This window comes from Ruminococcus sp. (assembly GCF_017549005.1).
Taxonomy (GTDB): domain Bacteria; phylum Bacillota; class Clostridia; order Oscillospirales; family Ruminococcaceae; genus Ruminococcus.
On sequence record NZ_JAFYYT010000022.1, the window covers coordinates 1 to 57671 of the forward strand.

Here is a 57671-nt window from a genome sequence, read left to right on the forward strand (position 1 = left end):
ACTACTACTACTACAACTACAACAACTACTGCTATTACCACAACAACTACTGCCGCTAAAACCACTGCTGCAACAAATGCTGTAACCTCAGCAAGCACGACTACAGCAAAGCCCACGACTACAAGCACATCGGCTTCAACAACAAAAGCTGCAACAACAGTCACAACCACATCGACTGCTGCTCCCAAGCCGGCTTCAACAACTGCAACAGCTTCCACGACCTCAACCACACCGGCTGCTTCCTCAGTGACCTCCACAACCACTGTAACAAGCACAGCCGCCACGACAACGACTACAGCCGACCTCCGAAAGGTGGCAGGGATAAAGCTCAGCAAGACTGAGATAACCCTTAACGTAGGCGACGGCGATATCTCAATGGTGACTATGCTCCCTGCAACTGCCGCAGACAAGTCCGAGAAATGGACGAGCTCAGATTCAAGCGTTGCCGCTGTCAATTTCGAGGGCTGGATAACAGCTGTATCAGAGGGCGCCTGCACTGTTACCGTTCAGAGCGTCAGCAACCCGAACGTAAAGGCTGAAATACAGGTAACTGTCATCGACCCCACAAAGGTCCGCGGAATAAAGCTCAGCAAGACCGAAATGGTGGTCCCTGTGGGCACTACGGATATCTCAATGGTGACCATGCTCCCCGATAACGCCGCAAACAAGGGCGAGATATGGATAAGCTCCGACGAAAAGGTGGCAACAGTGACCGATGAGGGACTTGTAAGAGGAGTTTCTCCCGGAAACTGCACCGTTACCGTTATAAGCAAGTCCAATCCTGACGTAAAGGGCGAGATAAAAGTCAAAGTTACCGGCAAAAAGCAGCCTGTCAGCATTTCTCTCAGCGATTACGAGCTCGATATACTTACGGGAACATTAGGCATATCCTACGTTACCACTCTCCCGAAAACAGCCGTCCCCATAACTGAGATATGGATATCATCAGACCCCTCCGTCGCTTCCGTTGACAAATTCGGCAACGTATACGGAGTTTCCGCAGGAACCTGTACTATCACCGTTTCCAGCGCAGATGATCCCGATATCAAAGCAACAGTAAAGGTTACGGTCCACAACCGCCCTGTTATCAATTCAACAACGACCACTACGACTACCACAACAACAACAAAAACAACTACTACTACCACTACAACTACGACTACTACCACCACCACAACAACGACAACAACAACCACTTCCACCACAACAACTACAACGACTGCCACAGCAGCCACAACTTCTCAGCCTGCGGCAACAACTCACCTTATCCAGTCGCATAACGGAGCTACCTACATCGACGGAATACTCATAGTCAACAAGACCTACAGCATTGACAGGGACTACCCTGCCGACAAGCTCACAGCCAACACCGAGGAGCACTTCAGGCTCCTGCAGGAGGACGCTGCAAAGCTGGGACTTAAAATAGTATGCTCGTCAGGTTTCCGCTCATACGACTATCAGGAGGCGCTCTACAACAACTACGTTGCAACGGACGGAGTTCTCGCAGCTGATACATATTCTGCAAGGGCAGGACATTCCGAGCACCAGACAGGCCTCGCAATAGACGTTAACTCCATAAGCGACGCATTCATCGGAACTGCCGAGTGCGAATGGCTTGAAAAAAACGCCCATAAGTACGGCTTTATAATCCGCTACCCCAAGGGCAAGGAAGCTTACACAGGCTTCCGCTACGAGCCGTGGCACATACGCTTCCTCGGAGTCGAGACTGCCGCAAAGGTCTACGAAAGCGGACTCAGCCTTGAGGAATACCTGGGCATAGACTCATATTACAGATAATTTACCAAAAAAGCTGCCGAAAAACGCTTCGGCAGCTTTATCTATATCAAAGCAGCCATCAGGAGTGCGCCATATGTCGGGAAGCTATCCGAGGGAGCGCCGCTCCACCTCCTGACGGCGCCCTCGATTTTGCCGCTTACATTATATTATGCAGAAATCAAAAAAAGGTACAATGAAAATTCTTACAGCTTTCAGAGCTGTCAGAATTGTGTAACCAATCTGACATTATCCGTAAGCATTTATATCCGAACTGTATACAAACCGAAATCGCTCTGTTATTGCAAATCTTACCTGCACAGGGTATAATATAGACAGTAAGGGAAAAGAAATAAATGACAACCTTCATTGTTCCTCGTTTCTGCGTCAAAATACCTCCGACGCAGTGATCACTCCGGGGCGGTGTCGCACACCACCGTCCTCTGAACACACCTTTCAGAAAAAGAAATGACCGTCGGCGCAATAGTGTCGGCGGTCCTCTTCTGTCACCTGATAATAATACAGCCCCGAAACTTTACAGCTTCGGGGCTTGTTATATATAAATCATAATTTACGCATTAATCATGCCATGTCCAAAACAAAGGGATTCCAAAGGGTTCACAACCCTTTGGTCAGGTCAAGGGCTGACAGCCCTTGTGGGGTGTGGGGCAAAGCCCCTTATTCGGCAGGCGCTCCGCAAAGAGTGAATTGAAAAACAGTCCGGTGGACTGTTTTTCAAGAGGGAACGCCCTGCAAGTGAGGGCGTTCCCTTATCGGGCGGATAATCTCAGCCCCTGTTTTTACATAATTCCAACATGGACACATTACATGTTGCCATGTTGCCAACTTGCCAACTTCAACACATTAACTTATTAAAGTACATTGTATCAAATCAAGATGGCAACATGGCAAGATGGCAAGATGGTAACATAACATCTTCATGCTGATAAACAGAAAGGGGGCACGGTATGCGCCCCCTGAAATACAGCAACTTTCATTTCTCGCGCTGCAATCTGAACTCCACAGACTTCTTGAGATAGCCGAGGTACTCCTCATCGCGGCACATAGCCTTTCCGACGTCGTCCGAGAGCTTCGCAACGGGTCTGCCGTTTACGTACTGGAGCTTTATTACGATATTGAGAGCCTTTTCTTCCGTATCGTTGGAGCAGAACGTGCCTATGCCGAATGAAACCTTTGTCTTGTCGCAGAAATAGTCGTGGAGCTTCTGCGCCCTGTCAAAGTCAAGGCTGTCGCTGAACAGCAGGAGCTTTGTCTTAGGGTCAACTCCGTACTTCTTATAGTGAGCTATTATCTTCTCGCCCCATGCATAGGGGTCGCCGCTGTCGTGGCGGACGCCCGTATAGTTATTGACCATAGAGCGGTTGAAGTCCAGCAGGAAGAGGTCGGTAGTCACCGTATCGGTAAGGGCGGTACCGTTATCGCCGTCATACTCGTCGTACCAGTCCTTCATTGCGTAGTGATTTGTATACGCAAGCGGTATGGAGTCTATACCCTGATACATCTGCACGAACTCGTGAGCATAGGTTCCGATAGGAGTAACGTTGTACTTCATAGCCAGGTACACGTTTGAAGTTCCCACGCAGTTCTTTGTCTCGGTAACGAGGCGTTTCACGACAACGTCCTCCCACTCACGGGAAAGTCTCCTGCGGCAGCCGAACTCAGCGAACTTAAAGGTATAAGTTCCGTCGTTCATAGCCTTTATCTTGGCGTCAAGCCTTTCCTCCGCAGACTTTCTCAGCCTGTCGTAATCGAACTTCATACGGAAATAGACCTCGTTTACTATTTCGAGGAGGTATATCTCGAACTGCATAGCCGAAAACAGCGGACCGTTCACCTCTATGAAAAGCTCCCCGTTATCGTCAAGCTTTGCAGTAACGTAGTCCCTGATAGGTCTCCACAGTCTCAGGAACTCCACATAGTCGTTCTTGATGAAGCGTATGGAGCGCAGGTAGTCAAGCTCCTCCTTTTTGAATGTGAGCGAGCAGAGGTGGTCTATCTGTTCGTTTATCTCCCGGACCATTTCGGGAGTAAACACCACGTCCTTATTGCGGCATTTGAAGAAATACTGACCGCAGAGGTCTGTATGCTTATGAAAGATGACCTGGTCCATATTGAATTTGTAAAGGTCGGTATCGAGCAGGGAAACAACTATAGGTTCAAGTTTCATGGTACTTCCTCCTTGTCAGAGTATGTCTATCTGACAGCTTTTCATAGTTTCGACAGCGGCATTGTGCTTTTCGGGAGTAACACCTGCACAGCAGGCTTCGTCCACAGAGATATCCGCCTTGGGGAAATTAGCCTTCAGGAGCAGAGCGTTGCTGATAACGCAGATATCCGTGCACAGACCGATGAGCTCTATGCAGAAGTCCTCCGTACCCGCAGCCTTTTTTATGAGGTCGGGCAGCTTTACAGAGCCGAACGTGTACTTCTCAACGGGAGTGTACTTCTTCCCTTTCAGGGCAGCCGATATGTCCTTGTTGAGCTGCCAGCCCTCAGTACCCTTGATACAGTGCGGCACAGGGAGCTTCCTGCCCTCAGCCGTATCCATATAGTCGTCGAAGTGAGTATCATAGGTAGCGAATATCTCACCGTCGAACTGTGTGATCTTCTTCACAGCGGCAGGTATTATGGCAACGGCCTCCTTTGAACCAAGAGCTCCGTCCACGAAATCCTTCTGCATATCCACAACGACTAAAAACTTTTTCATAACCTCATATCCTCCTTTGGTCAATAATTATTATAATATACCAATATTATAACTCACCTGATATACTGTCGTCAAGTATTATTTCTGCGCTTGAAGAGTTTTGCAGGTCTGTGGCCCTCACCGCGGACGTATTCGTCGGTCTCCTCCACGTAGCTGCTTACCATACGCCTGAAATTCGCAGGAAGTATGGACACGTTCATAACAGTCTCCTGCACTCTCTGGAACTCCGAGAGCGTGAACTTCTCCGGCAGGAAATCGAATATAGTGTCATAGCTCTTAGCCTCATTCCTGAGAGCTGTCAGAGCCGCAGCGATTATGGCAGCATGGTCAAAAGCGAGTCCGCCGCTGTCGATTATCCTGTAATTTGTCCTGCCGAACTTTGTCTTTTCCGCTTCCAGCACAGCTTTCAGCTCTACGTCCTCATAATTGAGGGTGAGATAGTATTTCAGGTCGTCATCGCGCTCGAAGCTGACGCCGAACCACTGAGCGTCGGAAGCGTCATCGCTGCCCACCTGTTTTACCGCAGCCTCGCTTATTACGGAAACGAAAGCGTTTGAGATTATCCAGCCTCTCGGGTCGCGGTCGGGCTTGCTGAAGATACCCACAGGCATGATAGAGGCAGGAGTAACATTTGTCTCCTCCTTAGTCTCCCTGAGAGCGCATTCCTCCACGGTCTCGCCCCTCTGCAGGAAGCCGCCCGGGAGAGCCCACATATCCTTGAAAGGGTGTCCGCCTCTTTTTATCAGGAGCAAAAGCAGCTTGTTCACGGGATTGCGGCGATAGTCTGTCTTATCCTCCGAGCCCACCATAAAAGCTGCCACATCGGCTGTTACCGAAGGCCTGTCGTATTTGCTCATATCATAGTTTGCAAGAAAATCCTTTTCGCTGTCCATTAAGAGCACCTCCTCTGTTATTTCTATTATGATAATATCACAAAAATAATAAGATGTCAAGGGGTTTTCAAAAATTTTTTTGCCCTTTGATTTCCACGGGCGTCCATACAAAACAAAACGGCACGGTAAAAACCGTGCCGCCATAGTTATTCAGTCATTCTCAGCCGTTGGGGTTGAGAGAAGTTATCTTCTTGAGGAGATAGAGCTGTATCTGAAGAGCGTCGTTTGATGTGAGGCCCTTTGTGCTCGTATCAACGTCGCCGCAGTCCTGACCTTCCTTTGTGATGTGCTTTGCGTCAGTTCCGTTAACGCCGTACTTATTCGGATTTGCAAGGCTCTGCATGATGAGAACTGCGTCTGCCATGTCAACTCCGCCGTCGAGGTTAGCGTCGCCCCATAAAACACCCTCTGTTGCGTTGATGTCCTTTCCGGGCTGTGTGGTAGTTGTTGTAGTCTCCTCGTTCTTGGGAGCAGTTGTAGTTGTTGTTGTCGTTGTTGTAGTTGTCTCAGGCTTTGTGGTCGTGGTAGTTGTTGTAGTTGTAGTCGTAGTTGTTGTGGAAGTTGTAGTAGTTGTCGTAGTGCTTGTAGTGGAGGTAGTTGTTGTTGTTGTAGTTGTCGTTGTAGTTGTTGCAGGCTTTGTAGTAGTGGTCTTGTCAACTATAACAGGCTGACCGCTGCCTGACTTGCCGCCGTCGAGGTTGCTCTTAGCGCCCGATGAATAGAAGTCATTGAGCGAGATACCATTCTTTCCGAGAGCTGTCTGGTGGTCGAGACCGATGAACTTGCCGCCGTCTGTCTGCCAGAGAGTCTTCTTGAGGATACCGTAACGTGCAGAATCCCATGTCAGGAAGTCGTGGCTGAGAAGTCCGCCTGTATCGCCTGAGTTAGGATTGAGGCACCAGTAAGTGTGGTTGATGTGGTTCTTTACCATATAATCAGCAAGGAGCTCCATCCACTTCTGATTCTTTGTTCCGTCAACGAAGCCGCCCCACTCACCGATAAGGAGAGGAGCTATATCCTGGTCGTTGATGTAAGCCCATGTATCGTACCAGTAATCATCGAGGAGAGTCTGAGTGGTGAAGTTCTTGTCGAACCATGTCTGTGCATAAACTGACGGGCCGTAGTCATGAGGCGAGTAAATTATCTTTGACTGCTTCTCGGGTGAGGACATCTTTATGGGATTGTCCTTTACGCCGCGGAGGTTGCCGCCCCACCATGCGCCGTGCCACTTCTTATCGTCCTCTGACTTAGGCTCCCATACATCGGGAGTATCAAATGTATAGCCCTTTTCGGTCATAGGATACTGCTCGATTCCCTCAATGAAGATAAGAGCGTTGGGGTTTACGTCGAGGATAGCCTCTGCACACTGAGTTGCAGCGTAAGCCCAGTTGTTCTCGTCCTTGGAGTCGTCCCACTTTGCAATAGTGCTCGGGCATGAGCTTCCTGTATATCCGCGCTTTCCGTGAGGCTCGTTCTTGAGGTCGTAGCCTATGAGAGTATCGTCGTTTGCGTACTTCTTGGCGAGCCATACAAGAGTATCCTGCCAGTCCTTTGTAGTGATGCCTGCCTTGCCGTACCAGAGCTCGTAATCGTGGCCCGAGTTGTTCTCGTCAGGGCTGTGAATGTCGATAAATGCTTTAAGGCCGTACTTCTTGCACTTCTGCATGATGATATCGAATATCTCCATTGAGTTCTTTACGGTCTTGCCGTCGGACTCAACGAAATCCTTGTTGATATTTGTGTAGTAGCCTGCGGGAGTTACCTTTCCGTCCTCGCCGACCTCGTCTACAGGCGGAGTATATGAAGCCTGTACCGAGCTTACATCGTGGGGCTTGCCGTCCATCCACGACTTGAGAAGAGTTGTGGAGATAGGCAGACGGAGAACGTTGATACCGTGGTCTGCGATAGTCTGGAGCATATCGTCAACATCGGCAGCATACAGACCGTGAGCGCAGTTTTCAGAGCAGTTGAAGCCGAACCAGTTAGCGCCTGTGAGCCATACTTCATTGCCGTTCATGTCGTAGATACGGCTTCCCTTTGCATGAAGCCAGTCATCGTTACAGTCATCGGCTGCAAAAGCCTTGTTGAATGAGTCTGTATCCACAGACGGAGTGTAGGCAGTACCTGTTACGGTTATAGCTGCCGCAGCAGCAATCGCTGCCATAGAGCGTAAAAGCTTTTTCATAATAATTTCCCTCTCATTATTTTTATTTTTGCCATGCAGCACCCTGAAGCTGCACGGTCAAATACTTATTCAACGGGAAGAGTTCTGACCTTCCCAAGCAGGTAAAGCTGTATTGCCTGCGCGTCGTTGTTTGAAAGACCGTTGCTGCCCTCAACATCGGCGTTCTTCAGGCCCTCGTCGGTGATATGGTTCTTGTCAGTTCCCTTCAGGCCGTACTTGTTCGGGTTTGCAAGAGCCTGCATTATGAGAACAGCGTCTCCCATATCGATCGTGCCGTCGCAATTAGCGTCTCCGAAATTGCGTTTACTGACCGAGCTGACCGTTGTTGAGGTCAGCGTCGTAGTTGTAGCCGCAGAAGTTGTGGTAGTGGTCTTGTTTTCCTTAGTGGTCGAAGTTGTCGTAGTCTTGTCTGCGTCAACGGGCTTTCCGTCGGAGGTCTTGCCACCGTCAAGGTTGCTTCCCTCGGACTTTGCATAGGACGAATAGAACTCATTCAGCGATATGCCGTCCTTACCGAGAGCTACCTGATGGTCGAGACCGATGAACTTCTTTGAAGCCGAGGTCTTCCATATAGCCGGATAGTAGTATGTATCGTACTTTTCCTTATCCCAGTTTATGGTAGTTTTTCCCTCGCCGTTGGTCACGCCGAACTGGACGTCCTTCCAGAGTCCGCCGGTATCGCCCGAGTCGTCATTGAGGCACCAGAAGGTATGACTGATGTGATTTTTTATCATATAGTCGCGGAGAAGTCCAAGCCACTGTTCGTTCTTTCCACCGTCAAGACGTCCGCCCCACTCGCCGATGAGGAGAGGATACATATCCTTGTCCACAAGGTAAGCCCATGTATCGTACCAGTAATCGTCAAGGAGAGTCTTTTCCGTGAAGTCCTTGTTGAACCATGTCTGATCGCTTACTATGGGACCGTAATCATGAGGCGAATAAACTATCTGTGAAGTGCCCGACTTGGGCATTACGGGATACTTTGCGACGCCGCGGAGATTTCCGCCCCACCATGCGCCGTGTCCCTCGAATCCCTCAACGCCCTCGATGATGATGAGCGCATTGGGGTTCTTTGCGAGTATAGCGTCAGCGCAGTCCTGCGCTGCTTTCTTCCAGTTGTTGGGAGCGTCGGAATCGTCCCAGATCGCGTCTATGGGAGCTCCGCCGTATTTGCTGTGAGGCTCGTTCTTCAGGTCGAAGCCTATAAGGGTATCGTCCCCTTTATAGTGATCCGCGCACCACGCAAGAGTTTCTATCCACAGGTCGGTCGTAACCTCAACGTTCTTTCCGCTGTGATCCTTGAAGCTCTTTCCGTACCACAGACCATAGTTGTGACCTGCGTTGTTGGATTCGGGGCTGTGTATGTCAATAAACGCCTTTACTCCGTACTTCTTGCACTTTGCAAGGAGAACGTCGAAGAGCTCCATGCTGTTTGCCGTATGTCCGTCGGACATTATAAGGTCCATATTGAACGGATAGCTCGGATCGCTGCTCGGCTTGATACTTCCTATGGGATTGGGGTCGCCCTCCATCCAGTTGTACAGCAGCTCCGTGGAAACGGGAAGTCTGAGAACATTTACGCCGTGGTCGGCAATATCCTTTACCATATCGTCGATATCGCCGTTCCAGAGGTAGTGAGGCGAGCACTCGGTGCAGTTGAAGCCGAACCAGTTAGCTCCCGTGAGCCATACCTCGTTGCCGTTCATGTCGTAAAGACGGCTGCCCTTTGCGTGGAGCCAGTCGTCGCCGTTCGTATCGACCGCATTTACTGTCATAGTGACCTGACTGAAACAGGGTGCTGCTCCCGTTGCAGTCATTACCGCAGCGGACACCAGAGCCGCCGCAGCACGTGCGAATTTTTTCATTTTAATTTCCCCTCTCATAGTGCACAGATAAAGCGCACTTATAGTCGATTATATTGTAACATTTCAACGACGAATTGTCAAGTACTTTTGCGCGTTTTGCAGTCATTTATACATAAAAAATCATATATTTCTCTTGATCGTTAAATGTATAAATCCTGTGTATCAGCTTTCCTGAAGCTCCTTTATCTTGTCGCGCAGGTAGGCAGCGTGTTCAAATTCAAGCAGCTTCGCCGCATTCTTCATTTCCACGGTGAGCTTGTCTATCATGCGCTGCTTTTCCGAAGCAGAAAGCTTCTTCTTTCTGGTCTTTTCCTCGACCTTTGTCTTTGAGGTTATCTCCAGTACATCGCGGACGTCCTTGATGATAGTTTTCGGCACGATACCGTGCTCCTCGTTGAAAGCTATCTGCAGTGAGCGGCGGCGCTCGGTCTCGGTTATTGCGCGTTCCATTGAGCCCGTAACGCTGTCGGCGTACATTATTACCTGTCCGCCTGCGTTTCTTGCAGCTCGTCCGATAGTCTGGATAAGCGAGGTCTCGCTTCTCAGGAAGCCCTCCTTATCTGCGTCGAGTATGGCGATAAGGCTAACCTCAGGGATATCAAGTCCCTCGCGGAGAAGGTTTATTCCCACAAGAACGTCGAAGACTCCCTCGCGGAGATCCTTGATTATCTCCATACGCTCGATAGTGTCTATGTCATGGTGCAGATAGCGGACTTTCACGCCCAGCTTCTCATAGTATGAGGTCAGATCCTCAGCCATTTTCTTTGTGAGGGTCGTCACGAGCACTCTCTCATGGCGCTCCACCCTCTCATTTATCTCGGAAAGCAGGTCGTCTATCTGTCCCTGTGTGGGCTTCACGATTATCTCGGGGTCTACAAGTCCCGTAGGACGTATCACCTGCTCGACTATGATATCGGTCTTTTCGCGCTCTATCTGTCCGGGAGTAGCGCTTACGTATATCGCCTGGTGGATATGCTCGTTGAACTCGTCGAAGTTCAGCGGACGGTTGTCCATAGCGCTTGGCAGACGGAATCCGTAGTCCACAAGGGTGGTCTTTCTTGCGCGGTCGCCTGCGTACATGGCGCGTACCTGAGGCAGGGTGACATGGCTCTCGTCAACTATGAGCAAGAAGTCCTCGGGGAAATGATCCATGAGGGTCAGCGGAGTACTTCCTGCAGGACGCCCCGCAAGTATACGGGAATAGTTCTCAACGCCGCTGCAATATCCCACTTCTTTCAGCATTTCCATGTCGTAGTGCGTTCTCTGCTCGATACGCTGAGCTTCTATTAGCTTGTTGTTCTGCTGAAAGTAGTCTATGCGCTCTGCAAGCTCGCGGTCTATCTCCTTCAGGGCGGCTTCAAGCTTGTCATCGCCCACAACATAGTGAGAGGCAGGAAATATCGCCGCATGAGAGACTACAGCCTTTACCTCTCCCGTTATCACGTTTATCTCGGAGATACGGTCTATCTCATCGCCGAAATATTCAACTCTGACAGCCGTATCCGTTGACATGGCAGGGAATATCTCCACAACGTCGCCGCGCACCCTGAACCTGTTACGCTCAAAAGCTATATCGTTGCGCTCATAGCGTATCTTCACAAGCTCCGCAATGAGCTGGTCTCTCGGTTTTTCCGCGCCCTGACGTATGGAAACGCACATGGAGCGGTACTCCTCAGGGCTTCCGAGGGAGTAAATGCACGAAACGCTGGCAACTATGATAACGTCGCGGCGCTCCGCAAGAGCAGTTGTCGCAGAGTGGCGGAGCTTGTCTATCTCGTCGTTTATGGAGGAGTCCTTTTCGATGTAGCTGTCCGTACTTGGAACATAGGCTTCGGGCTGATAGTAGTCATAATAGGATACGAAGTACTCCACAGCGTTTTCGGGGAAGAACTCGCGGAACTCCGAGCAGAGCTGCGCCGCAAGTATCTTGTTGTGAGCCAGTACAAGTGTGGGCTTGTTCACACGGGCGATAACGTTCGCCATGGTGAAGGTCTTTCCCGAACCGGTAACGCCAAGGAGTATCTGCTCCTTTTTGCCCGAATTAATACCATTTACCAGCTTGTCGATAGCCTGTGGCTGATCGCCTGCGGGAGCGTAGTTTGAGCATAGCTTGAAGTGATCCATAATACCGCCTTTCTCAGTTGAGAGTTCAGAGTTGTGAGTTGAGAGTTGTGGTGTCCGCCTGAGCGGACGGATTAAATAATGTAGGGGGCGATGCCTACATCGCCCCGTTATACTGATTATTTGCAATTTTTAGTGAACGCCCTCACTTGTAGGAAGTCGCCCTTGACCTGACCAAAGGAACAAAGTCCCTTTGGAAGCCAATTCATTACGCTAACGGCTAATGACTAACGGCTGATCATATCTTGGTGATGTCCACAAGCTCCACATCATTGATAGTTCTGCCCGATTCAAGCACCTTTACCAGTGATTTCGCCGTGTCCACAGCAGTAAGGCTGCAAATGGAGCGCTCTATGGACTTTCTTCTCATCTTAACGCTGTCACGCTCGGGGAGTCTGCCCTTTGCGGAAGTAGAGATAACATAGTGTATCTTGCCGCTGTCAAGGAGAGTTTCCACGTTGGGCTCGCCGTCGGAAATCTTGCGGACAAGGTTTGCCGCTATCATGTTCCTGTGGAGAACGCTCTGTGTACCCGATGTTGCGTAGAGCTCAAAGCCCATGCGCTCGAACTTGTCCGCAATGGGAAGTATCTCCCTCTTGTCGCTGTCGCGGACAGAGATAAGAACTCCGCCCTCGCGCTTCAGGTCAAAGCCTGCGGCGATAAGTCCCTTCAGGAGCGCGTCCTCGAGGTTTCTGCCGATACCGAGGCACTCACCTGTTGACTTCATCTCAGGTCCGAGCATTGTATCAACGTCTGTGAGCTTCTCGAATGAGAATACAGGAACCTTGACAGCAACATAGTCGCCTGCAGGGTAAAGTCCGCTCTCGTAGCCCATATCCCTGAGCTTTGCGCCGAACATTATCTTTGTGGCGATATCAACCATAGGAATGCCCGTTACCTTGCTGATATACGGAACAGTTCTCGAAGAACGGGGATTTACCTCGATAACGAATACCTCATGGTTGTATACGACGTACTGTATATTCACAAGTCCGATAACGTTGAGCTCCTTTGCGAGAAGTCTTGTATACTCAACGATTATGCGCTTGATACGGTCGGAAAGGTGCTGTGCAGGGTAGATAGAGATGGAGTCTCCCGAGTGAACGCCTGCGCGCTCGATATGCTCCATGATTCCGGGGATAAGGTAGTCCTCGCCGTCGCAGATAGCGTCAACTTCTACCTCAGTACCCATCATGTACTTGTCGATAAGTACGGGGTTCTCTATATTATGGCTCATTATGATGCCCATATACTCCTTTACGTCTGCGTCGGAGTGTGCGATTATCATGTTCTGTCCGCCGAGAACGTATGACGGACGGAGAAGCACGGGATATCCAAGGTCATTGGCTGCCACAAGAGCTTCCTCGGTGTTCATTACGGTATGTCCCGCAGGACGCGGAATACCGCACTTTTCAAGGACTTCGTCGAAGCGCTCCCTGTCCTCTGCGGCGTCTATCATGTCAGCAGAAGTACCCAGTATGCGTACTCCCATGTCAGACAGGTAGCGTGTCAGCTTGATAGCAGTCTGTCCGCCGAACTGTACGACTACGCCGTAGGGCTGCTCGGTCTCGATAATGGACTGAACGTCCTCCTTTGTGAGTGGGTCGAAGTACAGACGGTCGCCTGTATCGAAGTCGGTGGAAACGGTCTCGGGGTTGTTGTTGCAGATAACAGCCTCGTAGCCAAGCTCTTTAAGCGTCCATACGCAGTGTACCGAGCAGTAGTCGAACTCGATACCCTGTCCGATACGGATAGGACCCGAACCGAATACGATGACCTTTTTCTTTCCCTTGTCAGTGCGCTCGATGAACTGCTTTGCCTCGTTCTCCTCGTCAAATGTGGAGTAGAAGTAAGGAGTCTCAGCCTTGAACTCGCCTGCACAGGTATCGACCATCTTGTATACGGCGCTCTTGTGCTTGGGGCACTTCTGTCCCGAAATGCGCTCGATAGTGCTGTCAAGGTAGCCGTACTGCTTTGCGATATCGTACTTTTCCTCCGTTAGCTCGCCCTCTCTGAGCCATTTTTCCAGCTCGACAAGGTTCAGGAGCTTATAGAGGAACCAGTTGTCTATCATGGTTATCTCGTGTATCTCCTCGGGAGTTATTCCGCGCTTGAGGGCTTCAAATACGCAGAAGGAGCGCTCGTCGTCGATAACATGGAGCTTCTCGCGTATCTCCTCAGTGGAGAGCTTTTCAAGCTTTTTGAGGTTCATGGTGTCCATGCCAAGCTCTATGGAGCGGACTGCCTTCATCATAGCCTGCTCGAAGCTTGTACCGATAGCCATTACCTCTCCCGTAGCTTTCATCTGAGTGCCGAGTGTACGCTTTGCGTATACGAACTTATCGAATGCCCATTTCGGGAACTTGATAACTACATAGTCCAGTGCAGGCTCAAAGCAGGCATAGGTCTTGCCTGTAACCTGATTGATTATCTCGTCGAGAGTATAGCCGATAGCTATTTTTGCAGCTGTCTTTGCGATAGGATAGCCCGTAGCCTTTGAAGCAAGTGCGGAAGAACGTGAAACTCTGGGGTTTACCTCGATAACTGCATACTTGAAGCTTGTTGGGTGAAGCGCGAACTGACAGTTGCAGCCGCCCTCGACCTTGAGCTCCTTGATGATGTTTATAGCCGCTGTACGGAGCATCTGATACTCCCTGTCGCTGAGAGTAACGGCAGGTGCGATAACGATACTGTCGCCTGTGTGAACGCCTACAGGGTCGAAGTTCTCCATAGAGCACACTGTGATAACATTGCCCTTTGCATCACGGATAACTTCAAATTCTATTTCCTTCCAGCCGCTTATGCACTTCTCAACAAGTATCTGTGTGATAGGTGAAAGACGAAGTCCGTTTGTAGCTATATCGCGGAGTTCCGCTTCGTTCTGAGCGATACCGCCGCCTGTTCCGCCGAGAGTGAATGCAGGGCGGACGATAACGGGATAGTGTATCACCTGTGCGAAGTCCACAGCGTCCTCGACGGTCTCTACGACCTTTGACGGGATAACAGGCTCGCCTATTTTCTCCATTGTGTCCTTGAAAGCCTGTCTGTCCTCAGCCTTGTGTATAGTCTCGGGGTCTGCACCGAGGAGCTTTACATTGTGGCTTTCCAGGAAGCCCTCCTCCGCAAGCTGCATGGACAGGGTAAGTCCTGTCTGTCCGCCGAGAGTTGACAGCAGGCTGTCAGGCTTTTCCATTTCTATTATCCTCTTGACAACGTCAAGCGTAAGGGGTTCGATATAGACCTTGTCAGCCATTGCCTTGTCGGTCATGATAGTTGCAGGGTTTGAGTTCACGAGGACTACTTCAAGTCCCTCCTGCTTTAATGCGCGGCAGGCCTGAGTGCCTGCGTAGTCAAATTCAGCTGCCTGTCCGATAACGATAGGACCTGAGCCGATTACAAGAACCTTTTTTATATCACTTCTGAGTGGCATACTATTTACCTCCAAATTAAGTTATTAGTGAGCAGTGATCAGTGATTAGTTTCGATAAATAATCATCTATACTAATTACTTCTTACTCATGGTATCAACAAAGTCGTCAAACAAGTACGCTGTATCCAGCGGTCCGCCGTGTGCTTCCGGGTGGAACTGGACCGTTCTTGCGTTGACTGAGGTATAGTGTATGCCCTCGCAGGTCTTGTCGTTTGCGTTGATATGTGAGACCTTTCCAACGGAAGGGTCAATGCTGTCTCCTACTACTGCGTAGCCGTGGTTCTGGCTGGTAACATAGGTGAGACCGCTCTCCAGGTCGATAACAGGCTGATTAGCGCCGCGGTGACCGTATTTGAGCTTTTCGGTCCTTCCGCCGTTGGCAAGCGCCATGAGCTGATGTCCGAGACATATGCCGAATATCGGTATGCCCAGCTTCTGTATCTCCCTGATATTGCCGATTATCTCAACATTTTCCGCAGGGTCTCCAGGGCCGTTGGAGAACATGATACCGTCGGGAGCAAGCTCCTTTATCTCTGCTGCGGTAGTATAGGCGGGAACTACAACGACCTCACAGCCGCGCTTCAGAAGCTCCTGTCTGATATTGCGCTTGTAGCCGAAATCGAATAATGCCACGCGGAGCTTTTTCTCCTCAGGCTCATAGGTAAGAGTTTCATTATTGGTAACAGCCTTTACAGCGTCCTTTACCGTGAATGCGCGTACCTTTTCGAGGAGCTCGTCCTTCTTTGCGTAAACGTCCTCGGTGGTGATAACGCCGTTCATAACGCCGACTTCACGGATAGTACGTGTAAGACGTCTTGTGTCGATGTTATTTATACCGACGATGTTGTGCTCCTTCAGAAAGTCATTGATATTTCCCTCGCTGCGGAAATTTGAAGGCGCGTTGCACCACTCTCTTACTATATATCCCGATACATATGACTTTGCAGACTCGTTGTCCTGAGAGTTCACACCGTAGTTTCCGATAAGGGGAAAGGTCTGTGTGACTATCTGTCCGTAGTAGCTTGGGTCTGTAAGCGTTTCCTGGTAGCCCGTAACTCCCGTGGTGAATACGACTTCACCGATGACGGTACCCTTTGCACCGAAGCTCCTGCCCTCGAACACCTGTCCGTCGGCAAGCATAAGATAGGCTTTTTCACCCATGTTGAATAATGACATTGTAAATTCCTCCTTCTATTCCTGTAGAGGTCGTGTTATTGGTGTTTTGCGCTCTGTTCCACGCCATTGTGGAGAGAGCGTGTCAATGTTTGATTATATTTTCAGCAGCGGAACGCCATGGAAGGCGTCCACTGATACTCACTACTTTCTACTTACTCTCACTTCAAATTGATATACTGGCAGATATCGTCTCTCATGCGGATAACTTCGCGGCGTGCTGCCTTTGCGAAGTCACGTTCGTCGCAGTTCTCTTTCTTGTATGCGCACATTACCGCACGTGAGGAGTTTACGATAGCTCCGAGACCGTTTTCGTCGAAGCCGCCCTTCAAACCTTCTGCTCCGCCGCCCTGTGCGCCGTAGCCGGGAACGAGGAACATAGTGTGGGGAAGTCTCTTTCTAAGCTCCGTGAGCATTTCGGGATATGTAGCTCCCACAACTGCGCCTACTGCGGAGTAGCCGTACTTTCCGCGGGTATCCTCTCCCCACTTCTCGCACATATCGCCCATGCACTCGTAAATAGTGCGGCCGTCGGCAAGCTTCATATCCTGGAGCTCTCCCGAGGAGGGATTGGAAGTCTTTACAAGGACGTATATACCCTTGTCGCGCTCCTTGCAAACCTGCATGAGAGGGGCGATACCGTCAGTTCCGAGGTATCCGTTGACTGTGAGGGCGTCTGCGCCGAAAGGCTCTATCTCGCTGTCTCCGATAGTGACTGTGCCGAGGTGAGCCTTTGTGTAGGCTTCCATAGTAGCGCCGATGTCATTGCGCTTTCCGTCGGTGATAACGAACATTCCGTTGAGCTTTGCGTAACGGATAGTCTTTTCAAGAGTTCTTATGCCATAGTGTCCGTACATTTCGTAATATGCCGCCTGCGGCTTTATTGCAGGGACAAGGTCATGTATCTCGTCTATGATAGCCTGATTGAAATCAAATATCGCCTTTGCAGCAGCCTTCAATGTCCAGCCGTCGCTGTCCAGATAGCGGCGCTGTATAAAATCGGGAACATACTCCAGCTTAGGATCGAGACCTACCACTGTAGGGTTTTTGAGTTCGATGATCTTTTCAATAAGTCTGTCAAATGACATTTCTTTTCCTCCTGTAATTATAATTCGTTATATCTTATCTCGCCCTTTGATATGGTAACGAGAGCTTTTCCTGTGAGCTCCATGCCCTTGAACACTGTATTCTTTGACTTTGAATGAAGCTTTTCGGGTTCTACCGTCCACTTCCTGCCTGTGTCAGCTATAACGAGGTCGGCTGTGCTGCCCTCTTTTATGGCAGGGATATCGAGTCCAAGTATCTTGCGCGGATTCACGCACATGAGCTCCACCACCTTGTGCAGGTCTATCTCGCCTGTGTGATAGAGAGCAGTGAGCGTCGCCGCAAGAGATGTTTCAAGCCCCACAACGCCGTTGGGAGCTTTCTCAAAGTCAGCCTTTTCCTCAGCTGCATGAGGAGCATGGTCTGTGATGATACAGTCAATAGTACCGTCCTTGATTGCTTCGATTATAGCCTTTACGTCCTCGGACGTCCTCAGGGGCGGATTCATGCGGTAGTCCGCGTCGCGCTTCTCCAGAAGCTTATCCGTCAGCATGAAGTAATGGGGAGCTGTCTCGCAGGTGACCTTTACTCCTCTCGACTTGGCAAAGCGTATCATGGCAGCGCTTCCCTCCGTGGAAACGTGGCATATATGTATCCTTGCGTCCACCGACGAAGCCAGTATCATCTCACGGGCGGTTATGTAGTCCTCTGAAGCTCTGTCCATACCTTTTACGCCAAGCTTTTCCGAGGTCTCGCCCTTATTCATGATACCGCCGTTTATTATGCTGAGGTCCTCGCAGTGTGAAGCAACGAGAAGTCCGTTCTCTTTTGAAAGTTCAAGTGCTCTCCGCATATTCTCAGCATTCTCAACAGGTCTGCCGTCGTCGGATATGCATATGCAGCCTGCCTCCCTGAGCGCCTCATAGTCGCATAGACCGTTTCCGCTCATTCCGCCTGTTATGCAGCCTACCGGGTAAACGTCAACTCCCGTACCCTTTGCCTTGTCTATGATGTAGCGGATAGTTTCGGGGTTATCGCAGGGGGGCTTTGTGTTGGGCATTGCAAGAACTCCCGTAACTCCTCCTGCAAGAGCCGCCGAGCAGCCTGTAAGTACGTCCTCTTTATGGGTGAAGCCCGGGTCGCGGAGATGTACGTGCATATCGAACAGGGACGGCATGAGTACAAGTCCCGTTCCGTCTATGACCGTATCTGCCGCTTCTGTGATATTACTGCCGAGCTTTTCTATTTTTCCGTTGTTTATGAATACGTCTGCTGTTATATCCGTTACGTTATCGACTGCACGGATATTCTTTATCAGGATAGATGACATAGATTCCTCGCTTTCTGTTGGTAAGTATATTTCAGTATATCGCTACTCCGTCGCTGCCGTCTATTTCCTCAACGGAGACCCTTACGACCTCGCTGTGTGAAGTCGGAAGATTCTTTCCCACATAATCCGCACGTATTGGGAGCTCCCTGTGACCGCGGTCGATAAGCACCGCAAGCTGTATGGAGCGTGGTCTGCCCCGCTTTATCAGCGCGTCTATGGCTGCGCGGGAGCTTCTTCCCGTAAATATAACGTCGTCAACGATGACGATATTCTTGTCGGTGATGTCAAAGGGTATCTCAGTCCGCTCGTTATCCCCTGCCGGTTTGCTGTCGTCGCGGTAGGGAGTTATATCCAGCGAACCGAATGGAACGGTATTCTTTTCAAGCTCCGAGAGCTTTGCGGCTATACGCCTTCCGATAGGTACTCCTCTTGAAAGGATACCGACTATGCAGAGATCCTCAGTGCCTTTATTGCGCTCGATTATCTCGTAGGAGATACGGGCGATAGCTCGCTGTACAGCCTTATCGTCCATTATCACACGCTTTGACTCCATACACTGTCTCCTTTCAGCAACAAAAAATGCTCCCCGCATGGCAGGGAGCATACTTACAGTTATAGCTATGGTTATAGTTATATTCAGTACTTGCGAACGCGCCTTGCCGACCTCACGGGATCGATTTAAAGGGTAGTTTCCAATTAACACATCTATTATATCACATTCGGGAACTCTTGTCCAGTGATTTCATATTATTTTATTTATTTACTAATTTGGACTTCGCAGAGCTAAGAACTAAGTAGGGGCGGATATTATCTGCCCGAAAAAAACGCGGCAGGTATTGCCCTTGCCGCGCTGTGTATTTATTATGGAATCCATGAAATTTCAAAACGGTCAAGGCTGTCATTACAAAATGTAAATTCATACCCACTGTCATGACTTGTAAATTTACCTGAAACCACCTTATAATTATAATCCGAATATGTAGGCTCACCGCGTTCTTAGCTCTTAGTTCTTAGTTCTTCATTCTTAGCTCTCCAAACGCTTGAATTATCAATATTAATATGTTATAATGTAAATCAGTACGATCACGGAGGTAAAAAATGAGAATTCGACACAAACCATGGGCAAAGCCCGAGCTGGAGGCTTGTCCCTTTTATATACATGAACCACAGAAGCAGATAGGTCACTGGAGAGAGCTCTTCCCCGACCCTGACAAGCCCCTCTATGTGGAGCTCGGCTGCGGAAAGGGCGGCTTCATATCGCAGGCTGCTCCCGCTCACCCCGAGGTGAACTTCATAGCTATGGATATCAAGAACGAAATGCTCGTCCTCGCAAAGCGCAAGCTTGAAGCTGCCTACGAGGAAAAGGGAGCTTCTCCCGACAATGTCCGCATAGCTATACAGAATATCGAGCGCCTTGAACTGGCATGGGACGAGAACGACCGCGCCGACCGCATATACATCAACTTCTGCAACCCGTGGCCGAAAGCAAAGCACAAAAAGCGCCGCCTCACCCACACCCGTCAGCTTGTGAACTACAGGAAGTTCCTCCGAGGGGAGCTGTGGTTCAAAACCGACGACGACGAGCTCTTTGAAGAGTCCTTTGAATACTTCGAGGAGGCAGGTTTCAGGATAAAGTACAAAACCTATGACCTTCATGCAGAAAGTCCGTATGAAAACTTTGTAACAGAGCATGAAAAGATGTTCTCCGATGAGGGAAAGAAGATAAAATTCCTCATTGCAGAGCCCATAAGGGAGGAATAATAATGGAATTCAAAAAGGATTTCCACGGCATACATATCGAGGGCGGCTCAGTAAAAGCCGCAGGCAAGGGCAATCTTGCGGTCTCAGAGGAAGTACCGCAGGATATCCGCACAAAGATCGACCCTAAGACCGTTGCAAAAACTGCCGCAAAGGCTGCTGCGCTCACGGGACTTGTGCTGCTCAGACATAAGGCGAAAAAAAGGCGAAAATCATAATTTTGCAGAGCAAAAATATGAAGTAGAGAATTGAGAGTTGAAAGTTATGGTGGCGCCTGCGGCAACATTATTTAATAATGTGAGCGAAGCGAACTCATTTACTCTTAACTCTAAACTAATCAAAATTTAACATAGCTAAATTTTGATTTAAAGCTTTACAACTCTAAAAAAAGGTGCTATAATGTTTTTAAACTGTGTTCAATGGCGAGCACAGCAATTACAAGGAGGTATTTCCATATGGAAAAAGTTAGAATCGGTATCGCAGGATACGGCAACCTCGGCAGAGGCGTTGAACTGGCTATCCGTCAGAACGACGATATGGAGCTCGCAGGTATTTTCACACGCCGTGATCCGTCCACAGTAAAGCCCCTCACAGCAGGCGCTAAGGTTTTCAAGATAGACGACGCCGAGAAAATGGCAAATGACATAGACGTTATGATAATCTGCGGAGGAAGCGCTACTGACCTTCCCAAGCAGACTCCCGCAATGGCTAAGCTCTTCAACGTTATCGACAGCTTCGATACTCACGCAAGGATCCCCGAGCACTTCGCAAACGTTGACAAGGCTGCAAAGGAGAGCGGTCATCTCGCATTCATTTCACTGGGCTGGGATCCGGGTCTCTTCTCGCTCAACAGACTCTATGCTGAGTCCATACTCCCCAACGGCAAGAGCTACACATTCTGGGGCAAGGGCGTAAGCCAGGGACATTCCGACGCTATCCGCCGTGTTGAGGGCGTTAAGAAGGGCATACAGTATACTATCCCCGTAGAGTCGGCTATGGAAGCTGTCCGCAGCGGCAGTCAGCCGGAGCTCACTACCCGTCAGAAGCACGTCAGGGAGTGCTGGGTAGTTCCCGAGGAGGGCGCTGATCTTGCAAAGATCGAGAACGATATCAAGACAATGAAGAACTACTTTGACCAGTACGATACAACTGTAAACTTCATCAGCGAAGAGGAGTTCAACGCAAAGCACAACAAAATGCCTCACGGCGGCTTCGTAATGAGAAGCGGTCTCACAGGCGACGGCGAGAAGACTCATCAGATGATAGAGTATTCACTCAAACTTGAATCTAATCCCGAATTCACGGCAAGCGTGCTCATCTGCTACGCAAGAGCCCTTGCAAGACTCAGGGCAGAGGGAGCTACAGGCTGCAAGACAGCTTTCGATATTGCTCCTGCATATCTTTCAAAGCTCAGCGGCGAAGAGCTGAGAGCTTCAATGCTTTAATAGTTTACCAACTCCCGGAGGAGCAGCAGCTTCTTCGGGAGTTTTCTGTTACCAGCGCCGGGAACGACGTCCCCGGCGTCCGGGTCCTTAGGCTGAGGCAGGCACCGGTCCATACAGTAATCCGCGAGCGTCCCTAACGGCTAAAGGCTAAGGTCTAACGCTGTGTGCAGTTCGTACAATTAGCAGTAAATCCCTCTGTGTATTTTGTGAGTTTTGCTTTGAATTTATTGACAATTACAGCAACAAGTGGTACAATTATTATATAAAATATGACATATTCAGGGGGGATAATATGGCATTTACCAACGCAATATGCACTAACTGCGGAAAAACTGTTGAAGTCGATAAGAACAAGGACGCCTGGGTGTGTCCGCACTGCAGCACTCCATTCATCGTAAGCAAGGCTGTGAACAAGTACAAGTCACAGCATAGGGAAGTGGCTAAAAAGGTCAAGGCTGTCAAGAAGCAGAGCAGCGATTTTGAAGTTCAGGACGGCGTTCTGACCGCGTACAAGGGGAGCTCCGAGGACGTTACTATCCCGGGAGAGGTGCGTAAAATAGCCAACCACGTTTTCGAGAACAATACCACCTTGAAGCATATCACGTTCCACGATAAGGTGGAGGTCATAGGCGGCTACGCTTTCCGCGGCTGCACGGCTCTTGAGGAGATAAATTTCCCTGAGAGCATAGTTTCCATTGATATATGGGCATTCAGAGGCTGTTCATCGCTCAGGAGCGTTGTTCTTCCGCCTCATCTCCACGCCATTTCCGACGCCCTGTTTGCGGACTGTACAGAGCTCACCTCTGTGGAACTCTGCGAGCCTATAGGCGAGATCGGAGCATTTGCCTTTTCGGGCTGTAAGAAGCTCACGGATATCGAGATAACAAAATATGTCTCACAGATCGGCAAATACGCCTTTTCGGGCTGTGAAAAGCTTGAAAAGATCAATATTCCCGAGGGAGTTACCCATATCCAGGAGTGTACATTTGCCAACTGCACCTCTCTGTCAGTGGTCGGTATCCCCCGTACCATAAAGAATATCGGTGCGTTCGCATTCCAGAACTGCACATCTCTCAGGAATATCGAGATACCTGCAGGAGTCCTCAGTGTTGACGGCTTCAGCGGCTGCACAGGTCTGAGAGCTGTCGAGATACCTGCCGGAACTACTTCCATAGGCGATTTCAGCGGCTGCGAGAACCTCGAGAGCATACGTATCCCTGCGTCCGTAAAAAAGGTAAACGGCGGCTTCAACAACTGCCCGAACCTTCTGACCATAAACTGGCCGAACCTCGCCGAGAACGCTTCAAACTTCCCTGCGTACTACGAAACTGTGGTCGCAAGCCGAAAGACTGCAGGAAAGTGTATGCACTGCGGCGGCGACTTCAAGCTCATCTCAAAGGTGTGCAAGGTCTGCGGAAAGAAAAAAGACTATTGACGAAAACGGGTTTTAGAGCTATAATATTATAATGTATTATGTAATATAAGGAGAATCATATGAAGCTCTTGACCCGAATCATCACAGTTTTTGCAGTTTTATCGGCAGTTACTGCCGCATGGGGATGCGAAAAAAAGCAGTCGGAGGGAGGCAGGTCCGACGTATCTGCCACGGCTTCTTCCACTGCCGCGATATCCTCTGTATCGACTGAAGAGAATAAAGCTGCCACAACTTCTGCCGTATCAACGGAACCTGCCGCTGTTACTTCTGCTGAGACAACTGTCAGCACTACTGCGGCTGAAACGACTGCGGCAGCCGAAACTACCACAGTTACCACCGTCACAACAGAACAAAAGGAAACAGAAGCTCCGAAAAAGGGCTTTGATACCTGCATAGACGCGGCAAGGGCTTACTACGACGCTTATCTGCGCGGAGACCCAAACGCCGTCTACGATATGTTCTGTGAGGACGAGATCGAAGGCTATCACGCTTATCTTGACACCGAGCAGTCCGACCTCCTCGAGGGAAAGAACGCTCAGGTAATGTTCAAGCGCTCAAAAGTCATAAGCGCTATAAATGATTCTATCAAAAGGATTCATTCCATTATGTCCGAAAAGTCAAGCGTTCCGCCTGAGCAGTGGACTACCTCTGTAGCAGAGCAGACTCTGAAGGCAACAGGCGAAAACGAGCTTAAGGACTTCAATAAGCAACTCGGCACACACTTTACAAACGCTTCGGGCTGCGGCTATGTCTACTACAAGGACGGAAATGAGGAGCACGACTTCCTCGGCAACAGCTGCGGATTTGTTGAGCTTGACGGAAGATGGTACCTTTCTTATTCAACTGTTATGCACGCCGAGCTCCTGACGTATATGGATATCTACAGATGAGAGGGGCGGTAATACCGCCCTTTTCTGCTAAAAAAAGCAAAGGAGAGTTTTTATGTCTATACTCGAAAAAATATCTGTTTGTGCCACAGGTTTTCTCCTTATTGCAGTTTTAGCCACAGAACTTGTCGGTCTTGCGGCAAATCTCATATTTGCCCCGTTTTTTGGCATGAGAGTCACCACTATCTCTTTTTTCGGTCTGGAATTTACGATCTCAGACAACAAATGGACGAAAACGTTCCATAAGCTGAGCCCTATCATACAGTATGACGTGCGCTTTGACAGCCGCAAGCCTGTTGAGAGCTTCAGCGACAAAAAAGCGGATATGCTGCAGCTGGTAACAGTTATCGCAAAATTCACAGCTGCAGGTCTCATATGCCTGCTGTTCCGCGGAGTTTTCGCAAAAGGAGCATTGAATATGCTCAACCTGCTTATAGTATCTTTCGCCGCAGGAATGGTGTTCCACGCCCTGTTTTCGCTGGGTATCTATCTGTATACCAACCTTGTGCTCATGAAAAGGCTGGGCGGATACATAAATACTCTTCTCAAAAGGCTGAGGCAGGGGGAGAGCTTCGCTTCCCTCGATATGAAGCCCGTTGAAGAGCTTGGCTACAAGAACCCCACAAAGACCGAGCGGCTGCTGTACTATCAGATATATATGGGCTACCTTGCAGCAGTCGGGAATTATGACGGTATGCGCGGTCCCTCGCACCAGGCGATGAATTTTCTCATGGACAGGGAATACTTCGTACAGGATACGGGCAGCTATTACTGGCTGATATTCTTTTTCTCAGAGATAGAGCCGAATATCTCTCTCACGGATATGCTGCTCAAAAGGCTGGGAGATGTTATAAAAAGCGACAAGGACGCCAATGCAAAGCGCGTTCTCGCCTACTATTTCTTCAATATAAGACGGGATTTCATCAGCGCTCAGCAAATGGTGGACGCAGGCTTCAAGGCACTGGATTCCAATTCCGGGCTTGCTACCGAGCGCGAGCTGGAAAGACAGCTCCTCAACGATCTGAATGAGCGTTTACAGCTGATAAACCAGCCTGTCAGCCCGTCACTGCTCAGTCAGAGCTGATACAACAAACCACGGAGGCTCTCCTTTATGGACAACAAATTACTGAACGAAACAACTGACGCCGTAAAAAAAGTCATAGATCACTTCGGCATTGATATACTTTCCGACCATAAGAAATTCTGCTCGGCATTTTCGGACTTTGCACCGAAGCTTTCCAAGGAGAACAAGGCATTTTTCGTCGCGCTCAGCGAGGACATCGGCGTTATGTTCATACGCGAGAACGAAGCCGTTCTTTCGGGCAGCAAAAGCGCCGATGAAACTGTTCAGCGCGCTGCTGCGGAGATAAGCGAGTACCTCAACGCCGAAAAGGCGGAGCTAGTCACCCAGAGTATCGCCGCTTCTCTCGGCTGGAAGCTGAGAAGCAGCGCTCCCGAAGCTTCGTCCGTGTCATCTGCGGGGAGCAGCTCCTCAAACTCTCTCATTGAAGATCTCTTCCGCCGCGCACAGGGCGGCGACAATGACGCCTGTTTCAATCTTGCGGAGCGCTTTTTCTACGGAAGAGGCATTAAACAGGACTACGCAAAGGCTGTGAAATGGTACGCTCTTTCCGCCGACCGCGGTGATTGCAGCTCACAGAAAAAGCTGGCGGACTGCTATTACCTCGGACAGGGTGCTGACCGAAATATCAGAATGGCGGCAAAGTATTACGAGCTTGCCGCAGAACAGGGAGATTACGACTCGCAGAAGGCTCTTATCCGCTGCTATACCGTCGGCGGAACAGGTTTCCCTGTAAACAGGGCCAAAGCAAAGCATTTTTCCGAGCGCTATGGTATCTCCGCAAGCGCCGGGACCTCCGACGGACTGCTGAAAAGCGCCCAGAACGGTGACGCAGAGGCGCAGTTCAAGCTTGGAAATATGTACCTCAGGGGCGTTGGAGTCGAGCAGGACAGTGAAAAAGCCATTTACTGGCTGAAACTCGCGGCTCAGCAGGGAAACTCCGCAGCTCAGTACAACGTTGCCTGCTGTTATCTGTCGGGGATAGGCGTGCCGCAGGACAAGATAACGGCTGTTATGATGTTCAACGAAGCCGCTAAAAACGGAGACCTCGACGCTCTCAACAACCTTGCGGGCTGCTGTATGCGCGGCGAGGGAACGGCTAAGGATCAGGGACTTGCAGCTAAATACTACAAGCAGGCTGCTGAACAGAGCCACGCAAAGGCTCAGTACAATTACGGCGAATGCCTTTTCAACGGCTACGGAGTCCCGAAAGATCAGGAAGAAGCCGTAAAATGGTTCAAACAGGCTGCTGAACAGGGCGATCCCGACGGACAGTACTCCTACGGGTGGTGTCTCCTCAACGGAACAGGAGCTCCGCAGGACCCGGTGACCGCAAAGGAAATGCTGGAGCTTGCCGCAGAACAGCACCACACTGCTGCCGAAAAAGAGCTGGGGTACTGCTATACCAACGGTACGGGAACGTTCAAGAACTTTGCAATTGCTGCAAAATACTTCGGCAAGGCTGCTGCCGACGGCGATATGGAAGCCGCTGAGGTGCTTGTTGCCTGCTATAAATACGGCGGCGAATACCTCGCCGCAAACGAGGCAAAGGCTCATCGCTATGCGGAGCAGTACGGACTTGATTACTATGAGATATAATGAAGAGCTAAGTCATGGACTTCGTCAGTGAGCAATAGGGACGCCCAAATGGCGTCCCTGCTAATATTTAATCACTATTCACTAATCACTCGACCGGCCTGTGTTTCACATGGTTAACAGGAGTTGCAATTACAGGAAAGCAGTGATATAATATACTTATTCGATAGGTTAAATATAAATAAGGAGAATAATATGGAAAAAAGGTTCATATATGCCGATAATGCCGCAACTACGGCGGTCTCGGAGGAAGTCCTGGAGGCTATGCTCCCCTACTTCCGCGAGGGCTACGGCAATGCTTCGAGCATTTACAAGCTGGGACGCGACGCACAGAGAGCTGTTGAGAACGCCCGCGAAAAGGTGGCAAAGGCGCTGGGCGCAGAGCCGCGTGAGATATTCTTTACAAGCTGCGGCTCGGAGGCTGATAACTGGGCTATCAAGGGTACAGCGGAGCTTATGGCCAAAAAGGGCAAAAAACACATAATAACCTCTGTATTTGAACACCATGCAGTGCTCCATACTACGGAATATCTCGAAAAGCACGGCTTTGAGGTAACATATATCCCCGTAAGCGACAAGGGTCTCATCGACCCTGAGGACATACGCAAGGCTATCCGCGAGGATACAGCTCTTGTGACTGTCATGTACGCCAACAACGAAATAGGCACTATCCAGCCAATAGACGAAATTGCTGCTATATGCAGCGAAAAGGGCGTACTTTTTCACACTGACGCAGTTCAAGCTGTGGGTCATGTGGATATCGACGTCCACAAGCAGGGCATTGATATGCTTTCGCTCTCGGGACACAAGATACACGGTCAGAAGGGTATCGGAGCCCTTTATATCCGAAAGGGACTTGTACTGCCGAATCTTATACACGGTGGCGGTCAGGAGCGCGGCAAGCGCGCAGGCACGGAGAATGTTCCTGCAATAGTTGGTCTCGGAGTCGCTATTGAAGCTGCAACTCGCAATATTGCCGAGAAGAACGCAGTCATAATCCCGCGCAGGAACAAACTCATCGACAATATCCTGAAGCTCCCTTACACTCGTCTCAACGGCGACAGGGACAAGCGTCTCCCAGGCAATGTCAATATCTCTTTTGAGGGCATAGAGGGAGAGTCGCTGCTGCTCATGCTGGACATGAACGGTATCTGCGCTTCATCGGGTTCAGCCTGCACATCGGGCTCTCTTGACCCGTCACACGTTCTGCTCTCAATAGGTCTGAAGCACGAAGTCGCTCACGGCTCGCTGAGGCTTTCTATCGAAGATGATATCACCGACGAGGATATCGACTATATCCTCGAGGTCATACCGAAAGTTGTGAAGCACCTCCGCGATATGTCTCCTGTGTGGGAGAAGATGATGAAGGGCGAAAAGTACGAATAAAGGAGTAAAATTATGTTATACAGCGAAAAGGTCCTCGACCATTTTTCAAATCCGCGCAACGTCGGCGAAATTGAGGACGCAGACGGCATCGGAGAAATAGGAAACGCCAAGTGCGGCGATATCATGAAAATGTACCTCAAGATCGACGATAACACTATCACAGACGTGAAGTTCAAGACCTTCGGCTGCGGTGCGGCAGTTGCCACATCTTCAATGGCTACCGAGCTCATCAAGGGCAAGTCCATCGACGACGCTCTCAAGCTGACAAACCAGGCAGTAGTTGAAGCTCTCGACGGTCTCCCTGCGGTAAAGATACACTGTTCAGTCCTTGCCGAACAGGCAGTCCGCGCTGCACTTTCGGACTATTACACACGTCAGGGCATTGATCCCGTGCCGATAGTGGGCGAAATAAAGGAACCTGAGGAATAAAAGCCGTCAGCTTTCAGGCGCTTATGACTGATATATATGTTTTTAAAGCGAGTGATTTTTTGTCACTCGCTTTTTTTATGTGCAAGAATTTAAATAAGAAACAATATATTTATCACTTTTCGTTATTTCAGATATTGCTTTATAAGCTGAAATATGTTATAATAAAACCAACAGTTTTACAGAGCATTATACAAATATTTCAGTAAGAGGTGAACAAAAACATGAAGATACTACTCGTCGGCGGCACAGGAACTATCAGTATGGCTGTTACGAAGCTCCTTGCTCGGCAGGGACATGAGGTCATACTCCTCAACCGAGGCTGCCGTAACGATGATCTTCCGGAAAACGTAAGAACTATACAATGCGATATCTCGGACGAGGCAGACGCTGCAAAGAAGCTTGCGGATATGAGCTTTGACTGTGTCGGTGAGTTCATTGGCTTCGTTCCGTCACAGGTCGAACGTGATTTCAGACTTTTCAGCGGCAAAACAAAGCAGTACATCTATATAAGCTCCGCTTCCGCTTATCAGAAGCCCCTTGCGGACTGCGTTATCACGGAGAGCACACCGCTTTCCAATCCCCACTGGCAGTACTCACGGGATAAGATAGCCTGCGAGGAATACCTCATGAAGCAGTACCGCGAAAACGGCTTCCCGATCACTATCGTCCGTCCCAGCCACACCTACGACGAAAGGTCGGTGCCGCTCGGAGTTCACGGCGACAAGGGCAGCTGGCAGGTGGTAAAGCGCATAATGGAGGGAAAGCCCGTGATAATACACGGCGACGGAACTTCCCTGTGGACGATAACCCACAACAGCGATTTCGCAAAGGCTTATGCAGGGCTGGTGGGAAATATCCACGCTATCGGACAGGCTTTCCATATCACATCTGACGAAAGCGTCACATGGAATCAGATATACTCGATAATCGCCGATGAGCTGGGAGTTGAGCTCAAAGCCTGCTATGTGCCGTCATCGGTGCTGAACGCCATAGGTCCCTATGATTTTGAGGGAACTCTCCTGGGCGACAAGGCTCATACGGTAATATTCGACAACTCGAAGATAAAACGCGCAGTTCCGGGATTTACGGCGACTGTCCGTGCAGACCGTGGCATCAGGAACACTGTCAGGTACATTCTTTCTCATGAGGAATGTCAGACGGACGATGAAGAGTTCGACCGCTGGTGCGATAAGGTAGTAAATGCTATGAATAATATAAAAATATAACAAGGGAGGATACATAATGGATAATTTTCAGTTTTACAGCCCCACTGAGTTCGTTTTCGGAAGGGACACAGAAACAAAGGCAGGAGAAATGGTAAAAAAATACGGCGGAACAAAGGTGCTCATACACTATGGCTCAGGCTCTGCCGTAAAATCGGGACTTATCACAAAGGTAAGGAATTCCCTCAGCGAGTGCGGTATCGAGTTTACCGAGCTTGGCGGAGTTCAGCCAAATCCCCGTGATACGCTTATTTATAAGGGAATACAGCTCTGCCGCGATGAAAAGGTCGATTTCATACTGTCGGTCGGCGGCGGCTCATGTATAGACTCCTCAAAGGCTATCGCTCTCGGAGTACCGTATGACGGCGATTTCTGGGACTTCTACGGTACAGGCAAGGAAGTTGAGAACGCTCTTCCCATAGGTACTATCCTCACTATCGCTGCGGCAGGCAGCGAGGGTTCGGGAGCTTCCGTAGTTACAAAGGAAGAGGGCAGCTTAAAGCGTGATGTGGGCTCGGACAAGCTTCGTCCCCGCTTCTCCATACTCGACCCTGAGCTCACCTGTTCGCTCCCTGCATATCAGACAGCCTGCGGAGCTACGGATATAATGGCTCACGTTTTCGAGCGCTATTTCACAAATACCCACGAGGTAGAGATAACAGACCGCCTCTGCGAAGCTGTTCTCCTCACCATGATAAAGGAAACTCCCCGTGTTATCGCTCAGCCCGACAACTACGAGGCAAGAGCAAACATCATGTGGGCAGGTACAGTTGCTCACAACGATATTGTCGGAGTCGGCAGAAGTCAGGACTGGAACAGCCACCGCATAGAGCATGAACTCTCGGCTCTGTACGACTGTGCTCACGGTGCAGGACTTGCGGTCGTTATGCCTGCGTGGATGGAATTTGTCTACAAGCACAATGTTATGCGCTTCGCTCAGATGGCGGTAAGAGTATGGGGATGTCAGATGAACTTCGAGAATCCCGACGAGACCGCTCTTGAGGGAATACAGTGCTTCCGCGGTTTCCTCCGCAGTATCGGTATGCCGATAAACTTTAGGGAGCTCGGTGCAAAGGAAGAGGATATACCGCAGCTCGTTGAAAAGCTCGGTATCGGCGACGGCAAGACAGGCGGATTCGTTCATCTTTCCGCACAGGATATCGCTACGATATACCGTATCGCCGCTCATGCCGAGTGAGCTATCTGCGGATATCGCCTATAAAAAGCGCGACTGAAGCTATCAGCAGCGGCACTGCGGCTGCACCGCACAGATATGCCGCAGCAGCTGCACATATTACAAGAGTGAGCTTTACGGCATTCAGTAAAGCATTGACGGCACGCTCAGACGCCGTGCCTTCAGTCAGAAGAGCTATTACAGCTCCTCCGTCGAGACTGCGGTAGGGCAGCATATTGTAGACGGCTGCCATAAGGTCGATGAGGGGGAAATCTCCTCCGCAGCCTGAAAGCTTCACTATTAAAAATACGATAATATTGGCGGCAGGTCCCGAAAGCAGCACGAAAAGGCTGTTTTTCACAGGGACTATGCCGCCTTTCCGCATTATTATGCAAATCCCTGCGCCGCTCAGCTCCACAGCATTCACCCGGCCTCCACAGGTGAGCAGAGCGATGATGTGTCCGGATTCGTGTACGGCACAGGCAGTATAAAACGCAAGCATGAGCCGGCTGTCACGGAGCATGAAGATAAGCGCATTGAACACGAAAAACGAGAAATAAATGCGGACTGCACAGCCTTTTACCCTAAAGCTTATCAAAATATCCCGATATAATATCTATTGGATTCGGAATGACTTCGGAGCTGTCCGACGCAAGGCTCCGCACTATCTCAAGGACCTCTCCCGTGAGCTCTGGGCGGAAAATGCTGCCGCCGATAAAAAGCAGGGCGAGAAGTATACATATCACTGCCTGTGCCGCGATAACGTCGTCCGCTCTGTTCCTGCGCTTTCTTTCGTACTCCTCCATGAGTGCCTCTGTGCTTTCGCTATCCGTTTCTTCGCAGACTTCTTCGTTTTCCATAACATCACCTCATTAATCAATATGCGGAAAAATGCGAAAAATGCAAAAAAAGCCATGTTTTTTTCGCTTTTTCGTGTTAATAATATATTTGCGGAGCGATCCGCAAAACAATCAGAGGTAAATGCTTATGAAAATAAACGCTTCCGCTGCATTGCTGACTGCGGCTGTTCTGCCATGCACGGCAGTTTACGCTGCCGACAGCACGAAGATCGGCTACGGTCAGGGAACGGCTGTCGATGAGAAAAACCGACCCGTTGACGCAGTGCAGTTCAACAGCCGATTCGGCGACCTTGATGCCTTCGCCCTGTCGGGGGACGATAAACGAATAATCATCACCTTTGATCAGGGCTACGAAAACGGCTATACCGCCAGGATACTCGATACTCTCAGGGAAAAGAACGTACAGGCGATATTCTTTCTGACAGGTCCTTACGCAAAAACGGAGAGCGCTCTTGTAAAGCGTATGATAAACGAGGGACATATCCTCGGAAATCACGGCATGACCCATGCAAGTCTGCCGACTCTCTGTGATGAGGACGCAAAGAAAGAGATAATGTCGCTGCACGACTATGTAATGAACAATTACGGCTATCAGATGCAGTACTTCCGCTGTCCCTGCGGAGAATACTCCGAACAGGCACTGGAGACCGCGAAAAACTGCGGCTACAAGACACTTTTCTGGAGCAGCGCCTATGTGGACTGGAATACCAACTGTCAGCCTGACCCTGCCGAGGGGCTCAGAAAGCTCACCGACGCAGCGCACGGCGGAGAGATACTCCTTCTCCACTCTGTATCGGCTACGAATGCCGAAATACTGGGGCAGCTCATAGACAACTTCCGCGCCGGGGGCTTCGAGGTATAAGAAATGGGACACTTTCGTGTCCCATTTTTTCATCGGAGCGGCAAAGCCGCTCCCTGACAGCTAATGGCTAAAGGCTGACGGCTTTATCAAGCAAGTCTGCCCTTGATAACAAGGGTGCTTACGCCTGCCTGTGCAGTCCATTCGCCTGTTCTTGCGGTCTGCGAGAACTGTGCCGCGGGTACTGTCACCTGACCGTCGAGACTGGTGAAAACTCCCGTATCAGGGTCGTAGGCGTAGTTTGTGCCGGATACCCATGGAGTACCGTTGAACTCTGCAGTAAGTCCGCTGAGGGCAGGTGTGAAGGTATCACTGAAAATAACGTTATCAGCGGCTTCCGCAGGGACTGTTCCGAAATTCTGGATAATAAAGGTGTAGGTCACCTCGCCGTTCTCCTCGACAGCCGCAGGACTGAGCGACTTGCTGATAGCAAGGTCTATCTCGTCGCTGTAGGGAACAGTTTCCGAAGCTGTTATGGGCTCAAATCCTGTGCCGCTGACGGTAACTGTATTCACGATCTCAGCGTCGTCGCCCATAGGTGCAAAACTGTTCGCTTCAGCTGCATAGGCCAGCATTGCATTGCCGCCTGCAGGTACGTTTATACCTGTAACGGTAAGGGGCGAAAAAGAGGTTATCGTCGGAGCTGCCTGCTGAACGCCGTTTACATAGTACGCAAGGGTGCCTTCCTGATAGGTCAGCGGAACTGCCGAAGTTTCGTCCTCGCCGAAGCTGTACGCTCCGAGGTTGTCTGTGACGGTGAGTCCGTTGTAGCAGACAGAGCCTGTGTTCACTATGCTTATCATATAGACGTTCTCGCTGCCCTGTGAGTAGCTGTCGGAAACAGCGCTCTTTTCAACAGAAAGCACCTCGAGTATCTCGCCGGATGTTATATTTGAGCTTGCTACTGTTCCGTTGTAGGAAAGAGTAGCCTGATTATAGAAAGTTGCCATATACATTCCTCCATATGGCGGATATACCGCCGTATTAAGGGAGGGAAGTCTCCCTCCCTCGGTATATTATATGACAGCCCGGAGCATTGCGTGATTTCAGATGATGATACCGCTGAAATGGTCTATCTCATGCTGTATTATCTCAGCTTCAAAGTCGCGGAATATATCGCGGCGGCGTTTGAACTTTTTATCCATGTATTCCACGGTTATTATACGATGACGTGTTGCCTGACGGACTCCGTTCAGTGAAAGGCAGCCCTCCTCTGTATCATAGGTCTCCTTTGACCTGTCAACTATCTTCGGGTTTATCATTGCAATGTACTCGTCGCCGATAAGTGCAACGAGTATGGTCTTATGAACGCCTATCATATTGGCAGCCATACCCACACATCGCTCCTCGTTTGCCTTTACAGTGTCGAGAAGGTCGCGGACTGTCTGCATATCGGCTTTTGTGGCAGGCTCCGACTTAATTGCGAGCACTGCTTCGTCCCTTACTATGTCTTTTACCATAAAAATCTCCTTTTCAAAGAAAAACGGGACAAAATGTCCCGTTAACGCTCATCTGAGTTCAAGAAATTCCTTGAAGTTGTCTGCAAGTATCATCTGGTTTTCCTTTTCCGTAAAGCCGAGCTTCAGGAAGCGCATGAGCTCGTCCTCGTGGCTCCACATAGGAAAATCCGAACCGAAGAAACAGTTCTCGATACCATATTTTCTTATAATTCCTGCGGCTCTTTCGGGAGTAAGGAATGCAAGTGAGCTGCTGACGTCAAATCTTACGTTCTCAAGCCCCGGAAGCACCTTTTCTGCCGCGTCCCACTGCTGATAACCGCCGAGATGTGCGGCAAGGATCTTCAGCTTCGGGAAGTTGTCGTGGATACGCTTTATTCGCTCGGGGGCGGAATAATCGTACCTTGCGTCGCCGCAGTGTATGAGCAGGGGAAGCCTTCCCTCCATGAGCTCATATATCCTGAAAGCCTCGGGCGAATCAGCGTTGAACTTCTGAAAATCCGGGTGAAGCTTTACTCCGTGAAGTCCGAGAGAAAGTATCTGGTCAATATCGGCTTCAAGGTCTGAGGAATCGGCATGAGTAGTGCCGAAGCCGTAAAAACAGCTGTGCTTTCCGCACTCTCCTGCTATATATGTATTGATATTACTGGTCTGTCTCGGTGTGGTGGCTGTCGAGCAAACAAGGTATTTCTTTACGCCTATCCTGCTGCCAGCCTCGATGAGCTTCTCACTGAAGCCTCTGTTGTTCATCGGGATACCGTAAAACTGACCTATGCTGTCCGTCGCAGTATCGGCTATCTTTTCGGGGAAAATATGGGAATGAGCGTCGATTATCTCATATTTTCCGTAAACCTCGGGGTTCATATATCCATCTCCTACATACAAATTCATTGAACATTATACCCCAAATCCACATAAAAGTCAAGACAGTTTATTATACCATTATTCAATAGGCGGATATCACCTTTCCTCAAGCCGACCCTTTGCAGCGCTTTCCTTTTCGATGTCTATACGCTCGAGAACTATCTCGCGGCCTGCGATACGGAAACCTATCTCCTGATAGAAGCTGACTCTGACATCAAGTGCAAGCAGATATGCTCTTTTTCCGAGACCGTTGAAGAATTTCGCCAGCCATTTGAGAAACTCCCTGGCGTAGCCGCGGCCTCTTGCAGCCTTATTGGTAGCCACCTGTCCTATGAGAACGGTGCTGCCGATGTCAAATACCGCCGAAGCTGTGGTGGAATCACGGTAGGTGAAAACTCTGCTTATACCGTGACGGCAGCGGTGTGAGGTATCGGTGTACCAAAGCGAGAAATCAGCGATATTAGGAAATCCCTCGCTGAGTATCTTGTATACGTCGGGGAGACTGGGGTTGAACTCAACGTGCTCCTCGATGGCTTCAAGGGGAGTATCATCGGGGATAAGCTCAAAAATAGTACGGTTCAGCACCTGATAGCGCTCGGGAATGGTTATACCCTCCAGTATCTTCTGGTCGCCCTCGATCCGGAAAGGCAGATTCATGCTGACAAACAGGTCTATCTCGTCATTTGGCTCCAGCTTTCCGTCGCCGCAGATTATCAGCGTGGAATTGATTATGAACATGAAGCCCGTTCCAATGCCGTCGGTTATCTTGTAGAAACGGCAGAATTCGTAATTAGGGCCGTAGGCTCTCATGTATGCAAGCATTTTTTTGCCCGAGAGCGTCTTGTTCAGCAGCTCACGGTCAAGCTCATGCTCGTGTTCGATAAGTTTTATCATATCTCATGTATCCTTCCGATGAGAGTTTTTACCAGTTTGTATGAGTTTTCCAGGTCTGCATAGTCAATGACGCACGACGGGGAATGGAGATATCTGCACGGCAGCGATACTGCCATTGTACGTACTCCCCTGCCGCTTATGTGAACAGCTCCTGCGTCGTTTCCGCCTGCTATCATGGTCTTTGTCTGGCATGGAAAGCCCTCTTCCCCTGCGATATCAAAGGCAAGGCGGTACAGCTCCTTGTCGTACATGGTATGCCTGTCCATGAACGATACGACAGGTCCCTTTCCTACCTCGCAGACCTTCTTTGCGCCTGAAGCTCCGTCTATATCCGCAGCTGTGGTAGTTTCGAGCACTATGGCATAGTCGGGGGCGACAGAGTACGCGGAGGCAGTTGCACCGCGGAGACCTATCTCCTCCTGTACATTGAAAACAAAATATGTATCGTATTCGAGTTCCTCGTGCATAAGCTCTATCATCATAGCGCAGCCTGCACGGTCGTCGAGAGCCTTTGACTTTATGCGGCTGCCGCCCAGCTCTGTGAATCCGGAGTCAAAATAAGCGCAGTCCCCTGGAGAAACGTACTTTTCGGCTTCCGCCCTGTCAGCAGCGCCTATATCTATGTAAAGGCTGTCAGTTTTCGGAGCTTTCTCTCTCTGCTCCTTGCTGAGATTATGGACAGCCGTAGAACCCACGACTCCGATGATATGTTCCTTTCCGACATTTACCTGTCTGCCGATGACTACAGACGGGTCGATACCGCCCACATTTCCGAAGCTGAGAGTGCCGTCGGGGCGGATATACGTTACTATAAAGCCCACCTCATCCATATGGGCGCATATCATCAGCTTCTTTTCGGGAGTTTTCTTTCCCTTTCTGAAGCATATTATACTGCCGAGGTTGTCCACACTGTACTCGCAGACATCCTTTATCCTGCTGATTATAAGCTCGCGCACAGCGCTCTCGTCACCTGAGACGCCGTCTGCAAGACACAGCTCTTTAAGAAGTTCCTTCATGGTCAGCTCTCCTTTATAAATTCAGCAAGCAGCTTTGCTGTAAGCTCCACATCTGCAAGGTCTATGACCTCAACGGGAGTGTGCATATTTCTCAGTGGTATGGACACCGTACAAGCCTTTGCACCGCAGCGGTTAACGGAATAGCGGTCGGCATTGGTTGAGGTAAGTCCGCTCATTACCTCTGTCTGATACGGTATATCCGCCTTTCTGGCAGCCGCAAAAAGTCCGTCGCTTATCTCCCTTGAAAGCGAGGGCGAAATGCCTATCATGGGACCTTTTCCGAGATATCCGCACTTGCTCTCGTCCTCGCCTATGGCGTAGGCAAAGCTCACGTCAACTGCAAGAGCAATATCGGGGTCTACTTCAAAGGCGCCCGTCTTTGCACCGCGCTCGCCGACCTCCTCCTGAGAAGAGAAAACAACAGCCACATTGTAGGCTAATTCCTTGTCCCTGAGCAGCTCCAGCGCATAAAGCACAGAAGCGACTCCGCAGCGGTCGTCAAGTGCGCCGCCTGTGATACGGCTGCCGATGAGGTCACGGCAGGTCACGTCGAATGTAATGCTGTCCCCTGCGCTTACAAGCTCGTCAAGCTCAGCCTTTGTCATTCCCGTATCTATAGCCACGTCGTCAATTTCAAGCACCTCGCTGCCGCCGTTTGTAAGGTGAGGCGGAACAGAACAGATAACGCCTTTTATATCGCGCTTTCCGTGTATCACAACAGGCTGCGCAGGGAGAAGTCTGCGGTCGATACCGCCTATATTTCCGACTTTTACAAAGCCCTCCCCAGTGATATAAGTTACTATGAAGCCTATCTGGTCTATATGAGCGTCCAGTGCAAGGAGAGGAAGTCCCTCTTTATGAGCACCGAAGCGTCCGATAACGTTCCCGTTTATTATCTCAGCGTCGGGGCAGTACTCCCGAAGCATGGAGAGAGCAAGCTCTGCCGCACATTTTTCGCTGCCCGAAGCTCCGGCAGCTTCCGCAAGTGCAATAACCGTCTTTTTTATATCCATTGCCTTTGTCCTTTCGTAAGGTGTAATGAGTTCAAACTATATTATAGCATACTATGCGAATAATAGCAATGATTGCAGAGAAAAAACTGATGTTTTTCAGTGAGCAGCCCCTACAATAATGCTTCATATTGATTATCGTGTAGGGCACTGGCGGATAATATCCTCCTCCCGCTGTTGTATCAGTGAAACTTTCTTGCATAAATATAAGAAAAATGCTATAATTATACTATGATAACAACAGGAGGTACTGTATGAATATAAATGATATCATTCACGGCTTTAAGGTCACAAGGATAGCTCCTGCGCCCGACTGCGGTTCGGAGCTCATCGAAATGAGCCACGAAAAAACAGGTGCAAGACTGGTCTGGCTTAAAAACGACGGCGAGAACAAGCTCTTCTCCATCGCTTTCAGGACTCCCCCGTCTGACGATACGGGTATTTTCCATATCCTCGAGCATTCCGTACTCGGCGGCTCCAGGAAATATCCCGTAAAGGAACCATTTCTCGAGCTCATGAAGGGTACCATGAACACCTTTCTCAACGCCATGACCTACCCCGACAAGACCGTTTTCCCCGTTTCAAGCAGAAACGATACGGACTTCATGAACCTCACAAGGGTATACCTCGACGCAGTTTTCGACCCTGCCATATACTACAATCCCAACATATTCTATCAGGAGGGCTGGCATATCGAAATGCGGAGCGAGTCCGATAAACCCGTGTACAAAGGCGTTGTTTTCAACGAGATGAAGGGAGCTATGTCATCTGTCTACAGCCGCATGGAGTCGGAAATAATGAACGCTCTCTATCCCGACAGCTGTTACCGCTTTGAGTCCGGCGGACTTCCCGAGGCTATCACCGACCTTACCTATAAACAGTTCATCGACGGTCATAAGACCTACTACCACCCGTCAAACTCCTACATATACCTCGACGGTCCGGTGAATATCGAGGCTGTGCTGGAACTTATCGACGGCGAGTACCTCTGCCGCTTCGACAGGCGTGAGGTCATGAGCGATATCCCCGTACAGAAGCCCATTTCCTCCTCTGTCAGAAAGTCGTACTACGAAATTTCCGCGGACGAGGACGAAGCCGCTCATACATACTACGTTATCGGCAAGATCCTCGGCAGCTGGGAAGAACGCGAAAAAATCACCGCTGCAGCTGTTCTCGGCGAAGCTCTTACAGGCTCGAACGACGCGCCGCTGAAACGCGCAGTCCTCGATACGGGGCTTTGTCTCGACGTTTCACTCGACCTCAGCGACGGTATTTCCCAGCCTTTCGGCTGTCTCACCATAAACAACACAGACGAGGAAAGCTGCGGAAAGCTGAAAGATACTGTCCGCGCCACAGTTTCCGCGCTCTGCAAAAACGGTATCGACAGGAAGCTCCTTGCAGCAGCTATCGACCGCATGGAGTTCAGATTCCGTGCAGGCGGCGAGCCAAGAGGTCTCACAAGGAATATCTCTGCCCTCAACGCATGGCTCTACGGCGGCGATCCGCTGTGCTATCTTGAGCTTGGCGAGGTGTTTGCGTCGCTCCGCCAAAAGGCTGACAGCGGCTATTTTGAGGAGTTGCTCAGCGAATGGCTCCTCAATGAGGACGGTAGGGCGGAGCTCTGTCTCCTTCCGTCAAGAACTTACGGCGAGGAGCAGAAAAAAGCCGAAGAAAAGCGTATTGCCGCCGTTGTGGACGGTCTTGCCTGCGAGGAGCGCTCTGTGATCGTTGAGCAGAACAAAAAGCTTGACGAGTGGCAGCACTCCGTTGATACTCCCGAACAGCTGGCAACTATGCCCCACCTGGCTCTTTCCGAGATAGGCGAAAAGCCCCTCCCGTTCGAGACTGATACCGAAAATGTAAACGGTGTGACAGTTCTCCGGCACCCCGCCTCAGATACGGGCATAACCGCTCTGAACCTGTATTTTTCCCTTGCCGACTGCTCCGAAGCCGAGCTCTCTGCAGCTGCAGCCGCTTCCGAGCTTTACGGTGAGCTTCCGACGAAAAGAAGCTCCGCCGCCGAACTCCAGCGCAGGATAACAGGAACTCTCGGCGAGATATCATGCACTGTAAGCGTTTTCTCGCGCAATGGCGTTACGGACAGATGCTGTCCGTACTTCACACTGAGCACACGTTTCCTCGATAAGAACACAGCTGCGGCACTCGACCTTATTTCCGAGATACTCACTGAGACGAGCTTTGACGATACAGACGCTGTCCGCGAGCTTCTCATGCAGTCGGACGAGAACTTCAAGCAGTCCATTATCGCCAACGGTCACACCTACTCTATGGAGCGCGTCCGCGCTGCTCTTTCGGCAGAATCCGCAGTCTCCGAGCTCGTTTCGGGATATGAGGGCTACAAGCGCCTGCATGAAGCGGTAAAAGCTCCCGAAAAGCTCATAGAAACAATAAAATTCCTCAGCAGCCGCATGATATGTACCTCACGCCTTGTCGCAAGTGTTACCAGTACAGGCTCCGCTTCCGTTGAGCAGCTCCTGAACGCCCTGCCAAAGGGTGAAAAGCCTGCCTGCGAGGAGATGAGCTTCAAGCTGGATATTCCCGAAAAACAGGGTATCGTCATTCCCTCGGGAGTATCCTACTCAGCAATGGCTTTCCCCGATAATTCGGCTGATAAGGCAGTCCGCAGCGTGCTTTTCCGCGCACTTTCCCTCGAATACCTGTGGAACGAGGTCAGAGTAAAGGGAGGAGCCTACGGAACAGGCGCTTTCATGGCTCCAACGGGCGAGCAGTCCTTCTACTCGTTCCGCGACCCGTCACCTGCCGCAACTATAGACATTTACCGCAAGGCCGCGGATTTCATCAATGATTATTGCAGCGGCAGTCCTGATATAACCCAGTACATAATCAGCAGCATTGCCAAGGACGAGCCGCTCATGTCGGACGGCAACAAGAGCCGCAAAGCCGACGGTCTGTGGTTCAGAGGCATTACCTGCGCCGAGCGAGCCGCCGAGAAAAAGCGTATGCTTGAGGTTACTCCGGAACAGCTCAGAGAAGCCGCAGAAAAGCTCCGCAGCTTCGGAAATATCTGTGTTATGGGCAGTGAAGCCGCAATGGACGGACTCGGACTGACCATTGAGACCCTGACCTGATAATGTCAGCATTAAGAACTAAGATTAAGAGCTAAGAACTAAGAACTAAGTTACGGGCGGCTTTGCCGTCCGTAATGAATAACATAAAACGCCCCGAAGCTAAAGCTCCGGGGCGTTATCACTGCATAGATTTAAAAGAGTATATCCTTAAAACAGAGCTGCGGCTTATGACTGTCGAAGTCCCAGCTGTGATAGGAATCACCGTGGCAGAACTCTTTCTGGTCGCACTTGGCGCAGGTAGGATTATCGTCGGAAAGGTCGCGGCGGAACACACTGAACTTATTCTCCCATACCTCGCTGAAGCGGTCGCGAAGTATATTGCCCTGCACGAACTCAGGTCTGCGCTCAATATCGAGACAGGCTGTTATATCGCCGTTTGCACTGATACTTGCCGTGTAAAGTCCGGCTGTGCAGAGGAAATACCAGTCGCGCACCTCGCGTTCATACTCCATTCCGAGATAGTGGCTGCAGCCGTAGGAAACAGGCTCGCCTGCTATCCTCTTATTGCGTATGAACTCCATGAGCGTTCTGTAGTCGTCGTCCGTGAGGAGAAGCTCAGGGTGAGTTTTTGCACGTCCCATGGGCTCCATATTTACAACTCGCCATGAGTCTATATCCATTTCGTTGAATATCTTGTAAAGCTCGTCAAGCTCGGTAATGCTCTTGTGAGTTATGACCGATGTGACCTGTATATGCTCGAAGCAGTCTAACCTTATGAGGTTCTCGATGCCCTCCATAGCCTTTTTATAGCCGCCGGGAGTCCTTCTGAACTCATCATGGGTCGCTTCAAGACCGTCGATACTGATGGAAATGGTCTTCATTCCCGTTCTTTTCAGCTCTTTTGCCACATATTCGTCGATAAGGGTGCCGTTTGAAGTCATTCCCCACTCAAAGCCGAGCTCATGAGCAGCTCCGAGGATATCGAAGAAGTCCTTCCTGAGAAGCGGCTCTCCGCCTGTAATATCCAGCATTTTGCCCTCTGTGGACATATCCTCTTTCAGCTGTGCAAGGAACTGACGGTACTGCTCTACGGAGAGCTCCTCAGAGCTAACGTCGCCGCACTGGCTTCCGCAGTGGAGACATCTCTCATTGCAGCGCAGCGTGAGCTCGAGGAAAAGGTTGCGGAGCTCAGGCTTTTTCATGAGCAACCTGCGGTAGTCATTCATCTGTTCAAGATGAGTGCGTTTCATGTTGACGTCGAGCATATTACTTGTCCTCTTGCTGCTCTTCTTCAACAGCTTCTGCCATTTCCTTGATATTATCGAAGGCGTTGCCTGTAATCTCCTTTATCTTGTCGATAGAAGGCTTTATACCGTAAAGTGTTACTACTATATCGCTTCTCGGATCGTATGAAGTTGTTACAACCGCAGCAGTAGTAGTTGTTGTTGACTTGTTCTTATCCTTTGTAGTGGTCTTGTTGCTGAGACCTGAAGAGTTATACTCCTTGAAGTCCTTTATAGCTCCGAGGAGGAACCTGTGAAGGAGAACAAGGTCGGTAACGTCTATCTTTCCGTCGGAATTGATATCGCTGAGGAGCTTTGCCCTCTCGCTCTTGTACTCGTCGAAGAGAATAGCTCTTCTGAGTGCGATAGCGTCAAACGTGTCGATTATCTGGTCGTCGTTGACGTCGCCCTTCAGCTTCATGAGACTTTCATTGAGTTCCTTGTCTATTGTGGTAGTCGTCAGAGGCGGTCCGTACAGGAGAACGGGCATTGTGGTAGTTGTTGTTGTGAACATCCAGGGCGGTCCGTAGAGAGTAACTATAGAAGTTGTTGTAAGCCTTGTCAGTTCCTGTGTAGTAATTGCAGCAGTGGTAGTTGTGACCTTCTGCTCACCTTTTTCTTCCTTGTTGTTCCAGTTCTGATCGCTGATGGTCACAGTCTCAACAGGATCGACCTTCGGGCGGCTGCTTCCGCCGTTGTCAGCTGCGTCGGCAGGAACAGCAGAAAGATTTGCCGCTGCAAACATAGCTGCCGTCATAACGGTAAAAATACTTTTTTTCATGTCTGAACTCTCCTCTCGCATAAAACAATAATTTGAATCGGATACAGCCATGCTGTATCTGTTTTTATCTGATTGTAGTTACTATTATTTTACTCTATTTCTGCTCATTTGTCAAGTCAAAATCGTACAAAGGCTATAATTAATGTGCACTCAATAACCGCCGTTAGGCGGTTATTGCCCTGAACTATGTTCAGGGAGCGCAAATTCTTTTAAAATTTGGAATTTGCGCTGCACATTTCTTTATTTTAAGTTGTTGAGCAGACATTAATTAAAGCAATAAAAAAGCTCCTGATAAACAGGAGCAAAGATATTAGTCATCGTCTTCTTCGTCATAGAACACGTTGTAGTTCACGGCGCGGTGGCTGTAGATGCTTAAAACAAGTCCGATCATGGCGTACATACTTATCATGGCAGTACCGCCTGCGCTCAGGAACGGAAGCGGAACACCGATAACAGGCGCAACTTTCAGTACCATGCCGATATTCATGATACAATGTGTGAAAACCAGTCCGAAAGCGCCCATACATATGAATTTTCCAAGATGATCGCGGCATACGCGGCTGTCGCCGAATATCTTCAGGCAGACATAGGCAAGAACGATGATTATTCCGAGGGTGCCTATAAAGCCGAACACCTGCCCTGCATAGGTGAAAATGAAGTCGTTGTGTATCTCGGGAACGGTTATATAGTCATCGGGCTTGCCGAAGAGTCCCTTTCCGAAAACTCCTCCCGATTTAAGGGCTGCAAGTCCCAGATCCTGCTGATACTCGATATACTCGGGGTCTGTTCCCGGGTGGAAGAGTATGAGGATACGCTTCTTGTGGAACTCGCTCAGTGCAAAGAACCACATACCGATAAGTCCTGCCGCAACGAAGAACGGAGCAGCTACAAGGTATTTCCACGATATTTTCGCGGAGCATATCATAAACGCGAATATTCCGGCGAAAACGATAGCGGTTCCGTAGTCGCCCTGCATAGCGACTATACCAAGCGGTATCATGCCGTGTATCACGATGAACAGCATATGCAGGGGCTTGTTCATTTCCTCCTCGTCACGGGAAAGGTGATGAGCAAAGGTAAGTATGAACGCAAGCTTGAGGACCTCAGACGGCTGGAACTGTATAAATCCGAGATTCAGCCACGCCTGGTCGTCCGCGCCCTCTCGCCTGTAACCGAGGCCCGTGAAGGTCAGAGCGGTCAGCACAAGCGTTACAGGTACGAAAACAACCCAGAGCTTTACGAGTTTGCGGTAATCTATGAACGATATCACGACTGCCGCCACTATGCCTGCTATCATGGAGAATGCCTGTGTTTTCCAGTAACTTGAGCCAACGGTATCAAGTACATGATTGTAGGTTATTGAGTATATTAGCAGTGTGCTTATGGCAGCACAAAGCGTGACTGCAAAAAGCAGTCCGCCGTCGATACTGTGCTTGTCCGACGGTAATTTTTTGAATGCTGATTTCATTGTTTCTCCTTTGTTATCTCTTTCTTTTTTGCAGGAAATTATCAGGGAGCGCCTTCACTTGCAAAGCGTTCCATCTTTATTCCGACCAGTACTTGCGGTCAAGGCTCCTGAACTGTGCCGCTGCCGCAACATGAGCTTTCTGTATAACTTCCGAGCCGTTTATGTCCGCGATAGTCCTTGCGACCTTCAATATGCGGTCGTAAGCTCTTGCGCTCAGTCCGAGCCTGTCGAAAACGCTCTTCATAAGCAACTCAGCCGCGTCGTCCATAGGACAGAACTCCTGCAATTTATCGGGAGTTATCAGTGCGTTGCAGGTTATGCCCGTTCCTCTGAAGCGCTCCTCCTGTATGGCTCTTGCCGCTACTACGCGCTTTCTTATCTCTGCGGAGCTCTCCTCCTTCGCCTTTGACGAGAGGTCGCCGAACTCCACGGGAGCGACCTCGATATGGAGGTCGAATCTGTCAAGCAACGGTCCCGATATCTTTGAAAGATAGCCCGTTACCTTATTCTTAGGGCATATGCACCTGCGCTTCGGGTGGCCGTAATATCCGCAGGGACACGGGTTCATTGCGCCTATGAGCATAATGGTACAGGGATATGTGACAGTTCCCGAGGCGCGGGCAATAGTCACCTTTCTGTCCTCCAGCGGCTGACGTAGTATCTCCAGGGTCTTGCGGTCAAACTCCGCAAGCTCGTCCAGAAACAGCAGTCCGTTATGAGCAAGGGACACCTCTCCCGGGTGTGGAACTGTTCCGCCGCCTGCAAGCCCAGCCGAGGATATTGTATGGTGCGGAGCGCGGAACGGCCTTTTTGTTATTATAGGCATTTCTGAGTTGAGTAATCCGGAAATGGAGTGAATTTTTGTAGTTTCAAGAGCTTCCTCAAAGGTCAGGGGCGGAAGTATGGACGGCATACGCTTTGCGAGCATACTTTTTCCGCTTCCCGGAGAGCCTATGAGCAGGGCATTGTGGCCGCCTGCCGCAGCTATTTCCAAAGCCTTTTTCGCGGACTGCTGTCCCCTTACGTCGGAAAAGTCCAGGGTTTCGTTATATGCAGTCTCCGGCGGAACATAGTGCTCGCAGGGAGTAAGCTTCTCTTCGTTCCTGAAATGGCGGATAAGCTCCTCGGCGTTGCTGACTGCATATATGTCAACTCCGTCGATAACAGAAGCCTCCTTTGCGTTGTCAGCAGGCACAAAAACTGATTTAATACCTGTTTCACGGGCAAGCATGACCATAGGGAGAACTCCGTTGATACGGCGTATATCACCGTTGAGGGATATCTCTCCTATGAACGTACAGCCCTCAAGCACATCGTCTATCATTCTCATTCAGCGCAGGATAGCCATGAATATTGCCATATCATGCACGGAACCGCTCTTTTTTGTATCGGCAGGGGCAAGGTTTACCATCACCGAAGCAACGGGAAAGCTGATGCTGCACGAACGAAGTGCAGCACGGATACGCTCTCGGCTCTCCTTAACCACGGTATCGGGGAGTCCGACCACTTCAAACTGCGGATTACCGCGGCTTATGTCGATCTCAACGTCCACAGGGAATGCGTTCAGTCCGAAAAGTCCGAGACTTGATACCTTTGCAAACATATTATATCCCCCTTATCTGAATTTCATGCCGCTGTCGGAAATACGTCCTGCCTTTCCCGACTTCGGTCTGAACCTGTCGGGAGAAGCGGTCATATTCACATTTTTGTTTATCTTGAGCTCGGGCATTCCTGCAACGCCCTCTGTCGGGTCATGCTTTTTGACCTCCTGCCTTACGGGAGCCGCTGCAGGCGGCGAAGTATGAACGGGAGCACTTACAGGCGCAGCCCCCTGAGAACCGGCGTTGCGGCGCTGTTTATTCCTTGCGTCGTACCAGTCGTTGAAGTCCATCGACCGCTTCTTCTTTTCTTCGTGCTCCGCGAGGATAATGCTGAACGAGGGAAAGCCCTCTGTTTCGCTGAGCTGCTGATAGTCCATATAGTTTTTCGGAGCCCTGTAGCCGTATATAACGCCAAGTCCGCCGATTATGAACGTAAACGCGTCAAAAAGCGAGAACATATGGAATATCGGTGTAAGGAACATCAGCAGATATATCCAGAAGAGGATAACGTGGAATAACTTCTTTTTTCCGCTGCCGAGAACACCCAGTACCGCAAGCGACCAGCACAGAAACATCTGAAAGAAGCTCATGCCTACGGTCAGCTCCTCGGCACTGTCACCGAGAAGTATAGGTATCCAGCCGATGACCTGCAGGGGATTGCCTGTAAAGGAAATTATCGAAAGGCAGAAGCTCGAAACCAGCGAATAAAGGAACAGATATGTCCCCTGCTTGGTTATCGCCTCGAGCCTTCCCAGACACGCAGGATAGTGGCCGTGATTGGGTTTCTCCTCAAGAACAGGGTTTTTATAGCTCATAATATATATCTCCATCGACAGCCGTAAGCCGTCTGAACACACAAAAACTTATGCAGACGCACTGCCTGCGTTTATCGTTATACAGTATTAGTATACCACTTTTCGGCGGCAATGTAAATATATTTTTTCGGATTTTCAGCAGTAAAAAAGAGCCGTCACTGCGGACGGCTCTGCCTTATTTTCTTCTTGTACCGTTTTTTCTGTCTGTACTGCGCTTCAGGTCGCACATACGCTCCTCGCTGGTCTGCTTGAAGCGCGACATCATGTCCTCGAATGTCATTTCCGACTGAGGGATCGGCTTTTTGGGCTCCCATACAACGGGTTTGCTTCTCTGGGGACGTTCGCTGTTTCTCTCGCCCTTGTCGAAGCCGTGATCGCCCTTGTCGCCTTTATCGAAGCTCTTTTCGCCGTTTCTGTCGAACTTGCCCTGACCCTTGTCAAATCTTCTCTGACGGGGCTGAGCGTCGCCGTTCTCGGAAGCCTTCTTTATGGAAAGGCTCACCTTTCCCGCCTCGTTTATGCCTATTACCTTTACCTTGACCTCCTGATCCTCGGAGAGGTGCTCGCGGATGTCGCTGACATATGTATTTGCGATCTCGGAAATATGTACCATACCCGTACCGCCGCCTTCGATATCGACAAAAGCGCCGTACTGCGTTATTCCCTTGACCTTGCCGTTATAGATCTTACCAATTTCCAGCTGCATATTTATTTATAACTCCTTTTTATGGATCTGTCTCCGCAGACCCGATTAGTCCCTGGTGGTGTCGTAGAATCTGCGCTCGTCAGGATAGGCATAGCCTCTCTTCTCAAGTGCGACCTTTTCCATGTAAGCGTTGAGATCGTCGCTGCCAAGAACGCGCTGCAGCTCGGCATTTTCAGTCTCATAAGCATTTATCTTGGTCTGTATCAGCTTCATCTGCTCTTCCTTTTCCCTGCAGTCCTTCTGAGTAGACGCAATGAGAACGCCGCAGCCGACTATTGCAGCCACAGCAGCAAGCTTGACGAGCCCCCTGTTGAACAGACCTTTTTTATTCTGCTTCTCATGTTTCATTTTTTTCGACAACGTTTTTCACGTTCTTTCTCTTTTTATTTTCCATTTTATTATACAACATTGACGGACGTTTTAGCAATACTATTTTTATTTTTTTAAATCGTTTAACGACAATTTGGAGATTTCTAACAAATTTAACATTCACTTTTTTATACAACGGTGCAAAAATCAGCCTGACAGGACGGAGTATCAGTCCGAAGCAAGTGCCAATGGTCAGAAAAAGCTTTCTCAGCGTCTTCATCACTATACTCCCGAGGGTGACGAAATATACTAGAAAACCGAGGATATTGCCGATAACGAAATATGCCCTCAGGTCTCCGCGTGCAGCTGCGGCGGCAAAGGCAGTCAGCGCCATACTGTAAAGCAGCAGAAAAACGGCGTCCTCAACAGCGACAAGGAACCTGTTATGAGGCAGTATCAGTCTTATCGCCCTCACGGCGTCGAATGCAGCTCCAACAACTGCGCCCATAGCGCAGGAAAGCCCGAAAAGCCGCAGCTCCTCGCTGACGGCGAAGTAGGTCTCGGGAACTATCCTCATCGAAAAAGCCTTCCCAGCGCCGAGATCGGCCCCTTCTTGTCCCTGTCGCCGTATATGAGCGCCCATATATCGCCTGTTATGGTCATATCCCCGGTTTCAACGCTCATGGCGTCGATATGGAGTTCCCTCCCCTGTATGGTGAGCTCCCCGAGCTGAGTATAAAGGCTTATCTCCTTCTCGTCAAAGCTGTCAACGTCGGTTATTCCTGAAATACTAAGGCTTTTCCTGTTTTCGAGTATCAGGTTGTGATTCTGCTTTACGGTTTTCTCCTGCATGACCGCACCTCCCATGATTGATACTTAAATTCTATTCGGGCTTCCGCGGATTTATGCGGAGCAAGCCGCATAACTGCCAAATTTCTCCATTTGTGGTATTTTCATTGCTTTACAGCCTGTTCTGTGGTATAATTAGTGTGTACTCAATGACGCCCTATCGGCAAAACAAAGTGCAAGAAAACATTCCGAAAGAGGAAAATGCCATGAAAAAAAGGTACAGCATTCCCCTTATTATCATAGCGATAATGGTTCTAATCAACGTTTTAGCGCGTTTCTGTCACCCCTTTGCTGATTTTTACGTAAACAATATTTTCCCGTACATATCGACAGCCGTTTCGTTCGTAACAGGGCTTCTTCCCTTTTCACTGGGAGAAATGCTCACTCTCGGAGCTGTTATAGTCGTTATCGTCGGTATACCGCTGTTTCTGCTGCTACTCATATTCAGAAAAGGCAAACGCAGGAAAACAGCAGCCTTTGCAGGAGCTCTCACGCTCTGGTTACTCTGCTATATAACGACCACTGAGACCATGAACTGCTTTATCATGTACCAGTGTACGCCCCTTGCAGAAAGGTATTTTCCCGACGCTCACGGGCACACTGACGAGGAGATAATATCGCTCCACGGTATGCTTGTCGAAAAGTGCAACGAGTTAGCCAAACAGGTCCCCCGTGACGAGCACAACAGATTCGTACTCACCTGCGACTTTCAGACTGAAGCAAAAAAAGCCATGAAGCGCGCAGGAGAGACATATTCCCAGCTCAGCGGCTACTATCCCGATGCAAAGCCGATACAGTTCTCATTTTTCATGAGCCAGACCTATACTACGGGGATATACCTCCCCTACACCATAGAAGCCAACTATAACGACGACATGGTAAAGACAAACCTCCCGTTCACGATCTGCCACGAGCTTTCACACCTGAAAGGCATAATACAGGAGGACGAAGCCAACTTTCTTGCGTATGTCGCGGCTACAGGCAGCGATAACACGGAGTTCAGGTACGCAGGATACCTCGAAGCCCTTGAATATGTGGACAGCGCTCTCTGGGAGAACGGATTGTACGACTCAGCGGCAGGTCACGAAATATCCGTAGAAGTTCAGAACGACTGGTACAGATTTCTCCCCGAGAATTACTGGGAAGAGAACGCCGAAAAGGAAATAATTCCCACAGAAGCAGTCAGCGAAGCTACCGATACTTTCCTCGACACAAATATAAAGATGAACGGCAGAGAAGAGGGCATAAGGACCTATAACCTCGTAGTTCAGCTGCTCCTCGACTATTATTACCCATAAAAAACGGGCGAACATCGTTCGCCCGTTCTTGTTTTATATGGTTGTAACAGCCTCGGCTCCGGAAGATGTTTCCGTTGTTTCCGCTGTTGTTGACTGCTCCGATGATATTTCCACGGTCTTCACCTCAGTAAACCGCATTTTCAGCTTATTGTTCGGCATTTCAAAGCTGCTGAGGAGACCGTTTCCGTCAACGGTGAGGATATACTCGCCGCCGTCAAGGTTTCCCCTGATACCGAGCATACCGTCGTTTTCCACCCCTGTGAGCTCCTCCGCCTTTGCGTTGTCGTCCACAGCCTTTATGAGATTCAGCATCATTGCCTTTACAGGAACAGCCGACTGAGGCACTGAAAAGCTCAGTCCCTTGTATGAAGCCGCCACATTTCCCTCGCTGAACTCCAGCTTAACGCCGCTGAGGGTGTTCGGCTCGGAAAACTCTATCTCCCACACGCCCTCTCCGAAGCGCTTTACCGAACCCTCCGCTTCAAGGCGGTCAAGGGATATGCTCACCTCAGAGGAAAAGCCGCAGCCCAGGGAGTTTTTCCGTGAGGAGCTCCCCATTTTTGTGACCGAACAGGCTGTAAGGCATATAGCCGCAGCCGCCGTGAGTACGAATGCAAAAATCCTTTTCATAATACCAGCTCCAATCAAAGTATCGAAAATACATTTTCACATCCGACCGCAGCTTATACGGTCATATTATTCTTCTTTTCTCTTAGTATGCCGAAAGCGTCGGGCAGGTTCGCGATGATGTCGCGCGGAAGCATAGCCTCCATGCCCAGCTTCTGAGCTGCCGCGTCTCCTGCGAGACCGTGCATATACACGCCGGCACAGGTTCCGTCGAATATTCCGCAGCCCTGCGCGATAGCAGCTCCTATCATGCCTGCGAGGACATCGCCGCTGCCGCCCACGCTCATACCTGCGTTGCCCGTATGATTTGCAGCTGTTGAATGGCTGTCAGCTACGACAGTGCCTGCGCCCTTGAGCACAACGGTTATGCCGAACTGCTCCGCGTACTTTTCAGCTGCAATGAGCCTGTTTTCGGCTATCATCTCGGTGCTGCAATTCAGCAGACGAGCCATTTCGCCCATATGGGGAGTGATGATTATGTCTGTCTGCTTCTTCATTAGAATATTTATGTCCTTTGCAATGCAGTTTATTCCATCTGCGTCGATAATTACGGGGCATTCTGCTGTCTGAGCCACAAATTTCGTGAGCTCTATGGTATCGGGAGTCACTCCCATACCGCAGCCGATAACAACAGCGTCCGCCTTTTTCATAGCCTCAGCAAGGACTTCCCTGCTGCTGTCATAGAGCATGAAGCCGTAATCGTCGCTTTCCAGCTCTATGAACGTAGCCTCGGGAGCCAGCACAGATACCGTATCTATGCACTTTTCCACAGACGCGAGCCTGACCAGACCTGCTCCGCTGCGGAGAGCTCCGAGAGCTGCAAACGCTGCTGCCCCGCGCATTGAGGAGCTTCCTGCGATAATGAGTACATTTCCGAAGCAGCCCTTGTGTGCGTCCCTTTCGCGCTTGGGAGGATAAGCCGCAAGGAAATTCCTTTCGATACGGATATACTTCCTTTCGCCATCAAGTATATCAAGTGCGCTCCTTGGTATGCCTATATCTGCGATAGTCACCTTTCCGCAGAACTTTTTCAGTGGGAACTGCGACATTCCCGACTTGATAAAACCGAATGTAAGAGTCTCGTCAGCCTTGAATATGCCTGCGGAAGCTGTTCCCGTAGTGCTGTTTCCGCCGCTGGGCACATCTACTGCAACACGGTAGGCTCCCGAGCCTATACCGAATATTCCCATAGTGTCCTTGTCAAGCTGTCCGTGGAAGCCTGTTCCGAAAACTCCGTCCACAAGCACCTGTGCGCCGACTATGGCGCCCTTGATAAGTCCCATTCTGCGCTTTTCCGCAAAAAGGATATCGTCGAGAGGATTGCGGTCGTGGCTGTCATCGGAACCGTCGCCGCTTCTCGGCTGAATGGTCATATAATCGAGCTCTGCCGCTTCGATAGCAGCTTCGACATTTCCGCTGCGGAAGCCCTCGATGAAGCTTATGCGTTCTCTCGGCAGTCTGCTCAGCATTTCCTGAGCAAGAGGAGATTTCGGAAGTCCGCCTATATGGATAACAGTTATCATATAGCCCTTATAGACAAGGATATCCGCTGCGGCAAAGCAATCGCCGCCGTTGTTTCCTGTACCTGCAAGGAACACTATGGAGCATTCCTCGGGCGTCAGCTTTGCTTCACTGCGGCAATAGCCGTCGATGAGCCCGGCAAGCTTCCTGCCTGCATTCTCCATGAGCTGTCTCCTGGTAACGCCCAGTTTCTCTGAGCGCTCCTCCAGTCTGCTCATCTGCTTTGGTGTAACGATCTGCATATATATGACCTCCCCTTTTAGCGTTTGACGCTGAAATAAAATTGACTCAGTTAAATCACAGCTGCTTTGTTCTCAGCTTTGCAGGAAGAAACTTCCTGATATTCTCGAGCATTCTCTCGTCGGGAACGAATATGAGCCTTGCCGAGCCCACTGTTTCGTCGGTAAAATCCGCATAATACTCATGAGAAGCTATATTGTCCGTAGCCATTATAACTGTCATATCCGCTGACTCTTCCATACCGTCCTCGTATTTGCCGAAGTCGGTGAACTGTCTTATGCTTGTGGAAAGCATTTCACGGCGTTTCTTCTTTGCGATTATCTTGTCCACGTCGAGATCGCCGTTGGTAAATGTATATTCGTACTCAACATAGGTGTTCTGCACGAAATGATAAGTTCCGTAGCCTGAAGCTGCCGCAAGTGCAAATCCGAGGAACATCACCAGCGGACGTCCCGCCAGAAGCGCAAGGAGCAGAAGTGCCAAAGTAAACAGTATACCAACGATAAGCATTGCTATCCTTCGTGTCTTATCGGCGTTTGTTTCGTTCTTTTTTACGAGCTGTTCAGCAAAATTATCCATTTTTTATTCTCCGTTTCCTTTTTATTGGTCATGCAAATATATGATAACACATTTTCCGTCAGATTGCAACAAATCCGTTCAAAATTTTCAATTGCTTCATCTTTTTTTCACAAGTGTATCTCCCCCGTGGAAAAAATTTCAAAAAAGCTCTTGATTTTTTCTGAAACGGCGTATATAATAAGTTTATAACCCGATGACTGAGAGAGTAAGAATGCAGGAGTTTCTTCAGAGAGGAGCGAAAAGGTGAAAGCGCTCCGTAACGACGCATTCCGAAGTTCACTCACGAGGGGCGGAACGGAAGCGGCTGTTTTCAGCTGTTGTAGGTTGCCGACGTATGTCTGCGTTAAAGACAAGAGAGTGTCGGCTCTCCTGACAATGGGTGGTATAAAAGCAAGGTTTAAGTCTTGTCCTGTTGGACAGGGCTTTTTTTAATTCATAATTCAGAATGCATAATTCATAATTATCGGTAATTGCCCCGGCATTGTGCAGAAATACGCAGAATTGAAGCACAGGCAATGATCATGTTTTTTTCAGTATTCTTTTGATCTGTCCGCGAAGCGGACACCGCAGTTATGCATTATGCATTAAGGATTAAGCATTATTATGAGGTGAAACAATGAAAGAACAGCTTGAAAAGATTGAAGCGCTGGCTAAGCAGGAACTGGAATCCTGCACCGAGATCAAGGCGCTGGACGACCTGAGGATAAAATTCCTCGGAAAAAAGGGTGAACTCACTGCCATACTCAAACAGATGGGACAGCTCTCCGCAGAAGAAAGACCCGTTATCGGTCAGCTCGCAAACAAGGTAAGAGCAGATATTGAAGAGGCTCTCGGCAGCAAGCTTACTTCACTGAAAGCAAACGCACAGGCTGCAAAGCTTGCAGAGGAAAAGATCGACATCACTCTTCCGGGCAAACACGCTCCCTTCGGCAAGCTCCACCCGCTCACAAAGGTGGAGAATGAGATAAGAGAGATATTCATCGGAATGGGCTTCAATATCGCCGACGGTCCCGAGATTGACGACGATTACCACGTATTCGAGGCTCTCAATCTTCCTCCCGATCACCCTGCAAGAGATACTCAGGATACATTCTACATCGAGGGCACTGACGAATCCGTACTTCTCCGTACACAGACCTCCTCTGTACAGGTACACGTTATGGAGAACCAGAAGCCCCCTATCCGTATCATCTCTCCCGGAAGAGTTTTCCGTTCAGACGCCGTTGACGCCACACACTCCCCCCTCTTCCACCAGATAGAGGGACTTGTAGTTGACAAGGGCATAACCATGAGCGACCTCAAGGGCACTCTCGAAATGCTCATGAAGAAGCTCTACGGCAACGACTGCAAGCTCCGTTTCCGTCCTCACCACTTCCCCTTCACCGAGCCCAGCTGCGAGGTGGATATAAGCTGCTTCAACTGCGGCGGAAAGGGCTGCTCAATGTGTAAGGACGAGGGCTATATCGAGCTCCTCGGCGCAGGAATGGTACACCCGAAGGTACTTGAGAACTGCGGTATCGACAGCAGCGAGTACTCGGGCTTCGCATTCGGTCTCGGACTTGAGCGTATGGTAATGGGCCGCTACGATATCAACGATCTCCGTCTCCTCTACGAGAATGACGTAAGATTTTTAGAGCAGTTCTGATGAAATTCCTATATAATGTCTGCGTGATCTCAGATGCTGCATTAAGGTATCACCATAGAAGAACTATGTCCAAAGAAAGTGCAGCATTGATATTTATCATATTTGTACTGACCGCATTGGCAATTTATATATATACACTTTCTAAGAAGTCGGAAATGGTAAAAAAGCTTGGTTTTTCAACAAGAGCAGAATATGATAAGTATAAGCAGAATTGTCAACTTAATTTTAAAAATAAATTCTGTATATCTGATGAATGGGTGATAAACGAATATTCACTGAGGATATATCCTTCAAAGGACATTAGAAATATCTCACAGGTGAATACAGGCTACGGAGCTTCCGGTGTGAAAAGCGGTTGTTTTCTTATGATAGGCTATGTAGGCGGCAGTGATAAATTCTGTGTCAACAGCCGTGAGGATATGGAGTATCTGCTTAAAGCCGTGAATGAATACATCAGATGCAGAAATAACGGTACTGTATTTATACAGGAAAAGCTATAATTAATCGAAAGGAATTAGAGATATGAATTTATCTATGAAATGGCTCGGCGACTATGTAAAAGCCGATATGCCTATAAAGGATTTCTGCCATGCCCTCACAATGAGCGGCTCAAAGGTAGAGTGCTATGAAAAAGAGGGAAGCAATATCTCCAATGTAGTAGTCGGTAAGATTCTCTCAAAGGGACCTCACGAAAACGCAGACGCTCTGTTCGTTTGTCAGGTGGACATCGGTGCAGAGGCTCCCATACAGATAGTAACCAACGCAAAGAACGTCAAGGAGGGCGACCTCGTTCCCGTTGCTCTTGACGGAGCTGTTCTCCCCGAGGGCAGTATAAAGAAGTGCAAGATGCGCGGAGTTGAGAGCTTCGGTATGTTCTGCGGACTTGATACTCTTGGTCTCACAGCTCACGACTTCCCCTATGCAGACCCCGAGGGCGTTTTTGTCATCGAGGAGGACTGCAAACTCGGCGAGGATATCCATACAGCTATCGGTCTTGACGATACTTCCGTTGAGTTCGAGATAACCTCCAACCGTCCCGACTGCCTCAGCGTTATCGGTCTTGCAAGAGAGACTGCCGCTACCTACGGCACGGAGCTCAAGGTAAAGGCTCCCGAGTTCAAGGGCGTTGACGGCGATATCAACTCAATGCTGAAAGTAGATATCCACAACACAGAGAAGTGCCAGCGCTACTGTGCAGGCATCGTAAAGAACGTAAAGATAGGTCCCTCACCCCGCTGGATGAGAGAGCGTCTCCGTGCAAGCGGCGTCCGTCCCATCAACAACTTCGTTGATATCACAAACTACGTAATGCTCGAATACGGTCAGCCTATGCACGCTTTCGACCTCCGTTATGTTGAGGGAGCTCATATAAATGTCCGCAACGCTAAGAACGGCGAGAAGATAATGACTCTCGACGGAGTTGAGCGTGAGCTCACAGAGGATATGCTGGTTATCGCCGACGAGAAGAAGCCCGTTGCAGTTGCAGGTATCATGGGCGGCGAATACAGCGGTATCATGGACGACACCACAACAGTTGTATTTGAGTCCGCGTACTTTGAGCCCACACAGGTCAGACGCACATCAAAGGCTCTCCGCCTCAAATCCGACGCTTCTTCACGCTACGAAAAGGGTGTTGACAGACTTATCTCAATGACCTGCTTAAAGAGAGCTTTCCAGCTCGTTGAGGAACTCGGCGCAGGCGAAGTTCTCAACACAGTCATCGACTGCGACTACACCGACAAGACTCCGGCTACAGTAGATTTCAGCGCAGAATGGATAAACAATTTCCTCGGCACGGACATCTCCGAGGCTGACATGATAAAGTACCTCGAGCGCCTTGACTTCAAGGTAGAGAACGGTAAGGTGATAGCTCCGTCGTTCCGTATAGACATCGGCTGCAAGGCTGATATCGCGGAGGAAGTTGCACGTATCTACGGCTACAACAATATCCCCTCAACTGATTTCCGCGGCGTAGCAAGAGCAGAGTTCACCGAGGAGCAGAAGTTCGTCCGCACACTGAGAAACGCGGCAGTTGCTCTCGGCGGCTGCGAGATTGCTACCTACTCATTCGTATCGCCCAAGTACTTCGACAAGATAAAGCTCCCTGCCGACAGTAAGCTCCGCAAGGTAGTAAGGATAGTTAACCCTCTCGGCGAGGACACCAGCGTTATGAGAACTTCAACTATCCCCTCGATGCTCGATGTGCTCTCATTCAACTACAACAACCGCAATGAAAAGGCCTGCCTCTTCGAGATAGCTAAGGAGTACCTCCCTGCACAGGAGGAAAAGCCTTTCATAAACGGCGATACTCTTGCAAACAGCGGCAAGCAGAAGCACAGGTACAGCTACTCTCTCCCTGATGAGCCTCAGAGACTTACAATAGGTATGTACGGCGGCGAGTCCGATTTCTACACCCTCAAGGGCATGGTTGAGCAGCTCCTTGCAGAGCTCAGGATAGATGACGTCGAGTATGTACGCGCAGGCGACTGCGAGGTATTCGACGAGAAGTACGCTCTCCACCCCGGCAGAAGCGCAGTTATTCTCAAGGACGGCGTTCATCTCGGCATTATGGGCGAGGTTCACCCCGAGGTACAGGAGACCTATGAGATAGGCGTAAAGACCTATGTTGCAAAGCTGAATATCCCCGAGCTCATGGCAGCTGCAGCTGAGAAGATAACCTATCAGCCCCTGCCGAAGTTCCCTGCAACTACCCGTGACCTCAGTCTCCTTGTGGACGAGGATATGCCTGTTGCAGAGCTCGAAAAGGCTATCAAGGGCGCAGTCGGAAAGATACTTGAAAAGGTAACTCTCTTCGACGTTTACCGCAGCGATGATATGAAGAAGAGCGGCAAGAAGAGTATCGCATACTCTATCTCAATGCGTTCGCACGAGGGAACTCTCACCGACGAACAGGCTGACGGAGCTATGAAGCGCGTTCTGAAGGCTCTCAGCGCTATCGGCGCAGAGCTCCGCGGTTAAACAT

Annotated in this window: 48 protein-coding genes and 1 pseudogene; 18 read left to right on the forward strand and 31 right to left on the reverse strand. The window is 49.8% G+C overall.

Going from position 1 to position 57671, the window contains the following annotated elements; genetic code table 11:
• Positions 1–1797, forward strand: a 1797-nt coding sequence (locus IKW96_RS06110) for a D-alanyl-D-alanine carboxypeptidase family protein (protein WP_296571746.1), incomplete at its 5' end; no start/stop codon positions are given.
• Positions 1798–2767: 970 nt separating this feature from the next.
• Here IKW96_RS06110 and pncB read toward each other — a convergent pair.
• The 11 genes from pncB to pyrR all read right to left on the reverse strand — a co-directional run bounded on the left by pncB (position 2768) and on the right by pyrR (position 19095).
• Positions 2768–3961, reverse strand: coding sequence for a nicotinate phosphoribosyltransferase (gene pncB, locus IKW96_RS06115; protein WP_296571750.1), 1194 nt, complete (start codon positions 3959–3961; stop codon positions 2768–2770).
• 15 nt (positions 3962–3976) lie between these two features.
• Entirely contained in the window at positions 3977–4501 is a 525-nt protein-coding gene (locus IKW96_RS06120; protein ID WP_296571753.1) for a cysteine hydrolase family protein, read from the reverse strand.
• 71 nt (positions 4502–4572) lie between these two features.
• Positions 4573–5394, reverse strand: coding sequence for an NUDIX domain-containing protein (locus tag IKW96_RS06125; RefSeq protein ID WP_296571756.1), 822 nt, complete (start codon positions 5392–5394; stop codon positions 4573–4575).
• A 160-nt stretch (positions 5395–5554) separates the two neighbouring features.
• Positions 5555–7579: a cellulase family glycosylhydrolase gene (locus tag IKW96_RS06130; protein WP_296571759.1), complete on the reverse strand. Its 2025-nt coding sequence runs from the start codon at positions 7577–7579 to the stop codon at positions 5555–5557.
• A 65-nt stretch (positions 7580–7644) separates the two neighbouring features.
• Entirely contained in the window at positions 7645–9444 is a 1800-nt protein-coding gene (locus IKW96_RS06135; protein ID WP_296571762.1) for a cellulase family glycosylhydrolase, read from the reverse strand.
• A 162-nt stretch (positions 9445–9606) separates the two neighbouring features.
• On the reverse strand, positions 9607–11568 hold the full coding sequence (gene uvrB / locus IKW96_RS06140; RefSeq protein WP_296571766.1) for an excinuclease ABC subunit UvrB: 1962 nt from the start codon (positions 11566–11568) through the stop codon (positions 9607–9609).
• Between the two features lie 235 nt (positions 11569–11803).
• On the reverse strand, positions 11804–14995 hold the full coding sequence (carB, locus tag IKW96_RS06145) for a carbamoyl-phosphate synthase large subunit (protein WP_296571769.1): 3192 nt from the start codon (positions 14993–14995) through the stop codon (positions 11804–11806).
• A 75-nt stretch (positions 14996–15070) separates the two neighbouring features.
• A complete protein-coding gene (locus IKW96_RS06150; RefSeq protein WP_296571772.1) occupies positions 15071–16171 on the reverse strand; it encodes a carbamoyl phosphate synthase small subunit in 1101 nt (366 codons plus the stop codon).
• Positions 16172–16329: 158 nt separating this feature from the next.
• Positions 16330–17256 carry an orotidine-5'-phosphate decarboxylase gene (gene pyrF, locus IKW96_RS06155; protein ID WP_296571775.1) on the reverse strand — a complete coding sequence of 309 codons (927 nt, stop codon included), beginning with the start codon at positions 17254–17256 and terminating at the stop codon, positions 16330–16332.
• 17 nt (positions 17257–17273) lie between these two features.
• The gene (locus tag IKW96_RS06160) at positions 17274–18542 is read right to left on the reverse strand and encodes a dihydroorotase (protein ID WP_296571778.1); all 1269 of its coding nucleotides are present in this window, start codon (positions 18540–18542) and stop codon (positions 17274–17276) included.
• Between the two features lie 31 nt (positions 18543–18573).
• Positions 18574–19095, reverse strand: coding sequence for a bifunctional pyr operon transcriptional regulator/uracil phosphoribosyltransferase PyrR (gene pyrR, locus IKW96_RS06165; RefSeq protein ID WP_296571782.1), 522 nt, complete (start codon positions 19093–19095; stop codon positions 18574–18576).
• A gap of 545 nt (positions 19096–19640) precedes the next feature.
• On the opposite strand from pyrR, the gene trmB reads away from it, so the two are divergent.
• The 11 genes from trmB to IKW96_RS06220 all read left to right on the forward strand — a co-directional run bounded on the left by trmB (position 19641) and on the right by IKW96_RS06220 (position 30980).
• Entirely contained in the window at positions 19641–20303 is a 663-nt protein-coding gene (trmB, locus tag IKW96_RS06170) for a tRNA (guanosine(46)-N7)-methyltransferase TrmB (RefSeq protein WP_296571786.1), read from the forward strand.
• Positions 20304–20305: 2 nt separating this feature from the next.
• Positions 20306–20518, forward strand: coding sequence for a hypothetical protein (locus tag IKW96_RS06175; protein WP_296571789.1), 213 nt, complete (start codon positions 20306–20308; stop codon positions 20516–20518).
• A gap of 237 nt (positions 20519–20755) precedes the next feature.
• A complete protein-coding gene (locus IKW96_RS06180) occupies positions 20756–21745 on the forward strand; it encodes a diaminopimelate dehydrogenase (RefSeq protein WP_296571791.1) in 990 nt (329 codons plus the stop codon).
• 292 nt (positions 21746–22037) lie between these two features.
• Complete coding sequence (locus tag IKW96_RS06185; RefSeq protein ID WP_296571793.1) at positions 22038–23180, forward strand: leucine-rich repeat protein; 1143 nt, start codon at positions 22038–22040, stop codon at positions 23178–23180.
• A gap of 59 nt (positions 23181–23239) precedes the next feature.
• Positions 23240–24070 carry a hypothetical protein gene (locus tag IKW96_RS06190; protein ID WP_296571795.1) on the forward strand — a complete coding sequence of 277 codons (831 nt, stop codon included), beginning with the start codon at positions 23240–23242 and terminating at the stop codon, positions 24068–24070.
• 52 nt (positions 24071–24122) lie between these two features.
• Entirely contained in the window at positions 24123–25151 is a 1029-nt protein-coding gene (locus IKW96_RS06195; protein ID WP_296571796.1) for a hypothetical protein, read from the forward strand.
• A 27-nt stretch (positions 25152–25178) separates the two neighbouring features.
• On the forward strand, positions 25179–26747 hold the full coding sequence (locus IKW96_RS06200; RefSeq protein WP_296571799.1) for a tetratricopeptide repeat protein: 1569 nt from the start codon (positions 25179–25181) through the stop codon (positions 26745–26747).
• A gap of 192 nt (positions 26748–26939) precedes the next feature.
• Positions 26940–28130 (forward strand): cysteine desulfurase NifS, encoded by a 1191-nt coding sequence (gene nifS, locus IKW96_RS06205; protein ID WP_296571802.1) that lies wholly within the window; start codon positions 26940–26942, stop codon positions 28128–28130.
• A gap of 12 nt (positions 28131–28142) precedes the next feature.
• Positions 28143–28559, forward strand: a complete 417-nt coding sequence (nifU, locus tag IKW96_RS06210; protein WP_296571805.1) for a Fe-S cluster assembly scaffold protein NifU — start codon at positions 28143–28145, stop codon at positions 28557–28559.
• 221 nt (positions 28560–28780) lie between these two features.
• On the forward strand, positions 28781–29785 hold the full coding sequence (locus tag IKW96_RS06215; protein ID WP_296571808.1) for an SDR family oxidoreductase: 1005 nt from the start codon (positions 28781–28783) through the stop codon (positions 29783–29785).
• A 16-nt stretch (positions 29786–29801) separates the two neighbouring features.
• The gene (locus tag IKW96_RS06220; protein ID WP_296571810.1) at positions 29802–30980 is read left to right on the forward strand and encodes an iron-containing alcohol dehydrogenase; all 1179 of its coding nucleotides are present in this window, start codon (positions 29802–29804) and stop codon (positions 30978–30980) included.
• A 1-nt stretch (position 30981) separates the two neighbouring features.
• Here the strand turns inward: IKW96_RS06220 and IKW96_RS06225 are convergent, their stop codons facing one another.
• Both IKW96_RS06225 and IKW96_RS06230 read right to left on the reverse strand, forming a co-directional pair.
• Positions 30982–31554, reverse strand: a complete 573-nt coding sequence (locus tag IKW96_RS06225; protein ID WP_296571814.1) for a hypothetical protein — start codon at positions 31552–31554, stop codon at positions 30982–30984.
• Positions 31541–31816 carry a hypothetical protein gene (locus tag IKW96_RS06230; RefSeq protein ID WP_296571818.1) on the reverse strand — a complete coding sequence of 92 codons (276 nt, stop codon included), beginning with the start codon at positions 31814–31816 and terminating at the stop codon, positions 31541–31543. The genes IKW96_RS06225 and IKW96_RS06230 overlap by 14 nt, the downstream gene beginning before the upstream one ends.
• A 127-nt stretch (positions 31817–31943) precedes the next feature.
• On the opposite strand from IKW96_RS06230, the gene IKW96_RS06235 reads away from it, so the two are divergent.
• Entirely contained in the window at positions 31944–32678 is a 735-nt protein-coding gene (locus IKW96_RS06235; protein WP_296571820.1) for a polysaccharide deacetylase family protein, read from the forward strand.
• An 86-nt stretch (positions 32679–32764) separates the two neighbouring features.
• Here the strand turns inward: IKW96_RS06235 and IKW96_RS06240 are convergent, their stop codons facing one another.
• The 6 genes from IKW96_RS06240 to IKW96_RS06265 all read right to left on the reverse strand — a co-directional run bounded on the left by IKW96_RS06240 (position 32765) and on the right by IKW96_RS06265 (position 37919).
• Positions 32765–33625 carry a hypothetical protein gene (locus IKW96_RS06240; RefSeq protein WP_296571823.1) on the reverse strand — a complete coding sequence of 287 codons (861 nt, stop codon included), beginning with the start codon at positions 33623–33625 and terminating at the stop codon, positions 32765–32767.
• Positions 33626–33721: 96 nt separating this feature from the next.
• Positions 33722–34135, reverse strand: coding sequence for a peptide deformylase (locus tag IKW96_RS06245; protein WP_296571828.1), 414 nt, complete (start codon positions 34133–34135; stop codon positions 33722–33724).
• 48 nt (positions 34136–34183) lie between these two features.
• A complete protein-coding gene (locus IKW96_RS06250; protein WP_296571831.1) occupies positions 34184–34996 on the reverse strand; it encodes an amidohydrolase family protein in 813 nt (270 codons plus the stop codon).
• A 96-nt stretch (positions 34997–35092) separates the two neighbouring features.
• Positions 35093–35890, reverse strand: a complete 798-nt coding sequence (locus tag IKW96_RS06255; protein ID WP_296571834.1) for a GNAT family N-acetyltransferase — start codon at positions 35888–35890, stop codon at positions 35093–35095.
• Positions 35887–36906 (reverse strand): M42 family metallopeptidase, encoded by a 1020-nt coding sequence (locus IKW96_RS06260; RefSeq protein WP_296571837.1) that lies wholly within the window; start codon positions 36904–36906, stop codon positions 35887–35889. Before IKW96_RS06260 ends, IKW96_RS06255 begins: the two co-directional genes overlap by 4 nt.
• A gap of 2 nt (positions 36907–36908) precedes the next feature.
• Positions 36909–37919, reverse strand: a complete 1011-nt coding sequence (locus IKW96_RS06265; RefSeq protein WP_296571840.1) for a M20/M25/M40 family metallo-hydrolase — start codon at positions 37917–37919, stop codon at positions 36909–36911.
• 251 nt (positions 37920–38170) lie between these two features.
• Between IKW96_RS06265 and IKW96_RS06270 the strand changes: the two genes are divergently transcribed.
• Positions 38171–41026, forward strand: a complete 2856-nt coding sequence (locus tag IKW96_RS06270; protein ID WP_296571843.1) for an insulinase family protein — start codon at positions 38171–38173, stop codon at positions 41024–41026.
• Positions 41027–41157: 131 nt separating this feature from the next.
• Here IKW96_RS06270 and IKW96_RS06275 read toward each other — a convergent pair whose 3' ends face one another.
• The 9 genes and pseudogenes from IKW96_RS06275 to yabP all read right to left on the reverse strand — a co-directional run bounded on the left by IKW96_RS06275 (position 41158) and on the right by yabP (position 48781).
• A complete protein-coding gene (locus IKW96_RS06275) occupies positions 41158–42231 on the reverse strand; it encodes a radical SAM protein (protein ID WP_296571846.1) in 1074 nt (357 codons plus the stop codon).
• Between the two features lies 1 nt (position 42232).
• Positions 42233–43030 (reverse strand): dockerin type I repeat-containing protein, encoded by a 798-nt coding sequence (locus IKW96_RS06280; protein ID WP_296571849.1) that lies wholly within the window; start codon positions 43028–43030, stop codon positions 42233–42235.
• A 310-nt stretch (positions 43031–43340) separates the two neighbouring features.
• The gene (locus IKW96_RS06285) at positions 43341–44498 is read right to left on the reverse strand and encodes an FtsW/RodA/SpoVE family cell cycle protein (RefSeq protein WP_296571851.1); all 1158 of its coding nucleotides are present in this window, start codon (positions 44496–44498) and stop codon (positions 43341–43343) included.
• Positions 44499–44574: 76 nt separating this feature from the next.
• Positions 44575–46101 (reverse strand): annotated as a pseudogene (locus IKW96_RS06290) (YifB family Mg chelatase-like AAA ATPase).
• 12 nt (positions 46102–46113) lie between these two features.
• Entirely contained in the window at positions 46114–46914 is an 801-nt protein-coding gene (locus tag IKW96_RS06295) for a hypothetical protein (RefSeq protein WP_296571854.1), read from the reverse strand.
• A gap of 175 nt (positions 46915–47089) precedes the next feature.
• A complete protein-coding gene (locus IKW96_RS06300) occupies positions 47090–47620 on the reverse strand; it encodes a S1 RNA-binding domain-containing protein (RefSeq protein ID WP_296571857.1) in 531 nt (176 codons plus the stop codon).
• Positions 47621–47665: 45 nt separating this feature from the next.
• Positions 47666–47968, reverse strand: a complete 303-nt coding sequence (locus IKW96_RS06305; RefSeq protein ID WP_296571860.1) for a hypothetical protein — start codon at positions 47966–47968, stop codon at positions 47666–47668.
• Positions 47958–48506, reverse strand: coding sequence for a spore cortex biosynthesis protein YabQ (gene yabQ, locus IKW96_RS06310; RefSeq protein WP_296571863.1), 549 nt, complete (start codon positions 48504–48506; stop codon positions 47958–47960). Before yabQ ends, IKW96_RS06305 begins: the two co-directional genes overlap by 11 nt.
• Complete coding sequence (gene yabP / locus IKW96_RS06315; protein ID WP_296571865.1) at positions 48503–48781, reverse strand: sporulation protein YabP; 279 nt, start codon at positions 48779–48781, stop codon at positions 48503–48505. Before yabP ends, yabQ begins: the two co-directional genes overlap by 4 nt.
• Before the next feature lie 203 nt (positions 48782–48984).
• Here yabP and IKW96_RS06320 point away from each other — a divergent pair, with 203 nt between their 5' ends.
• Positions 48985–50076: a DUF3810 domain-containing protein gene (locus IKW96_RS06320; protein WP_296571868.1), complete on the forward strand. Its 1092-nt coding sequence runs from the start codon at positions 48985–48987 to the stop codon at positions 50074–50076.
• Positions 50077–50109: 33 nt separating this feature from the next.
• Here the strand turns inward: IKW96_RS06320 and IKW96_RS06325 are convergent, their stop codons facing one another.
• The 3 genes from IKW96_RS06325 to IKW96_RS06335 are packed head-to-tail and all read right to left on the reverse strand — an operon-like array spanning position 50110 to position 53043.
• A complete protein-coding gene (locus IKW96_RS06325) occupies positions 50110–50706 on the reverse strand; it encodes a hypothetical protein (RefSeq protein ID WP_296571871.1) in 597 nt (198 codons plus the stop codon).
• A gap of 53 nt (positions 50707–50759) precedes the next feature.
• Positions 50760–52466, reverse strand: a complete 1707-nt coding sequence (locus IKW96_RS06330) for an NAD(P)H-hydrate dehydratase (RefSeq protein WP_296571873.1) — start codon at positions 52464–52466, stop codon at positions 50760–50762.
• 55 nt (positions 52467–52521) lie between these two features.
• Positions 52522–53043: a hypothetical protein gene (locus IKW96_RS06335; protein ID WP_296571877.1), complete on the reverse strand. Its 522-nt coding sequence runs from the start codon at positions 53041–53043 to the stop codon at positions 52522–52524.
• 616 nt (positions 53044–53659) lie between these two features.
• Between IKW96_RS06335 and pheS the strand changes: the two genes are divergently transcribed.
• From pheS to pheT, 3 genes are all read left to right on the forward strand, one after another.
• Positions 53660–54688, forward strand: a complete 1029-nt coding sequence (gene pheS / locus IKW96_RS06340; RefSeq protein ID WP_296571883.1) for a phenylalanine--tRNA ligase subunit alpha — start codon at positions 53660–53662, stop codon at positions 54686–54688.
• 155 nt (positions 54689–54843) lie between these two features.
• Entirely contained in the window at positions 54844–55188 is a 345-nt protein-coding gene (locus IKW96_RS06345) for a hypothetical protein (RefSeq protein ID WP_296571886.1), read from the forward strand.
• Between the two features lie 22 nt (positions 55189–55210).
• The gene (pheT, locus tag IKW96_RS06350) at positions 55211–57667 is read left to right on the forward strand and encodes a phenylalanine--tRNA ligase subunit beta (protein ID WP_296571889.1); all 2457 of its coding nucleotides are present in this window, start codon (positions 55211–55213) and stop codon (positions 57665–57667) included.
• Positions 57668–57671: the final 4 nt, after the last annotated feature.

Coding starts and splice junctions, on each gene's coding strand:
- IKW96_RS06320 (WP_296571868.1), top strand. CDS start 48,985: ATGAAAAAAAGGTACAGCATTCCCCTTATTATCATAGCGATAATGGTT.
- carB (WP_296571769.1), bottom strand. CDS start 14,995: ATGCCACTCAGAAGTGATATAAAAAAGGTTCTTGTAATCGGCTCAGGT.
- trmB (WP_296571786.1), top strand. CDS start 19,641: ATGAGAATTCGACACAAACCATGGGCAAAGCCCGAGCTGGAGGCTTGT.
- yabQ (WP_296571863.1), bottom strand. CDS start 48,506: ATGAGGATAGTTCCCGAGACCTACTTCGCCGTCAGCGAGGAGCTGCGG.
- IKW96_RS06190 (WP_296571795.1), top strand. CDS start 23,240: ATGAAGCTCTTGACCCGAATCATCACAGTTTTTGCAGTTTTATCGGCA.
- IKW96_RS06230 (WP_296571818.1), bottom strand. CDS start 31,816: ATGGAAAACGAAGAAGTCTGCGAAGAAACGGATAGCGAAAGCACAGAG.
- nifU (WP_296571805.1), top strand. CDS start 28,143: ATGTTATACAGCGAAAAGGTCCTCGACCATTTTTCAAATCCGCGCAAC.
- pncB (WP_296571750.1), bottom strand. CDS start 3,961: ATGAAACTTGAACCTATAGTTGTTTCCCTGCTCGATACCGACCTTTAC.
- IKW96_RS06250 (WP_296571831.1), bottom strand. CDS start 34,996: ATGAACCCCGAGGTTTACGGAAAATATGAGATAATCGACGCTCATTCC.
- IKW96_RS06295 (WP_296571854.1), bottom strand. CDS start 46,914: ATGAGCTATAAAAACCCTGTTCTTGAGGAGAAACCCAATCACGGCCAC.
- IKW96_RS06335 (WP_296571877.1), bottom strand. CDS start 53,043: ATGGATAATTTTGCTGAACAGCTCGTAAAAAAGAACGAAACAAACGCC.
- IKW96_RS06345 (WP_296571886.1), top strand. CDS start 54,844: ATGGTAAAAAAGCTTGGTTTTTCAACAAGAGCAGAATATGATAAGTAT.
- IKW96_RS06130 (WP_296571759.1), bottom strand. CDS start 7,579: ATGAAAAAGCTTTTACGCTCTATGGCAGCGATTGCTGCTGCGGCAGCT.
- IKW96_RS06285 (WP_296571851.1), bottom strand. CDS start 44,498: ATGAAATCAGCATTCAAAAAATTACCGTCGGACAAGCACAGTATCGAC.
- IKW96_RS06235 (WP_296571820.1), top strand. CDS start 31,944: ATGAAAATAAACGCTTCCGCTGCATTGCTGACTGCGGCTGTTCTGCCA.
- IKW96_RS06305 (WP_296571860.1), bottom strand. CDS start 47,968: ATGAAACATGAGAAGCAGAATAAAAAAGGTCTGTTCAACAGGGGGCTC.
- IKW96_RS06260 (WP_296571837.1), bottom strand. CDS start 36,906: ATGAAGGAACTTCTTAAAGAGCTGTGTCTTGCAGACGGCGTCTCAGGT.
- IKW96_RS06220 (WP_296571810.1), top strand. CDS start 29,802: ATGGATAATTTTCAGTTTTACAGCCCCACTGAGTTCGTTTTCGGAAGG.
- pyrR (WP_296571782.1), bottom strand. CDS start 19,095: ATGGAGTCAAAGCGTGTGATAATGGACGATAAGGCTGTACAGCGAGCT.
- IKW96_RS06180 (WP_296571791.1), top strand. CDS start 20,756: ATGGAAAAAGTTAGAATCGGTATCGCAGGATACGGCAACCTCGGCAGA.
- IKW96_RS06255 (WP_296571834.1), bottom strand. CDS start 35,890: ATGATAAAACTTATCGAACACGAGCATGAGCTTGACCGTGAGCTGCTG.
- yabP (WP_296571865.1), bottom strand. CDS start 48,781: ATGCAGGAGAAAACCGTAAAGCAGAATCACAACCTGATACTCGAAAAC.
- IKW96_RS06160 (WP_296571778.1), bottom strand. CDS start 18,542: ATGTCATCTATCCTGATAAAGAATATCCGTGCAGTCGATAACGTAACG.
- IKW96_RS06195 (WP_296571796.1), top strand. CDS start 24,123: ATGTCTATACTCGAAAAAATATCTGTTTGTGCCACAGGTTTTCTCCTT.
- IKW96_RS06240 (WP_296571823.1), bottom strand. CDS start 33,625: ATGGCAACTTTCTATAATCAGGCTACTCTTTCCTACAACGGAACAGTA.
- pyrF (WP_296571775.1), bottom strand. CDS start 17,256: ATGTCATTTGACAGACTTATTGAAAAGATCATCGAACTCAAAAACCCT.
- IKW96_RS06135 (WP_296571762.1), bottom strand. CDS start 9,444: ATGAAAAAATTCGCACGTGCTGCGGCGGCTCTGGTGTCCGCTGCGGTA.
- IKW96_RS06150 (WP_296571772.1), bottom strand. CDS start 16,171: ATGTCATTATTCAACATGGGTGAAAAAGCCTATCTTATGCTTGCCGAC.
- IKW96_RS06275 (WP_296571846.1), bottom strand. CDS start 42,231: ATGCTCGACGTCAACATGAAACGCACTCATCTTGAACAGATGAATGAC.
- uvrB (WP_296571766.1), bottom strand. CDS start 11,568: ATGGATCACTTCAAGCTATGCTCAAACTACGCTCCCGCAGGCGATCAG.
- IKW96_RS06300 (WP_296571857.1), bottom strand. CDS start 47,620: ATGCAGCTGGAAATTGGTAAGATCTATAACGGCAAGGTCAAGGGAATA.
- IKW96_RS06200 (WP_296571799.1), top strand. CDS start 25,179: ATGGACAACAAATTACTGAACGAAACAACTGACGCCGTAAAAAAAGTC.
- IKW96_RS06185 (WP_296571793.1), top strand. CDS start 22,038: ATGGCATTTACCAACGCAATATGCACTAACTGCGGAAAAACTGTTGAA.
- IKW96_RS06120 (WP_296571753.1), bottom strand. CDS start 4,501: ATGAAAAAGTTTTTAGTCGTTGTGGATATGCAGAAGGATTTCGTGGAC.
- nifS (WP_296571802.1), top strand. CDS start 26,940: ATGGAAAAAAGGTTCATATATGCCGATAATGCCGCAACTACGGCGGTC.
- IKW96_RS06325 (WP_296571871.1), bottom strand. CDS start 50,706: ATGAAAAGGATTTTTGCATTCGTACTCACGGCGGCTGCGGCTATATGC.
- IKW96_RS06330 (WP_296571873.1), bottom strand. CDS start 52,466: ATGCAGATCGTTACACCAAAGCAGATGAGCAGACTGGAGGAGCGCTCA.
- IKW96_RS06265 (WP_296571840.1), bottom strand. CDS start 37,919: ATGGATATAAAAAAGACGGTTATTGCACTTGCGGAAGCTGCCGGAGCT.
- IKW96_RS06245 (WP_296571828.1), bottom strand. CDS start 34,135: ATGGTAAAAGACATAGTAAGGGACGAAGCAGTGCTCGCAATTAAGTCG.
- pheS (WP_296571883.1), top strand. CDS start 53,660: ATGAAAGAACAGCTTGAAAAGATTGAAGCGCTGGCTAAGCAGGAACTG.
- IKW96_RS06125 (WP_296571756.1), bottom strand. CDS start 5,394: ATGGACAGCGAAAAGGATTTTCTTGCAAACTATGATATGAGCAAATAC.
- IKW96_RS06215 (WP_296571808.1), top strand. CDS start 28,781: ATGAAGATACTACTCGTCGGCGGCACAGGAACTATCAGTATGGCTGTT.
- IKW96_RS06175 (WP_296571789.1), top strand. CDS start 20,306: ATGGAATTCAAAAAGGATTTCCACGGCATACATATCGAGGGCGGCTCA.
- IKW96_RS06270 (WP_296571843.1), top strand. CDS start 38,171: ATGAATATAAATGATATCATTCACGGCTTTAAGGTCACAAGGATAGCT.
- IKW96_RS06280 (WP_296571849.1), bottom strand. CDS start 43,030: ATGAAAAAAAGTATTTTTACCGTTATGACGGCAGCTATGTTTGCAGCG.
- pheT (WP_296571889.1), top strand. CDS start 55,211: ATGAATTTATCTATGAAATGGCTCGGCGACTATGTAAAAGCCGATATG.